We start from the raw sequence: 54894 nt of genomic DNA, 5'->3' as shown, positions 1-54894 counted from the left end.
CGACCATGGCCCTCTCCGTCGCCGACCTCCGCGAAGCACAAAAAGCGGCACGGGAAGCAGCGCAGAAGTCAGCACAGAAGGCAGCCGAGCGAGCGGGCCGCACAGCGCCGGGCGAGTCGCTGAACGAGTCGACGCTGGCGCTCGCGGTTGCCGACCTCAGGATGGCGGAGGCCCGAAGGGCGGCTGCCGCCAACGGCACCGCTCTGGACGACCAGGCCACGATGAACCTGTCGGTCGCCGGTCTGCGGGCCGCGGTCACCGAGCGGGTGCGTTGGCCCCAGTTGCTCAGACTGGCGGCTCCACTGGCCGTGGGGCTGGTGCTGTGGGCGGTGGCGATGGCGCTCACCGACACGTCGAACCTGACGGACTACGGGCTCGTACCCGAACTCCCGATCATCTTCTGGGTGGGGCTCGCGACGCTGACCGTCGGCTTCTGGGTGGTCGTCCGTGATCCCCAACGAAGCAACTGGTGGCCCTTCGCCTACACGGTGGGCCTCCTGGTGATGGAACGCGCCACGCAGGCGGTCGTCTATCCCACCCCGCTCTACGCCTGGGCGTGGAAGCACGACGCGGTCATCGACCACCTGATCGACGCGGGTCGTCTCCAGCGCGGTGCGGAACTGGGCGACATGGCCGTGTACGACCAGTGGCCGGGGTTCTTCACGGCGCAGGCCGCACTGGTGAGGCTCACCGGCGCGGAGACCGCGGCGTCCTTCATGGCGTGGTGGCCGCTGTTCTCCAGTCTGCTGCTGCTCGCCCCGCTGCTGCTGATCTACCGGACGTTCACCCAGGACCGTCGACTGGTCTGGACGGCGGTCTGGCTGTTCTACGTCGCCAACTGGGTCGGCCAGGACTACTACTCGCCCCAGTCGCTCGCCTTCGCCCTGCATCTGGGGGTCATCGCGGTGGCGTTGCGCCGGGCGGAGCGTCGGGCTCCGGGGCGGCGCTCCCGCCAGATGGTGTGGACCGCGCTGCTGGTGCCGTTGATCGCCGGCATCGTGATCGCCCACCAACTGACGCCGGTGATGCTGGCGGTCAGTCTCGGTTCGCTGCTGCTGATGCGGCGCTACCGCGACTGGACACTGCTGATCATCCTCATGTTGGTGTTCCTCTCCTGGAATCTGACCGCGTCGCTGCCGTTCCTCAAGGAAGCGGTCCCCGACATGATCAATTCCTTTGGCAAGGTCGCCGACAACCTGGAGCGGGGCTACGGCTCCAAACCGACGGGTACGGGCGCGCTGGTCGCGTCCTGGGCCGCGCGGCTGCTGTCGGCCGCCGTGCTCCTGCTGGCGGCCGTGGGGTTGGTGCGCGGCGGCAAGCTGCTGAGACACCGGGCCAGGCCGCTGTTGCTGCTGGCCGTGATGCCCCCGATGCTCGCCATCGCCAACGGCTACGGCAGCGAAATGATCTTCCGGGTGCTGATGTTCATGCTGCCGGCGATCTGCTTCTTCGCGGCTGCGGCGCTACTGCCGGTGCCCCGGCCGTTGGCGGCCGAACCCGCCGGGCAGGGCCGTCCGACCACCGTGAAGGGACTGCGCTACGGCGTGGTGCCGGCCGTGGTGCTGGTGGTCCTGACGGCGCTGTTCGTACCCAGTTACTCCGGCAAGGACCGGCTCAGCTACTTCCCGCCGGAGGAAGTCGACCTGGTGCAGCAGCTGTTCGACCAGGCGCCGAAAGGCTCTCTGGTCGTTGCCGCACATCGGAACTATCCCCTCGCGTACGATTCGTACTGGGATGTCGGGCACTACTGGTTCCTGGACGATGCCAAGACGCACGTCGACAAGATCGTCAAGGATCCGGCCGGCACCCTGGCGTCGGACATGGGGGGCGTCGAAGCACCGGGCAAGGCGTATCTCCTGCTCACTCAGGGGCAGATCGCCAACTCGGAGATGAACGGCATGCTCACGGGGGACGATCTGCGGCGCATTGAGCGTTCGGTGGCCGCCTCCCCGCTCTTCAAGGAGTTGGGGCGCAACAGCGCAGGTGTCTTCTTCGAGCTCAAGCGTCCCGCGGCGCCGCCCGCCAAGGCCGATGCCAAGACGGCTGACACCAAGACGGTCGACACCAAGGACAGAGCGCAAGAGAAGGTCGCACAGGAACCCGAGGCCACGGCCGGCAGAGCGGACACGGCGGCCACAGCAGCCGGTTCGCTCGATGTCGCCGGCCTCACGAGGAGGACTTCATGAAGCACCGCCCCCTCGCCATCCGACTGCTGACTCCCGCCGCGGGCCTGGTGGCCATGGCCGCCACCGCCCTGCCCGCCGCGTCTCCGCTGCGAATAGCCCCCGTGGCCCTGTTCCTCGCCGCAGGTCCCGGCTTCGCCGTCCTGCGGATCTGCGGCCCGGCCCTGAACCGCAATCGCGCGGTCGGGCCGGCGGAGAGCTGGGACCGGAACTTCGAGCGGGACTCGGACCGTATCGAGCAGTTCCTGCTCGTCATCCTGTTGAGCCTGAGTGCCAGCGTCATCGTCGCCACGGCGTTGATCGCGGTCGAACTCTTCAGCGGGTTCCTGGTCCTGGCGCTGCTCACCCTCGCAACCATGCTCGCCGCCTGCTGTCCGCAGCTGCCTCCCACCATCGGAAGGCACCGGTCGGCACGCGTGGCATCACCGCCTCGGAAAGGCTGAACTCTGTGACGGAACCCCGACGCCCCGAGCCTGGGGCGCCAGGCATTCTTCGCAGGCCGCACGGACGACGAAAGCTGTGGACCCTGTCCGCGGCTCTCGTCGGCGTGCTGCTCGTGGGGACCCTCACCCTCCAGAACACCATGGCGGACGACTCCAAGTCCTCCGCAGCCGTGGACCCCAAGTGCAAACCGACCGAATTGCTGGAGCCCCGGTGCGGGGCCTGGTTCGGCGCGTACGTCCGGCATGAGAAGCCGGACCTGGAAGAGAAGGTCCTGGCCTACGAGAAGCGCATCGACCGCAAGCTGGACATCGTCTACGCCTACCACGACATGTCCACGGACGGTCTGGAAGGCCAGTTGCTGACCGACCAGGAGAAGCGGGTCGGCAAGGACCGCATGCTGCTGCTGTCCTGGGAGAGCAAGTGGTGGGGCGGCACACCGCAGCAGCAGCCGAAGTGGCCCCAGATCTCATCCGGTGCGCTCGACCGGACGGTGATCGATGTCCAGGCCAAGCGGATCAAGGAGTACGGGAAGCCGGTCTTCCTCTCCTTCGACCTGGAGATGGACACCCGGACTCCGGCGGAGGGCACTCCGGCGCAGTACGTGGCGGCGTACCGGCACATCCACGACCGGTTCCGCGCATTGGGCGTCACCAATGTGGTGTGGACGTGGATCATCACCGGCTACTCGGGGCACAACAAGCTCTTCCCACAGCTCTACCCCGGCGATCGGTACGTCGACTGGGTCGGCTACAACCAGTACAACTACTACCGCTGCCACGATGCGCCGTGGATGACCTTCGAGCAGACGCAGAAGACGGCGCACGCATGGATCCGGAAGAACATCTCCGCCACCAAGCCGCTGATGCTGTCGGAGTTCGGAACGGCGGACGATCCGTCCAAGCCCTCCGCCCAGGCCGACTGGTACAAGGAGGTGCCGCGGGTGGTGAAGGAGCTCGACGGTGTGAAGGCGGCGCTCCAGTGGAACTGGCGTGACCCGGGCCCGCACTGCGATCTCTCGCTCGCGCGGGACGCATCGTGGAAGAGCCTGAAGAAGGCCGTCTCCGATCCGTACTTCAACCAGCCCAGGCCCTGACGCCGAGGGGCAGTAAGAGACGTACGCAGCAGGGGCCGGGCCGCGCGCATCGCGGCCCGGCTCCCGGTTTCTGCCCCCGCGGATCCCAGGGGCCGCGCGGGCTCGCGTCACACCGCCCTGGCCCGCCGGGGGCGCCCGGTGCGGGTCCCGCCCGACGCCCGAACCCGACGGACGGCAACCTAGCCTGCGAAGACCGGACCCTTGATCGCCGCGCGGGCCCTGCGGAACAGCCGCCAGCCGACCGTCTGCAACGAGTCCGGGAAGGGTGCCATCGGCGCTCCTCTCCCCTCCATCCACTCCTCGACGTCCTTCACCGTGTGCGTGCACCTCAGGATGAGGCGCGCGATGCGGTACGCCTCGTCCGTCTGGGAGCTCAGGGCATGGCGTACCGCCACCGCCGAGACGTACCCCTCGTGCAGAGCCGCCTTGCGCACACCGCGGCTGTTGTACCCGTGGGGGTACGCCAGGTGCTGCACCTCGTGCCCCAACACGTCTTCCAGCACGGACTTCGACTCGCGCAGCTCACGGCGGAGCGCCTTGCCCGGCAGGGTGTCCAACTGGGCGTGGGTGACGGTGTGCGCCCCGACCTCCATCCCGTACTGCTCCAGGAGGGGTGTCTGCTCCAGCGTCATCATGGGGGCGGGTGGCAGCAGGCTGCGCCGGCCCGGGGTGATCGCCCCGGTGGTGAGGTAGGCCGTCGCGGGGAGCGAGCGGGAGGCGAGCGCCTCCGCGGTCGGCCCGGGCAGATCGGCGAAGCCGTCGTCGAAGGTGAGGATCACGGGCCGCTCGGGCAGCCGTTCGCCGCCCGCGAGGTGGGCGGCGAGGGCGCTGACCGTCACCGGTGTGCGCCCACTGGCGACGATCGCATCCAGCTGTGCCTCGAAGTCCTTCGGGGTGACCGTGAACTCCGCGATCCACTCCGGTGGATCGTCCATGACGGCGTGGTACAGCAGGACGGGGATATGAGGCGCGGTCGCCTCACCGCCGTCGTTCATCTCTGCTCCTCTCTGTCCCACGGCAGGGATACGCCGCGGACCCGACGCCGGGCCTTCGCGTACCCGATGGGCCCCGCCAGCATGCCGCGGCGCTCCAGCCGTGAGAGGTGGCGCGGCCAGGGGTAGTCCTGGGCGCCGTGCGCACCCGGCACGGCCGCGTCACCGGAATCACGGTGAGCCGTGATCGTACGGGCATGGGCCAGGCCACGGGGCAGTTTCCGCAGCAGAGAGGGGAGCATGGAGGGGCGTCGGACCAGGGTGGCGGTGAGGAAGGCGGTGAGCCCGGCGCCGTATCCGTACGCCTGGTTCTTCAGGTCCTGCCAGGTCTCGCGGTGGTGGTGCCAGACCAGCGCTTCGGGCGAATAGCGCAGCTTGTGGCCTGCGGCGAGGACGCTGACGAAGGCATACAGGTCATCGCCGCCGCGGGCCGGTGTGCCGGTGCCGGTGGCGGGGTCGAAGCCGCCCGCGGAGCGCAGCGCAGCCGCGCGGAAGGCCATGTTGGCGCCGGAGCCGAAACTGCCCGCGGTGAAGGGGAACAGCGGTTCGTCGGCCGGTGGGTCGGCCGGGTCGTACAGGCGCGGTGCGAACCCCTTGGCGAAGCCGCCGTGGCTCTCCAGCAGGATCTGTGCGGGAGTGCCGAGTTGGGCGGGCAGGATCAGGCCCGTCGCGCAGCCGAGTGCCGGGTCGGCGGCGAAGGGGGTGGTCAGTGCGGTGAGCCAGTTGGGGTCGGCGATGACATCGTCGTCGGTGAAGGCGAGGACCTCGCCGCCTGCGACGGCGACTCCGCGGTTGTGGGCGATCGCGAGCCCGGGGACCTCTTCGCGGGCGTAGCGGACCCGGCCCTCGTACTTCTGCTCGACCAGATCCTGCGTGGCGGTGGTCACCGGTGCGTTGTCGACGACGATGACTTCGAAGTCGGGGTGGTTCTGGGCGAGGAGCGAGTCCAGTGCACGGGCGAGCGAGTCGGCGCGCTCCCGGGTGGCGACGATGACGCTGGTGCGCGGCAGCGGGCCGGGGGCGGTGAGGACGGGCTGTTCGGGGGCGGAGCGGGCGAGCAGGGCCCTGGCTTCGGCGGCGACCGCGTCCGCCGCGTTCTTCCCGGGGGCCACCCGGCAGACGACCGTCGCCACGGGCCGGCCGTTCAGCCGCACCAGCGCATAGACGTCACCGCCCCCGATCTCGGCCCCCGAGCCCAGCGCGGGGCGGAAGTCGAGTACGGCGCCCTCGGGTCCGTCCAGGTCGAGCTGAGCGACCTGGATCGGGGGCAGCTTGGGTGGGTTTTCCATGTTCTTCGTTCTTCCTTGCTGAGTAAGACGTGCGGCCGGTGAGGGAACCGGCCGTCAGTTGCCGCGCAGTTTGCCGATGCGCGTCAGCGTCTGCTGGGCGAGCCCGGCGAGCCTCGGCCGGTTGCGGACGAAGCCGTGGGCCCTGCGTGAGGGCTCCCGACTCACCCAGTACAGGGCGGCTCCCGCGCCCGGCCGGGTGGAGGAGCCCTCGTGGACGCGTAGTTGTCCGGTCTTGAGGGAGTCCTTGTACTCGGCCGAGCCGCGCCCCATGTCGAGCATGCCGATGCCTTCCGCCGCTGCGGCTTCCGCCATCCGCAGATGCAGTATCAGCCCTGGTGAGTACTTGGCGAACTCGGGATCGTAGGCCGGGAACCAGCAGGAGAGCACGGTGGAGGAACGCAGCCCGAAATGTGCCGCAATCGGGCGGTCTTCGACGTAGAGGACGGAGAGCACGCCGGAGCAGCCGGGCGCCCGGGTCTCATGGAGGAGTCCCACCAGAGTCTGGATCCAGTCCTTGGCGAACCGGTCGCGGCGTCCCGTCCTGCGGTACTGGGCGGACTTCCACTCCATGAGGGTGCGCAGCATGGCCGGGTCGCGCTCGTCGAAGACGAAGCGCACCTCGCCCATCTGCCGGCCGAGCTTGCGCTCCTTGGCCAGTGTGCTCTTGAGGAACTTGGGCGACTCGCCGCGGAGCCGCTCCTCGTAGGCGTCGTACCCCTCGCCGATTTCGATCACCGGCGAGTCGAATCCCTCGGCGACGGCGGGGGTGAACAGTTCCTGGCCCGCTTCGAGGTTGTCGAACTCCCAGGCGGTGAGGGAGCACGCGCGCAGCAGATCGCGTGCGGTGATGTCGAGGCCGGACTTGAGGACGGCACCCTGGCAGTCGGAGACGCCGAAGCCGATGGCCCTGCCGTGGCCGAGCGCGCCCCGCTCGTACGGGAAGAATCCGGCGTCCTCGCCGTCCTGGCGTAGCACGGCCACCCGGGCGGCGGGCCGTACCCTGCCGACGGTGAGTGTGAACTCGGGCTCCATGAAGGGGCTCGCGGGCAGGCCAGTCTTGGCGCGCAGCATCCGCCAGGACTCGATCTCCTCTTCCCCCAGCTGCTCGGGTTTGACCACTCGGATGCGGACGCCCTCATTCTGAGCACCGCAGTTCTGAAAACCGCTCAACGCGACCCCCCGGTCCCTCCCCACGACCCATCTCCACGGACGGTACCGGCAGGGAGATGGGTGGCGGAGGGGACCCCACCATCTTGTGGCGGATTCGTGAAGAATCGTGGGGCCAGATACACCTGGTGTTCATGTTGCATCTGGGGCCTAGCACGAATCCGTGCGCGGCGCAGCAGCAATCTGAAGTGAGTTGGCCAACTGATATTCGAACCCTGCCCGTTGATCGTAGGATTCCTCACGCTCCCCGATTCTCCGCGGGAGTCCGGTGTGTCCTGGTAGGGCTCAGTCTTCGTGAAGGGCTCGGTCTTCGTGGTCGTGGTCTACAGAGACATCCTGTCGAGCAGGGCTGGATCGTCATGGTGAGCCGGACGCCCGGCGCAATCACCTCCTCTGGCTCCTCCGGCACCGGACCCACCGTGTGGTGGCCGCCCCTCATGGGGTTGGCGGTCGTGATCACGGCCTCGGCGCTCACCGACCTCTACACCAGCGCCGACCTGGGGAAGATACTCGCCTGGGCCTGCGCCGCCACGGCCGTTCTCGCACTGGCGTGGACCCTCTTCCTGATACGGCTGCTCCGGCTGGAGCGCACGGGCCGACGAGCCGACGTACGCATGTCCGAGGCCCGCGCCGACGAGGTGGCCCACCTCGTGGAGGTGCGCATTCCGGCGATCGTGGAGTACCTGCGGACCGGCGAGCGTCCCGATGCGGCGCCCGGCCCGCTCGCCGGCGCCGACGAGGTCGGCCAGGGCTTCACCGACGCGCTGGAGACCATCGTCGAGGCGCTCGGCTCGGAGGATGCGGTACGCAGGGAACGCACCCTGCGGGACTCCGTGCAGGCGGCCTTCGAATCGGTCGCCCGGAACATGCACGCCATGGCCACGGTCCAACAGCAGGTGCTGGACCGGGTCGAGCAGACCATCGAGGACCCCCGACTGCTCGCCGAGGTGATGAAGGCCGACCACGCGGCGGCCCAGATGACCCGCAAGGCCCAGACGCTGCTGGTGATGTGCGGCATCTGGCCCGCACGGCGCGAGATCAACCCGGTCTCGCTCTACGACTGCGTGCGCGGCGCCCAGTCCCGGATCGTGGAGTTCACCCGGATCGAGGTCCACGGCGGTCAGACGCTGTACGTGGTGCCCCCCGCGGTCGAGGGGCTGATGCACACCATCGCCGAGCTGCTGGAGAACGCCACCGTGTTCTCGCCGTCGCGCACCCAGGTGGTGGTCACCATCCGCGAGGTGGGGGCCGGGGCAGTGGTGGAGATCGACGACGCCGGGCTCGGGATGCCGCCCGACGTGCTGACCCAGTCGACGGCCCGGCTGAAGGCCGATCTGGACCTCGCCAACCTCGGGGCCGTGCCCCGGCTGGGGCTCGCGTGCGTGGGCCGCTGGAGCAGGGAGTTGGGCTTCGGCGTGGAGCTGACCGGAACTTCGGCGTACGGGGGCACTCGTGCGGTGGCCTTCGTGCCCTACCGGCTGCTGACCGAACCGCTGTCGCACTTCTCGGACGGCCGGCACCGGGGGAGCGTCCGGTTCGACGAGGCCCGGGCCCGGGAGCAGTCGGGCCGGGCCGGGTGGCCCGCACCCGGATCGCCGCCGTCGTCCGGCCGGCACGCGGATGCCGTGAACGTGGGCGCCGCGTACGCAGGAGACGGATACGGCCCTACGGAATACACCGGAGCGGGCCCGGACAACGGCCAGTACGAGGGTGCGCAGTACGCGGGAGCCTCGCCGAGCGGTACGGAGTACGGCGGAATCGGTCGCCCGAGCGAGCGCGCCACGAGTGAGGGCGAGGACTCGCCCGGTGCCGTGTACCGGGCCCGGGGGCGCAGCACCGCATCCGCCGCCTACCACAGCCAGGTCAGGGCGACAGCCGCCTACCGGGACCGACAGGCCGCCCAGCAGGAGGACGTTTCCCACGGGTACGAGGAGCCGTCGGGCCCGGTGTTCGGGAACCCGCCGGCGGACGGGATGATCGGGGGCTCCGAGGCGTACCGGGGGGCGGTCGCTGCCCAGGCGGCTGCCGCCTATCGCGGTATGGTCCAACCTCCGGTCCCCCATCCGGGCGCGCCCCAGCACACGACGGCGTACCAGGACGGGCAGGGCGGGGCGCAGCACCCCGGCGCCCACCCCACCCAGGGACGGTCCGACACCCAGCCGACCGCACCCCGCACCGACGTCCACCAGACGGCTGCGCGGGTCGAACCCGGGCGGTACGGCGGGGCCCAGCAGGGCGGTACGGCGGACACACCCCTTCGCCCTCCGGGACTGCGCGAGAGCGCCCGACAGAACCAGGGCCAGACGCAGACCTCCACCCCGCAGCCCCTGCCCCGGCGACGGAGCCGGCGCGGGGCTGCCGTGGAAGCGGCTGCCCAACAGGCCCTCCAGCCCCAGCCGTCCGTACCTGCGGCGCCCCCCGTGCCGGCCGACCGGCCCGCGTGGACACCGGAGGCGGCCCGAGCGTCCATATCCAGTGTGGTCTCCGGCTCCCGCCGCGGTCGCGCGGCCGTGGCCGGTGCCGCGCCCTCCGAGCACCTTTCCGAACCCAATCCGCACCATGGAGGCCGGCTGTGACCGGGATCATCACCAGACTTCCCGACCTGGGCTGGATGCTCCACCCGTTGACCGAGATCCCCGGCGTCCGGCATGCCGTGGTGGTCTCCGAGGACGGTCTGCGCCTCGGGCACGTCTCCGCGGACCGACTGTCCGGGCCGGTTCCCGCCCTGTCCGTGGCGGAAGCCGAGTCGCTGGCGGCGGCCTGCGCCGCCATGACGATGACCGGTCGTTCGACCGCTTCGCTGCTGTTCGGCCGGGGTGCGGGGGTGCGTCAGTTGATGTTGGAGTCCGAGCACGGCTTCGTCCTGTTCACCCATGCCGGAGTCGGCGCCCACCTGGGCGTGGCCACCGAGACGGACGCGGACGTCGGTCTGGTCGCCCAGCAGATGCAGCTCCTGGTGGCGAAGATCGGCGCACACATGGGCAGCCAGCCACGGGACCCGGTGATCGACTCCTCATGACCGACCGTCCGGAGCACCGGACCCCTTCGGCGGTACGCCCGTACGTGATCACCCTGGGACGTTCGCAGACCGGCACGGCACCGCTGGACTGGGAGACCCTGGTGATGGCCACGGACGCCGCATTCCCCGCGTCCCTCCAACCGGAGCACCACAGGATTCTGACGTTCTGTCAAGGGCTGTTGTCGGTCGCCGAAGTGGCCGCGCATCTCGGTCAGCCACCCCCGGTCGTACAGGTCCTGCTGTCCGACCTCATCGCGTGGGGGCTCATCGTGATCCGCCCGCCCATCGCGCCGGCCGAACACCACGATGTGACCATGCTGAGAAAGGTCCTCCATGGCCTCGAAAGCCGTCTCTGACGCCCAGGACGGGGCGTCGGGACACGAGCAGGGCCCGGGCACAGCTCCGGGCCCGCGATCCCATGCTCCGGCCGGGCAGCCGGGCGGTCCCGGCACCCCGGGCGCACTGCCCCCGGAACGACCCGCGACCTCGGAGGGCTGGGCCCCGCACCCCACCGGCGATCCGTACCCCACCGGTTCCGCCGAGTACGGGAGTCCGTACCCGGGTCAGCCCGTGGGCACGGCCGGGGAAACGGTTCCTCCCCCTACGGGCTCCACCGGAACGGGCGCACTGATCGAACCGGGCCGCCCCTGGGGCCCGCCCGCAGCACGGAGCGACGCTCAGGTCCGGCCCTCCGAAAGCAACCCCGGCCAGGGAGGCATCTTCGTCAGCCCCACCGTCACGGGCTCCGCGAAGATCCTGATCGTCGGCCCGATCGGCGTGGGCAAGACCACCATGATCGGCACGGTGTCGGAGATCAAACCGCTCTCCACCGAGGCCGTGATGACCCAGGCCGGTGCGCTCGTCGACACCCTGCACTCCCCGGGCAAGACCACCACCACCGTCGCCCTCGACTTCGGCCGCATCACCGTCGACGGCGCCCTGGTGCTCTACCTCTTCGGCACGCCCGGACAGCAGCGGTTCCTCCCCGCCTGGCGCGATCTGGCCCGCGGCGCCCTCGGTGCGCTCGCCCTCGTCGACACCCGTGACCTCGCCGCCTCCTTCGACGCACTGGGCAATCTGGAGGACCTGGGGCTGCCGTTCGCGGTCGCCGTCAACTCGTTCCCCGACAGTCCGCCCTATCGGGACGACGAGTTGCGGACGGCACTCGACCTGCTGCCCGAGACCCCGTTGGTGCGCTGTGACGCCCGCGACCGCCGCTCGTCGGTCGGCGTGCTGATCGCCCTGCTCACCCATCTCATCAACACGGCCCGGCCCGCAGTGCCGGCCGTCACGGAGCCCTGGTGACCCTGCCGCCGCCCTCCGGACCGCCCCGGGGGCGGTCCCGGCTCCTCGGCCGCTGTCCGGCGGTCGCCCTCTACGGTCCCGAGTTGGACGGCGACTCGCTCCCCGCCCTGTACGAACAACTGCGGCGGGTACACGGGCCCGTGGCCCCCGTGATGATCGCGCCGGGGGTCTCGGCCTGGCTGGTCATCGGCCATCGCGAGGTCCTCCGGCTCACCCGCGAGGAACAGGACTTCTCCCACGACCCCCGGCGCTGGACCCTGCTGCGCGAGGGCCGGGTGCCGCCCGACTCGCCCCTGTTGCCCATCGTCGGCTGGCGTCCCGCACTGCTCTACACCGACGGCCAGCAGCACCGCCGGATGCGGACCGCGGTCTCCGACGCGCTCGCGGCGATCGACGGACACGCACTGCGCCGCACCGTGCGGGCGTCGGCCGAAGCGCTGATCGTCTCCTTCGCGGATCGCCGGGAGGCCGATCTCGTACCGCACTACGCCCGTAGACTCTCGCTCCAGGTCCTGACCGGTCTGCTGGGGCTCGACGACCGCAACGGGCAGCTCCTGGCGCAGGCGATCATGGGAGTGATCGTCACCAACGCGGACTCCGTCAACGCCAGCGGACGCATGGACTCCATCCTGCGCGAGCTGATCAAGGAGAAGCGACGCCGGCCCGTGGACGATCTCACCTCGGCGCTGCTCAACCACCCGGCGAACCTCACCGAGGACGAGGTCCTGCACAACCTGGTCGTGATGTTCGTGGCCGGCCACCAGACCACGGTGAACTGGATCACGACCACGCTGCGGGTACTGATCTGCGATCCCGGATTCCGCTCCTCGGTCAGCATCGGTCACCTCAGTGTGGACGACGCCCTGGACCTGGTGCTGTGGCGGTATCCGCCGACGCAGAACGTGCCCGCCCGGTACGCCACCCGGGATCTGGAACTCGGCGGCCGGCACATCCGCGCGGGAGACATGCTCGTCCTCGGGCTCGCCGGCGCGAACCAGGACCCGGAGGTGTTGCCCGAGGGCGGCACGCCCGTCGTCGGGAACCGCTCACACCTGTCGTTCGGCGCCGGCCCGCACATGTGTCCCGCCCAGGACCCCGCGCGACTGATCACCCGTACCGCCGTGGACACCATCCAGCATCGACTGCCCGAACTGGAACTGGCGGTACCGGAATCGGAGCTGGCCTGGGTGCGCTCGCCGTGGAGCAAGGGACTCGCGGCGCTCCCGGTGCGCTTCGCCAAGCCACAACTGCCCCACGCGCCCGAGAGCCCCGCGCGCCCGCAGGAGATCTGATGCCGTGCGCGTGGAGGAGGCTCCACAGCAGGTCACAGCAGGTACGGGGGGCTCGGGACGGTCGGTAGGCTGAACGGGCCATGCCGACCCACCTCCCGTCCCTCGCCGATCCGCCCCCGCAGGGCACCGCGCCCCACACCGCACACCCCGCGTCACCACGCCGGGCGCTGACGCTGTTCGTGGCGGTCAAAGCGCTGTGCCTCGCCGTCCTCTTCCTCTGGGCACACCTCGCGAACCGCGATGCGTACACGCTGCTCTCCGCGCGTTGGGACTCCCTCTGGTACGTCCGGGTCGTCGAGCACGGCTACGACTTCACCCTGACCGCACCGGACGGTCGGATCCTGTCCGACATGGCGTTCTTCCCACTGCTGCCCTGGCTGGAGGAAGGACTCTCCGCGCTCACCCCACTGGGTCCCGCGGACGCAGGGGTACTGATCAGCGCGGTCGCGTCCATCGCTGCCGCCTGGGGGATCTTCCGCGTGGTCGACGCGGTGTACGGGGAGCGGGCCGCCCTGTTCACCGTGGCGATCTGGGGTGCGCTGCCGGTCGCGATCGTCCAGTCGATGGCGTACAGCGAGTCGCTGTTCACGGCCCTGGCCGCCTGGGCGCTGTACGCGGTGCAACGACGGAACTGGCTGCTCGCCGGGGTGCTCGCATCGCTCGCGGGTCTGACGCGGCCGGTGGGTCTCGCGGTCGCGGCGGCGCTCTGGGTGGCCGCGCTGCTGGCCTGGAAGACGTCGACCGATCGCCGCCCCCTGGTGGCCGGGATGGTGCTCGCCCCCCTCGGCGCGGCCGGATACGTCCTATGGGTGGGACAGCGAACCGGGAGCCTCTTCGGCTATCTCGATGTCCAGGGCGCCTGGGGCAACGGCTTCGACGGTGGGGTCGCCTTCGCCCGGTTCATCGGCGAACACCTCTTCAGCCCGGCCTTCGCAGCCGGACTGGGACTGCTGGCGGCCGTCGTCCTGGTGGGCTGGCTGTACGTACGGGGCGTACGACAGGGACAAACGCCCTCCCTGCTCGTGTACTGCGGGATCGTGGTGGTCCTGGCGTTGTGCTCCTCCGGGTTCTTCGGCTCCAAACCGCGGCTGCTGATGCCCGCATTCCCCCTGCTGATCCCCCTCGGGCTGGCCCTTGCGCGCACCAGGGCGGCGGTGGCCTGGTCGGTGGTGGCGGGGGCGGCGGCGGTGGCCGCGGTGTACGGCGCGTTCTGGCTGCACGGCTCGGGCCCGCCGTAGGTGCAGGGGCGGTCGGGCTGCGGACGCTCCCCGCCTGACCGAGACTGGCTTACCGGGACCGGCTCACCGAGGCTGGCTCTCGCGGACAACACGCACGGCCGCCCGGCCCGGAGAGGACCCTCCATGCCTTCTGTCATCGCCGTCACCGGCGCGAGTGGACGCATCGGCGGCCGGGTCGCCGAGCGACTCGCCGCGCAGGGGGAGGACGTACGGCTCCTCGGCCGCAACCCCGCCCGACTGCCGAAGATCGCGGGAGCCCGGGTCGGTCCAGCCGCCGCCTACGGCGACGGCGAGGCGATGCGAACCGCCTGCACCGGTGCGAAGACCCTGTTCCTGGTCTCCGCCCACGAGTCCCGGGGCCGGGTACGGGAACACATGACGGCCGTCGACGCCGCCGTGGCCGCCGGAGTGGAACGACTGGTGTACGTGTCCTTCCTGAACGCCGCACCCGATGCCACGTTCACCTTCGCCCGCGACCACTGGCACACCGAGGAGTACATCCGCGCCTCCAACCTCCGCTACACCTTCCTGCGCGACAGCTTCTACCTCGGCTCGCTCCCCCGGATGGCCGGCGCGGACGGGGTGATCAGGGGGCCCGGAGGCACCGGCCGGGTGTCGGCGGTCGCCCATGACGACATCGCCGACTCGGCCGTCGGCGTACTCCTCGGCGATGGCCATGACAGCGCCACCTACGACCTCACCGGCCCCAGCGCCATCACCCTCGCGGAGGCCGCCGACGAACTGACCCTGATCACCGGCCGCACCATCAGCTATGTGACGGAGTCCGAGGACGAGGCGTACGCCTCCAGGTCCATCTACGGCGCCGAGTCATGGGAGGTCGCCGGCTGGGTCACCTCGTACGAGGCGATCGCCAGCGGTGAGATGGCGACCGTCTCGGACTCGGTGCCCAAACTGTCGGGACACCCCGCACAGTCATTCGCGCAGTTCCTCCGCGAGAACCCGGAGTCCTACGCGCACTTGATCCCATGACGCCAGACGTCGGTCACCAGCGGAACGCCGGGCCGGTAGGCGAGATGGACATGGCTGGGCGCGTCCAACAGCACCAGATCGGCGTGTGCCCCCGGCACGACCCTGCCCTCTGACGTACTGCGCAGAGCGGCGGCACCACCCGCGGTCGCCGCCCACAGCGCCTCGTCCGGGGTCATCCCCATGTCACGCACGGCGAGCGCGATGCAGAACGGCATGGACGACGTGTACGACGACCCGGGGTTGCAGTCGGTGGAGAGCGCGACCGTCACCCCCGCATCGAGCAGCCGCCGCGCGTCGGGCCACTGGGCCCGGGTGGAGAACTCGGCCCCGGGCAACAGGGTGGCGACCGTGGAGCCACTGGCGAGCGCATCCACATCGGCGTCCGTCAGATGGGTGCAGTGGTCGGCACTGGCCGCCCCCAACTCGACCGCGAGTTGCACACCGGGGCCGTGGCCCAATTGGTTGGCGTGCACACGGGCGATGAGGTCCTGCGCGATCCCGGCGGTGAGGACCGCCCGGGCCTGGTCCTCGTCGAAGGCACCCTTCTCGCAGAACACATCGACCCAGCGCGCGTGCGGGGCACAGGCGTCCAGCATCTCCCCGGTCACCAGGTCCACATAGCCGGCGGGGTCATCGGCGAACTCGGGGGGCACGATGTGCGCGCCGAGATAGGTCACGTCGTCGGTGTGCCGTCCGGCGATCCGCAGCGCCCGCACCTCGTCCTCGACGGTGAGTCCATAACCGGACTTGACCTCGATCGTCGTGGTGCCTTGCCGTAGGGCTTCCGCGATATGGCGGGCGAGGTTGGCCTCCAACGCCTCGTCCGACGCGGCCCGGGTGGCGGCGACGGTGGTCCTGATACCACCGGCCGCATACGCCTGACCGGACATCCGGGCGTTGAACTCGGCCGTACGGTCCCCCGCGAACACGAGGTGTGAGTGGGAGTCGACGAACCCGGGGATGCCGGCGCGGCCTCCGGCATCGTGCACCGTGTCCGCGGCGGGCGCATCCACGGCCCGGCCCACCCAGGCGTAGCGCTCCCCCTCGATGACCACCGCCGCATCCTCGATGAGGTGAAGCGGTCCGTCATCGCCGAACGCGGGGTCATTGGTGACGAGGCTGCCGATATGGGTGATGAGGGTGGTGCTCATGACGTCCTCTCGCAGGTCATGCCACACGTTACGACGCACCACCGGCCCGGTCAGCCTCCGGGACGGTGTTGGGCCCGGCGTGGACGATCCCAACGCCCGGCCCGCACTGTCACACCTCCGTCATGGGCTTCGCTGTCACACCTCTGCCATACGCTCCGCCTACGCTTCCGCCATGAGCGCCTCCCTCTCCTACAGCGCGCAGCGCACGACACCCTGACCGAGACCGAGTCGGCCTCCGAGCGCGCATCGTCGCCGCGCGCGGAGTGGCGCCGTACCGACGCTTGGCGGCACACAGCCGCACAGGCGACCAGCCCCAGCCCGCTCTCTCGAAACAGCCCGGGCACCCGAGGACACGGCACCTGCGGCCCACCTGCCCGCAGGTGCCGTCGAGCCCTGGTATCCGGCCTCGACCAGAGATGGCGACGCTTGCGGCAAATACCCTCGTTCAGGTGGATTGGCCCGGGCGGTCGGCGGCGGGGGGTGAACCGCTGCAATGCTGCCGCCATCGAGACAGCCACCTGTTTGGAGTGTTCCGATCATGACTGTTCAGGACCCGGGCACCACCCAGGCCGACAGCGAGCTGTTGGACCTGGCGGATCAGGAGTTGACCCGCGATCCGTTCACCGCGTACGCGCGCGACGGCGAACGTGAGCAGATGGTGCGGGGCCGCGTCCCGGGTGTGGACCCCATGTGGGTAGCCACCCGCCACGACGAGATCCGCACGATCATGAGCGACCCCCACTTCACCATCGACGCCACGACAGTCCCCGGCGATCCGGTCGCCCACCGCACCGAACAGACCTGGCAGGCCCGCGGCATGTACGCGGAACACGAGAAGTACCTGCGTGCCGGCATCTTCGACTCGGACGGTCCCGATCACCGGCGTCTGCGCGGCCTGGTCACTGCCGCGTTCTCACCGCGCCGGGTGGCCGCCCTGCGTCCCAGGATCAGAGCCATCGCCACCCACCTGCTCGATCGTCTGCCGGACCACGCCGAGGACGGCGTCGTCGACCTGATCGAGCACTTCGCCCGGCCGCTGCCCATCACCGTCATCTGCGAGCTCATCGCCGTCCCCGAATCCGATCGCGAGCGTTGGCGGGCGCGGAGCGCCACGCTGACCGCCGGCGTCTGCGGTGACGAACTCGGCGACGCCCTCGCCGGAATGGTCAAAGACGCCCACGCCCTCGTCGAACTGCATGCCACCCAGCCCGGCGACGACCTCATCTCCGAACTGCTCGCACCCCACCACCACGACCGACTCAGCATCGACGAACTCGTCGCCCTCATCGTCAATCTGGTCGTGGCCGGGCACATCACCACGGTCAACCTCATCGCCAACAGCACCGATGCGCTCCTCGCCCACCCCGACCAACTCGCCCTGCTGCGCGAAGACCCGACCCTCATGCCGCACGCCGTCGACGAACTCATGCGCTACTGCGGACCCGTCGTACGAGCGCTGCCCCGCTACGCCACCTGCGACACCACCGTCGGCAGCACCCCGGTCCGCGCCGGCGAGGCCGTTCTTCCGATCGTGTCCGCTGCCAACCGTGACCCTGCCGCCTTCACCGACCCCGAGCGTCTCGACGTCACTCGCCCCCGCCACAGCCGGGAACCCCACCTCGGCTTCGGGCACGGCGTCCACCGATGTCTGGGTGCGCACCTGGCCCAGGAGGAGGCCGTCGTCGCCCTGACCGAGTTGCTCGCCCGCGTACCCGACCTACGGCTCGCCGTCGATCGGGACCAGTTGCAACGCGGCAGCAACCCCGTCAACTGGCACTTGACATCGCTCCCCGTATGCCTGGGCCCTCGGGACTGCGCCGAGTAGGTACAGGCCCGCTTCGCCGGCTCTCCATCCACGTTGCTCAAGCCAAACTGAGCGAGTGAGGACGATACGAAGGACGGCGCCTCCGCGTCGCTGGACCGCGCCTGGCGAAGGACGAACTCCACTGCGGTTCCTTGAGGCGTCGTCACACAACATGTCCCATGGACGAGCGTGCGGAGTGCCCCTCCCTCCTACTCGGACGAGGGGCACTCCGCATCGGGATTCAGCGCGGCAGGCGGCGCTCCTCCAGGGACACGACGGAGTCGGTGGCCATACCGTTGTAGTCGAGCGAGTACTCACTCAGTTCGACGCTGCGAACAAGGACGCCCGGAAGCTGCCCAAAGCGAGCAAGGGCATCCGCAATCGCTTCGGTCAGAGTGGACGCCTCCACATAGCAAGTGAACAGCGAATACACACCCGGGCGTTCCTCCAAGCCGACATCGCCATCGGCGAAGGCGTCGAGGCCATCCAGAATGTCAGACTGTTCGGGTGTAAGCGGGTCTTGCGTATGCAGGATGAAGTGCCAACTACGAACACCCTCGGCGCCTTTGGGAGAGCTCATCGATCCTCTGCGCCACCCGTCCTGTGCGACTGAAGGTGGGGGCTAGTCCCAAGTAAAGGGTGGCAGCACACACGTCGCGTCCATGCCGTTGTGCTCAAAGGAACGGGGACTCAGTTCAATGCTGCTGATGAGCACACCCGGAACCTGCTCCATGCGAGCAAGAGCTTCCTTCATCGCGTCCATGAGGCTGTCGGCCTCGAAGTAGCACTCGAACTTGGTGAAGCCAGGCCCTTGCTCAATTCCAACGAACCCATCGGCGAAGCAGTCGAGATGGGCCATGATGTTGTCCTGTTCCGGCGTAATCGGCTCATGCGCGTGCATGATGAAGTGCCAACTAGGCGCATCCGCGATGCTTTCGTGTGAATTCATCGATCCTCCTTGCTTCATTCCCTGGACTCCGAGGGGTGCAGTACACGGTGAAGGTATCGCTGCATGGGCAGCAGAGGACATAGCCCCAGTGATGACCATTTCTATCGTGCTTCACCTTGAGTCCACATCCCTCGGCCCTCTTCAGAGCCGCCTCAATGTCCTTCTTCTGATGTCGATCCCCAAGTCCCATGACCATACTGATTACTCCCGCCGCTCACGACAGAAGTACCAACTGACAAGCACACCACTCGAAAGAGTGCCGACACGAGACAGCCAGCAGGCGGAGGCAGAGTAGTCTGTGCACGGCCGTAGCCACTCAGACAGGATGCGAACCCGCAGAAGCCGCGGCCGTAGTTCTGTATGGGCATTCTGCTGCGTCGCGTCGGCCTCCAAGATTCAACAGCGATGCCGCAGTGAGAGTAGGCGTTGCAGCCACGCCGCGCGTCAGCGCTTTCGTTCCACCGATGAGGACCACGTCAGTCGGCATACGGATCGGCGTACGGTTCCAAGTTGCCCCGCACTTCCGCGTTCGCCACCGCCATGCGAGGCCCTGCCGCGTAGTAGCGCGCACGCGCCTTGCCGTGGGGTGTGAGCCAGCCCAGGCGGACCAGTTCGCGGATGTCGCGGATCGCCTGCTGGTCGGAGAGTTCGGCGTCCTGCTGGTAGACCGTGCGCCGCACCCTCGATCCCCAGAACGCGGGCAGCAGCGCATAGACGACCCGTTCGTCCAGACCGCTTTCTGCGGCGGCATCGCCCAGATGGATCCATGCCCGCGACAGCAGGTCCGTACGGCGTTGTGCCTGTTGGGCCTGACGGTGGTGGGCTTCCAGACAGAAGCGAATCCACGGGTGAGTATCGCGCTCGGGTGTCCACCGGGGCCCGCCCACCTGTTGGAGTACACGGTAATAGCCATACGTGTTCTGGCCCCGCCCCAGCCACTCCTCGATGGAGGAGAATTCAGGCGGCATCAGCGCGTCGCGGGCGAACACCAGCGTCGACAGTGCTCGTGACATCCGCCCGTTCCCGTCCTTCCACGGGTGGATGTTCACCAGGTTCAGATGGGCCATGGATGCCCTGACATGTACCGGCGCATCCAGTTCGCCATCGTTCAGCCACTCGATCAATTCACCCGCGAGGGAGGGAACCAGTTCGGAGTCCGGGGCCGTGTAGGCGGGCACCAACGGATCGTCGGGGCTGGTGACGAACACCGGCCCATCGCGCCAACGGCCCGGGCGCTTGTTCAGGTGGTGGCCTTGGAGCATGAAGTGGAGGCCATTGAGCAGGCCAGCGTCGTAACGGAAGTCCTCTGCCGCGTCCGCGAGGGCCTGGATGTAGGTCATGGCACGCTGGTAGCCCTCCAGCTCTGCCCGGGTGCGGTCAGCCGTCTCCAACGGCTCCTCGCCCGTCATCAATGCTTCGACATCGTCCACGGTCGCTGCGTAGCCCTCGATCGTGTTCGATCCCGCAATCGCTCGCGCGGTCAGGTTCCGTCGCAGGTGAACCGTCCAAGGTGGCCCGCCGTTGGTGAGGTCTGGAAGCCGATCACTCATCTCCTCGATATCGGCGAGCACACGGAGATCGTCGGCGTCGAGTGCAGGGGTTGCGTACAGCATGTCCCGATCACACGGCGGCCCGAAGGAAGTGTCAAAACCCCCGCCCCGAACAGGCGGCTACGCCCGCAGGGCCCCGATCGCGTCCCCCAGGGCCAGTGCGACATCCGGGACCAGCAGGTGTTGGCCGTCGCGGACGATGGTGCGACCGCCCACCACCACATGTCTGACGTCCGCCGCCGTGCCGGCGAACACCACCGCTTCCGCGGCCATCCGGCGTGGGGGGCCGATCGTGCGGACCGAGTCCAGGGCGATCGTGGTGAAGTCGGCGAGGGCGCCCGCCTCCAGGGTGCCGGCGTCCGGCCAGCCGAGGGCGGTGTGGCCGTCAGCGGTGGCCGCGCGAAGGAGGGCGGGGGTGGTCCAGTGGCCGCGGGTGCGGGTGCGCAGGCGCTCGTCGAGTTCCATGGCGCGTGCCTCTTCCAGCAGGTCGATCACCGCATGGCTGTCGCTGCCGAGGGAGAGCGGTGAGCCCGCGCGTTGGAGGGCGAGGGCCGGACCGATGCCGTCAGCTAGGTCGCGTTCGGTGGTGGGGCACATGCAGATGCCGGTGCCCGCGCCGCCCAGGGTGGTGATGTCGTCATCGGTGAGATGGGTGGCGTGAACGGCGGTGACCGTGGGCTTCCAGAAGCCGGCGTCGGCCAGCAGCCGGGTGGGGGTGCGCCCGTGGACGGCAAGGCACGCCTCGTTCTCGGCGGGCTGTTCGGAGAGGTGGATGTGGACGGGTACGCCGTCGGTGCGGGCGGCGAAGTCCTCATAGCCGTCGCGGTCGGAGAAGGCCCGTACGGAGTGGATCGCCGCTCCGATCCGTACCCGGTCGTTGGCCTGGAGCAGGCTCCAGCGCTGGTGCCAGGCGTCGAAAGAGCCGTCGCCGAAGCGGAGTTGGGGGCCCTTCAAGGGCTGGTGGCCGTTGTGGTCGAGGCCGCCGTGGAGGTACACGGTGTCGAGGAGTGTGATGCGGATGCCCGCCTCGGCCGCCGCGGCGATCAGGGCTTCGCCCATGGCGTTGGGGTTGGCGTAGGGCGTACCGCCGGGGCCGTGGTGGAGGTAGTGGAACTCGCCGACGGACGTCACCCCCGCCAGGGCCATTTCGGCGTAGACGGCCCGGGCCAGGGCGAAGTAGTTGTCGGGGGTGAGGCGGTGGACGGCGTTGTACATCATTTCGCGCCAGGTCCAGAACGAACCGCCGCCGACCTGGACCGTGCCGCGCAGGGCTCGGTGGAAGGCGTGCGAGTGGGTGTTGGCCAGGCCGGGGACGGTCAGGCCGCGCAACACCTCCGCGCCGGGCGGTGGGGTGTCCGCGCCGGTGCGGACGGCCGAGATGCGGCCGTCCGCGACTTCCAGCACCACACCGGGTTCGGTGTGGACGCCCAACCAGGCGTGTTCGGCCCAGTACACGATTCCCGGGGTCAGCGGCACGCGAGACCTTCCAGTACGTCGGCGAGTGCGAGGACCCCGGCCGTGCAGTCGTCCTCGTCCGCGCGTTCGGCCGGGGAGTGGGAGACGCCCGTGGGGTTGCGTACGAACAGCATGGCGGTCGGGACGGCCGCGGAGAGGATTCCGGCGTCGTGTCCCGCTCCCGTACCGAGAACGGGGGTCGCGCCACCCAGGAGGCGGTTGATCTCGTCCCGCAGGGCGTGTTCGAACTCCACGACCGGGGTGAAGGACTCCCGGACGACGGTGAGGTCCACCCCGTGGCGTTCCGCGTACTCCCGTGCGGCCCGTTCGACCTCGGCGAGGACGGTGTCCAGTGCCGACTGGTCGGCGGCCCGGGAGTCCAGCCAGCCCCGGACCAGGGAGGGGATCGCATTGACGCCGTTGGGTTCGACGGCGATCTTGCCGAAGGTGGCGACCGCGCCCGCCAGCTCCGCCGCGCGACGGGCGGCGAGGACGGTTTCCGCATAGGTGAGCATGGGGTCACGGCGGTCGACGAGTCGGGTGGTGCCGGCGTGGTTGGCTTCGCCGCGGAAGTCGAAGCGCCACCGACCGTGCGGCCAGATCGCGCTGGCGATGCCGACCGCGTCGCCGGTGAGGTCGAGGGCCCGGCCCTGTTCGACGTGGAGTTCGACGTAAGCGCCGATGCGGTCGAGTCGTTCCCGGTCGGGGCCGATGGCCTCGGGGTCGTATCCGGCGTCCGCCATGGCCTGCGGCAGGCTGGTGCCGGCCGCGTCCTTCAGCTCGTACGCCTGCTCCCGGCTGAGGAGTCCCGCGGTGAGGCGGGAGCCGACGCACGCCAGACCGAAGCGGGCGCCCTCCTCGTCGCCGAAGTTGGTGATGGCGAGCGGGCGGGTGAACCGTGCTCCCCTGTCGCGGAGTTCATCGAGTGCGGCGAAGGCGCTGACCACGCCGAGGGGGCCGTCGAAGGCACCGCCGTCGGGGACGGAGTCCAGATGGGAGCCGGTGACCACGGCGTCCCCTGCGGCGGGGTCGCCGAGCCAGGCCCACTGGTTGCCGTTGCGGTCGATCTCGTAGTGGAGCCCGCGGGCGTGCGCCTGCTCCTGGAACCAGGTGCGGCAGTCGGCGTCGGCGCCGGTCCAGGCGTAGCGCCGGTAGCCACCGCTGTCCCGGTCGCGGCCGATGGGGGCCAGTTCCTTCCACATGGTGTGGAAGGAACTCGGTGCGGCGGTGGTCACTCGCCCTCCCGCATGGGGATGCGGACGCCCCGGGCGTCGGCGACCGCTTCGGCGGTGTCGTACCCGGCGTCCACATGGCGGATGACGCCCATCCCGGGGTCGTTGGTGAGCACCCGGCGGACCTTCTCACCTGCGAGTGCGGTGCCGTCGGCGACCGTGACCTGACCGGCGTGGATGGAGCGGCCCATGCCGACGCCCCCGCCGTGGTGGATGGAGACCCAGGAGGCGCCGGATGCCACATTGACCATGGCGTTCAGGAGCGGCCAGTCGGCGATGGCGTCGGAGCCGTCGAGCATGGCCTCGGTCTCCCGGTACGGGGAGGCGACCGAGCCGCAGTCGAGGTGGTCACGACCGATGGCCAGCGGTGCTGCCAACTCGCCGCTGGCGACCATGTCGTTGAAGCGTTCACCGGCGCGGTCGCGTTCGCCGTAGCCGAGCCAGCAGATGCGGGCGGGCAGGCCCTGGAAGTGGACGCGTTCACCGGCGAGGGTGATCCAGCGGCGCAGGGACTCGTTCTCGGGGAAGAGTTCGAGCATGGCGCGGTCGGTCTTGGCGATGTCGGCGGGGTCCCCGGAGAGCGCTGCCCAGCGGAAGGGGCCCTTGCCCTCGGTGAACAGCGGCCGGATGTAGGCGGGTACGAAGCCGGGGAAGGCGAACGCCCGCTCATAGCCGGCGAGTTGGGCTTCGCCGCGAATGGAGTTTCCGTAGTCGAAGACCTCGGCGCCCGCGTCCTGGAAGCCGACCATGGCTTCGACGTGACGGGCCATCGACTCCCGGGCCCTGAGGGTGAAGTCGGCGGGCTTCTCGGCCGCGTAGGACGCCATCTCGTCGAAGGGGACGCCCAGCGGGAGGTAGGCCAGGGGGTCGTGGGCGGAGGTCTGGTCGGTGACGATGTCGATGGGCGCGCCCATGGCGAGCAGTTGCGGCAGCAGTTCGGCGGCGTTGCCGAGGACGCCGATGGACAGCGGGCGGCGGGCGTCCCGCGCTTCGGTGGCGAGTTGGAGTGCGTGTTCCAGGGAGTCGGCGCGGGTGTCGAGGTAGCGGTGTTCGATGCGGCGCTCGATGGCGCGCGGGTCGCAGTCGATGCAGATCGCGACCCCGTCGTTCATGGTGACGGCGAGCGGTTGCGCCCCGCCCATCCCGCCGAGGCCGGCGGTGAGGGTGATGGTGCCGGCCAGGGTGCCGCCGAAGCGCTTGGCGGCGACGGCGGCGAAGGTCTCGTAGGTGCCCTGGAGGATGCCCTGGGTGCCGATGTAGATCCAGGAGCCGGCCGTCATCTGTCCGTACATGGTCAGCCCTAGGGCTTCGAGGCGACGGAACTCCTCCCAGTTCGCCCAGTCGCCGACCAGGTTGGAGTTGGCGATCAGCACGCGCGGGGCCCATTCGTGGGTCTGCATCACGCCGACCGGGCGACCGGACTGGACGAGCATGGTCTCGTCCTGCTTGAGGGTTTGCAGGGTGCGAACCATGGCGTCGAAGGAGCGCCAGTCACGGGCCGCCTTGCCGGTGCCGCCGTAGACGACGAGCTGGTCGGGGTGTTCCGCGACTTCGGGGTCGAGGTTGTTCTGGAGCATGCGGAGGGCGGCTTCCTGCTGCCAGCCCAGGGTGCTCAGTTCCGTACCGCGCGGAGCCCTGACCGGGCGGGGACCCGAAGGGGGCGGTCCGGGCTTCGAAGGTGCTGACATGGAACGAGCCTCCTCATGGCCGCGACGACCAATGTTGTGTCCGCTATTCACATCCTGACTAGATGAATACCTCTAGTCAACAGATGCGCCGGGGTCGACCCGAATGATTGGCTATTGCAATGACTGTTGACCGTCGTCACCACGCCGTACGTGCCGCCCTCCAACAGGGACTCCTCACCGAGGAACAACCGGTGGTCGCCCTCCTCGACATCGCAGGCATCCGAGCCTCCGCCACCGCTCTGCGCGCCGCGTTCGCGGCCGTGACAGATGCCCCCGTACTGCACGCGTTCGCCGTCAAGGCCGCACCGCTCGTACCCGTGCTCGCCCTGTTGAACGACGAGGGCATCGGCGCGGAGGTGGCGAGTCCAGGAGAGTTGGCGCTCGCCCGCGCGGCCGGGGTGCCGGCGGACCGCATCGTCCTCGACTCCCCCGCGAAGACACCCGCCGAACTCGCCGAAGCGCTCACCCTCGGCATCGCGGTCAATGCGGACAACCCCCAGGAGCTGGCCCGGCTCGACGCCTGGGCCGGGGGCACCGCCTCAGCCCTTGGCATACGGGTCAATCCACAGGTCGGCGGTGGTTCCATCGAGGCACTGTCCACGGCAACGGCAACCTCCAAGTTCGGCATCGCGCTCCGGGACGAAGGCGCACGCGCCGCGGTCGTACGCGCCTACCTCGACCGCCCCTGGCTGACCAGGCTGCACACCCACTCCGGCTCGCAGGGCATACCGCTGGCCCGGATGATCGACGGCGTACGGGAGGTCCACGGTCTCGCCGAGGAGATCAACGCGGCGGCCGGACGGCAACAGATCACCACCATCGACATCGGCGGCGGGCTGCCCGTCAACTTCGCGTCGGACGAGACGGCACCGACGTTCGCGCAGTACGCACAGCTCCTCAAGGAGCAGGTGCCCGGACTGCTGGACGGGCGCTACGGGCTGGTGACCGAGTTCGGCCGTTCGCTGCTCGCCAAGAACGGCTTCTTCCTCGCCAGGGTGGAGTACACCAAGGTGTCCGGCTCCCGGCCGATCGCGGTCACGCACGCGGGGGTGCAGGTGGCCACCCGTACCGTCTACGACCCGGCGTCCTGGCCGCTGCGGATCGCCGCCTACGACGACAAGGGGTCGCCCAAGACGGGCGAGCCGGTCGTGCAGGACGTGGCGGGGCCAGCGTGCTTCGCCGGCGACCTGCTCGCGGCGGGGCGTCCGCTGCCGCTGCTGGAGCCGGGTGATGTGGTGGCCGCCCTGGACACGGGTGCCTACTACTTCTCCAACCACTACGGCTACAACAGCCTGCCGCGGGTCGGGGTGCACGGCTATGCGGTGGACGGTGAGGAGTCCGACTCCGTGCGCTTCTCGCTGGTACGCGCCCCGCAGACCATGGCGGAGATCGTGGCCGAGTCGGGCGGGGGGCTCGCGGGGTCGCTGCTGTAGCGGCGGTCGTACGACCGCCCCGGCTGCGGCGCTCAGCGCACAGCGGAGTTGGGGTTTGCGTGTGGCGTCGGTCTTCACGGCCCGTTGTGGTCGCGAAGGCCGACGTTGCTACTGCTGTCGCCCAGCCGTGGTCCGACCGGCTTCGACGCCGCGCAGGGAGAGAAGGATCAGCAGCGCGAAGGCCGCGAATGCGGCGCCCGTGCGTGCGTGGTTGAACGCCTCCCAGCGGGCCAGGATCTCGGCGTGGTCGGCGGGTGCCGAGGTGGCCGCCCACTGCTTGATGCGGCCGTTGATGGGGACATTGCCGAGACGGGTGATCAGGAAGGACGCCAGGGCGAGGAGCCCCGCTCCGCCGGCCAATCGCCGTGAGCGGCCATGCGTCATGGCGGCGAGCACAAGGGCGCTGAGCGCCGAGATGCCCATGGCGCCCTGCATGGTGATGCCGTTCATCTGCATCAGCTGGGAGTGGAAGGACAGCCTCATGTCGAGCGGTATGGCGTTGAAGGTGGGTACGAGATTGGCCGCACCGTAGCCGAACGCGCCGGCGAGGGTGCCGGTGGACAGCAGGGCGAGGCCCTGGACGAGCCGGACCCGCATATCGACCGCTCCCGCGATCCGGGTTCGGCGGGGGCGAGGGCGGGCGGATCGTGTGGGCTGCTGATCAGCCGTGGGGAGTGGGTTCACGGTGCCTGCCGTATGCGCGGGGTAGAGCCCCCACAAAGATCTCTTACACACCCGTAAGATATAGCTGCCCAGTTATGCCTGACAAGGCTGTAAGAGTTAGCTGCTTCGAAGGGCTCCGGGCGACTCCTGGGAGGTCGCCCGGCATCCCGTCCGCGACATGCGCCCGGCTGGTCGTGCGACCGCTTAGCATCACCGCCGTCGCTCCGGGGGCGATTGTCACAGCCGACTGCTTTCCTGGAGTCATGGCGAACAGAAGCGTGGTCGTGGAGCGCCGGATCGCGGCCCCCGCAGAGCGGGTCTGGCGCGCGCTGACGGACCTGGAGAGAGCACCCGTCGTCCTCACTGGAGTGGACGCGGTCGAAGTGCTCTCACCAGGGCCCTTCGGTGTGGGGACGCGCTGGCGGGAGACCCGGCGCATCATGGGCAAACAGGCGACGGAAGAGATGTACGTGACGTCCAGCGAGCCACCGCTCCGGTATGTGGTGGAGGCCGACTCCCAAGGCGCCCACTACACATCGGAGTTCGTCCTACGGGAGGTGGGGCCCGAGGAGACACAGGTGCGGATGGTGTTCACGGCGGTGCCGCCCTCGGGGATGAGTGGGTTGCTCGCCAGGGTCTTCGGGGCGATCGGCGCCAAAGCCGTGGCCAAGACGATCGGCCGGGATCTGGCGGACGTGGCGGCGGCGGTCGAGCAGGGATACGGCAGCGTCTGACCAGGCCAGGCCCTGACACCCGGCACCCGACACTCAGCACCCAGCACCCAGCACCCAGCACCCCGCACCCCGCACCCAGCACCACCCTCACACGTGCCCGCTCGGGGTCCGCCCCCTACTCGTACTCGCTCAGCGGTCCCGTCCTCGCTCAACCCTCTCGCCCTCTCGCGCTCCGGTGTATCGCGTGCGGCTGTGCTCCCGTGTTGCTGTGCTGCTGTGCTGCTGTGCTCACCGGACGTCAACCGGCGGGGCCACTCCAACCACCACCGAGCAGTTCCCTGACCCCCAGCCTGACCGCGTCCGCATCGGTGACCACCTCACAGGCCCTGGCCCGACCCAGCCAGAGCGCCCGCTCCTGTTGTTCCTGACGCAGTGCGTCCAGATCCACGGTGACCCCGGCCGGCGGTCCGGTCGTCTCCAGTGCGTGGATGCGCTGATCCATGGCGGCCAGCAGCGCTCGATCGAATGCGGTGACCGCGTCGACGAACACACTGGTCGGCACCTCCACCCGCCCCATCAGGGGGCAGCTGAACTCGATCTCGGCATCAGGGCGGTGCATCCAGTCGACGGTGACGAGATCGCCGTCCTCGGTGATCGTCCGCCACCACCGGATGTGGGGAGGGTTGCGCAGGGGGCCGAGATAGATCGAACGCTCGGCGTGCCACTGCTCCGCGGTCTCCGCCTGCGGCGTGCGGTCACCACGCGGCCAGTCGTCCCGGTCCCGCGTCACAAAGCTGACGAGGTCGTCGGGGATCGGCTCCAACACCGTCGGGACCATCTCCAGCACGTCTTCCCAGAGACGGGCCACGTAGTAGTCGGCATAGGGGAACGCCCGCTCCGCGCCGAACTTCGCCGCCCATCGATGCAGCGTGCGATCCGAGTAGCGCAGCAGTTGGTGGCCTCCCACCTCGATCCAGTACCAGCCGTCCGTCAGTCCGAACCAGTGCAGCGAGGGTTTCTCCCCGCCCCACGGCCGGACATCCGCCAACGGTCGCAGTTCGAATCGGAATCGCATCACGACAGGAGTGTGGCAGCCTGCCGCAAGCCCCCGAACCCACCGCAACCCACCCGCTCCGGGCGTTGCCGGAAGAACCGATACCAGGCCGTGCCCACCCGTACTCCCACGGCGCCTTCCAGAGCCGCCGGAAGAGATCCGTCGCCCGTTCGTCAGGAACAGGAGGGGTACACAACGAACGCAGAAGCTGCACATCCCCCAGGCATCAGAGGGGACTTCGGGGGCAGACCTCCTCCCACACCGCACCAGGAGATCGGGAGAGAGGCCCATGACCACCGCATCCGAAACCGCCAGAGCCACCGAGGTTCCGGGCGGCGACGGTCCGCTGAAGCGGGCCATCGGGCCGAAGCTGCTCATCCTGTTCGTGATCGGCGACATCCTCGGCACCGGAATCTACGCAACGACCGGGAAGGTCGCAGGCAAGGTCGGCGGGGCCCTGTGGCTTCCGTTCCTCATCGGCTTCATCGTCGCCGTGCTCACCGCGGCCTCGTACGTGGAACTGGTCGGCAAGTACCCCAAGGCCGCGGGTGCCGCGTTGTACACGCAGAAGGCGTTCAAGGTCCCGTTCGTCACCTTCATCGTCGCGTTCCTGGTGATGTGCTCCGGCCTGGCGTCGGCCAGTGCCGCGGCGCGGGCGTTCAGTGGTGACTACTTCCTGGAGTTCACCGACGCGGTCCCGGCCACCCTCATCGCGATCCTCTTCATCCTCGTCCTCGCGGCGCTCAATCTGCGCGGTGTCTCGGAGTCGGTGAAGGCCAATGTGGTGCTGACGATCGTCGAGCTCAGCGGACTGGCCATCATCCTCGGCATCGGCGCATGGGCGGTGTTCTCGGGCGACGGCGAGGCATCACGGCTCACCGAGTTCGAAGCGTCCGGCACCGGATACGCACTGATCACCAGCGTGTTGGGAGCAACGGCCCTGGGCTTCTTCGCCTTCGTCGGCTTCGAGGACTCGGTAAACATGGCCGAGGAGACGAAGGATCCGATCCGCACCTTCCCCCGCGCGATCTTCATCGGGGTCGCCGTCACCGGAACCATCTATGTGCTGGTCGCGCTGGTCTCCTCGCTCCTGGTCGACCATCGCACCCTGGCGGGTTCCAGCGGCCCACTGCTGGAAGTGGTCAAGGCCGGTGGCGTGGACTTCCCGCCCAAACTCTTCGCCCTGATCGCCCTGTTCGCGGTCACCAACTCCGCTCTCATCAACATCATGATGGCCTCGCGGCTCTGCTACGGACTGGCCAACGAGGGCATCCTGCCGCGCGCCATGGGCAAGGTGCTCCCCGGCCGCTGTACTCCCGTCGTCGGCATCGTGTTCGTGTCGGTGCTCGCGATCGGTCTGGTGACCACCGGTGAGATCGAGGGACTCAGCGACACCACGGCCTTCCTGCTGCTCTGCGTCTTCGCCGTGGTCAACATCGCGGTCCTGGTGCTGCGTCGGGACCGGGTCGCCCACAAGCACTTCCGCACTCCGACCGCGCTGCCCGTGCTCGGTGCGGTGACCGCGCTGGTCCTGGCCAGCCCGCTGGCCGACCGGGATGCCGAGGTCTACATCCGGGCCGGCGTGCTGCTGGCCATCGGCATCGCCCTGTGGGCGGTCAACAAGGCCGTGCTGAAGGCGCGTGGCGAGGGCGTCGCCGACAACGGCTGACAGGCGAGAGGTGAGAGGTGACAGCAACGGCTGACGGCTGACGGCTGCTGAATCAGTGGTCACTGAAGCACTGGTCATGGCTTTGAGGGGTCCGGAAGGCGCCGGGCCCCTCTTTCCATGCCCGCGAGCCGTCGAGTGGCGAGTCCGAGAGGCCATCCGACGGCTGTGACCTCAACCACGCCCAATGCCAACGGAAGCCGACGGAAGCTAATAAGCCACGCACCGAACCCGAAAGACCCCAAAAACGGGTATGTGGTGCACGAACTTTATAGTAGGACTCCGTTAGGTCTGTCTTGATCTTGGTGTTGTGGGTGGTTTTCTGGGGAGGGGCTGTTGGCAGGTGGTGCAGATGCCGGTCCAGCACCTCAGGACGCCCTGGAGGGTGTCGAGGGCCTGGTAGAGCGTGAGACCGGCGTGGGTGCTTTTGGGGACAGGCGCTGTTCGGTGAGGAAGGCGTGGGCCGCGGTGACGAGGGTGACGTGGTGGTGCCAGCCGGCCCAGGAGCGGCCTTCGAAGTGGTCCAGGCCCAGGCCGTGCTTGAGTTCGCGGTAGTCGTGCTCGATGCGCCAGCGGGCCTTTGCCAGGCGGACCAGCTTGGCGATCGGTGTGTCGGCCGGCAGGTTGGAGAGCCAGTAATCCGTGGGCGCCGGTGCTTGCGCGGGCCATTCGGCCAGGAGCCAGCAGTCGGGCAGGACTCCGTCCCACCAGCCCTGGGTGGAGGAAGCGGCGGCTTTGACCGGGCGTTCGACCGCGTGGCCGGCGGGGCGCACCCTCACCGCGGCGAACCGTGACCGCAGGGGCCGGCGTGAGCCCTGCCGCCAGGTCAGGGTGGTGAACGTGTGCTGCCCCAGGCCGGTGGCGAGGGTGGTGAGCGATGGTGCGGGCTGCCGGTAGCGTGGCTGGGGCGTGCAGCCGACCGGTCCCTTGCGGGGTGGTGCCACGGGCTGGGCGTCGAAGGGGTGGGCCGTGATGTCCGGGCGGACGGCCAGGACATAGGCGAGGGAGCGTTCGGCGAGCGCGGCCCGCAGGTGTGCGTTGGTGCCGTAGGCGGCGTCGGCCACCACGACCGGCGGTGTCATGTCCCAGGCGGCCAGGGTGTCGAGCATGTCCAGGGCCAGGCGCCACTTCTCCCGGTGCCCGGTTGTGGGCGGGATGCGGCACCGGGAGCGCCGGTGAGCGTCCGAGTCCCACTCCGAGGGCAGGAACAGCCGCCACTGCAGCGGACAGGACGCCGTGTCCGCTGCGGCGTGGACTGTCACCGCGACCTGGCAGTTGGCCCGTTTGCCCAGCGCTCCGCAGTACTGCGGGGCCACTCCGGCCGACATACGGCCGTCCTTGGGCACGGACACGTCGTCGATGATCCATACTGCCGGGTCGATCAGCGGGAGCATCCGCTCGCAGATCCGCCGCTGGACCGGTACCGGGTCCCAGGTGGACTGGTTCACGAACTGCTGCAGGTTCTGCTCGTTGCCGTCCGCCAGCCGGGCGGCCATGGCCTGGATGGACTTGCGGCGGCCGTCCAGCATCAGCCCCCGCAGGTAGCAGTCGCCCTTCGCCCGCTGGTCCCGACGCGGAACCGACGCGAACACATCGGCGACGAACACACCTAACTCCGCCCGGACACGCTCTACTTCATAGGCATCCACACCATCCACCATGCTCCCGAACAAGCCCGACAGGAAGACCTAACGGAGTCCTAATAGAACTCATTCAACTTTCGATCAAACTCGGCGAAAAATGAAAGTTCTCTCATCTGGGGCCACCACATAGCGTAGCCTCCCGGTCACCGCCGCCGTACATCTGTGCGCGGAACACCTGGGCGGAAAAGCGGGAAAGGGGGAGCCAAGTGCCCGGAATAGACGAGTGCCTACTGGAAGCCATGCTGGTGCCAGGCGCACGCGGCGCCTCCGTCGTGGACTGGGCCACGGGGTTGGCCCTCGGCAGCGTGGGAGAAGCAGCCGGCGGCGACCACGAGAGCAATGCGGCGGAGACCAGCGAACTGGCCCGACTCAGCACGGAGTTCGCGGCGTTCGCCGCGACCACGCCCGTACCGGAGCCGACAGAGGGCGAGCCTCCGGCGGAGGACGGGGCGACGGTGGCCCCCCTCCCTCGGGCCGCGGCGGACGACGGCCCCCTGGTCGAGGACCTCATCCTCACCACCCGTACCGGGTACCACATGGTGCGATTCGTGGACACGGCCTTCGACAGCACCGTCTGCCTCCACCTCTGGCTCGATCGCGACCTCGGCAATCTCGCCCTGGCCCGTATCCGCATGTGCGACCTGGCCGAACGGCTGGTGCTCGGATGAACAACCGGCTCTCGGTCGTCTCCCCCATGCTCCGACGACTCACCGACGAGCGCGCCACCGGAGTGTTGATACGGGACCACGGGGCGCTCTACCTCGTCGATGGCCAGGTAGTCCATGCCGAAGCCGCCGCCGCCCCAGGACTCGACGTCATCACCGCCGCCAGCGGCCGGCTGCGCCCCGACCACTGGGACGACGCCATAGCCGCCGCGGGCGCCAGGTGCCAGGTCGCCCGCCAACTCATCGACAGCGGGGCCATCACCGCCGGCGAACTGGAGATCTGCCATCTCGGCACACTCTTCGACGCAGCCTTCTTCACCCTCGCCACCCGCAGTGGAGCAACCCGGTTCCGCTACGGGGTCACCCACTGGTTGGGCCCGGTGCGGCCGGTGTCGCCCAGTGCGGTCGAGCGCGAGTCGATGCGTCGCGTACGGCTGCTGAACTCCATCTGGCCCCACCCCGAGGTGGACACCGCACCCGTACGGCGACGCCCGCACCGCGGACGCGCCATCAGCCCCCACCGCCGCGCACTCCTGGAACTGGCCGACGGGGTACGCACACCGCCGACCATCGCCCGGGAGTTGGGGCGGCCCGCCTTCAACACCCTGGTCGAAGTGCGCAGACTCGCCGCCGAAGGCTTGATCGACGCAACGGCCGGCGTACCGGGGGCAGGGGCCCACCCATCGTCGGACGACGGGACACAGCAACCGGAGCAGGCGCAGGCGCACGAACCGCCAACTGCCCCGGACAGCGCCCTGCTCCGCCGCATCCGTGAAGCGCTGGAGGTCCCGGCGAGTTCGCCGGCCGCCCGCCAGGCCCCTCGTCGTACCTCATGAGGCGCGCCACCCGGCTACGTGCCGAAAGGAGACAGCTGATGACGACCGAGGCCGATGTCCTCGCCGAACTGCGGCGCCTTCGGGTCCGGATGCCTCAGCTGACGGCAGCGCTGGCGGCCAGCACGGACGGTGTGGTGCTGGCATCGGACACCGGCCATGCGCCGGAGGAGTCCAAGGAACACGCGGACCGACTGGCGTCGTTGACCATCTCCGTCCTCGGTGCGGCCTCGCACCTCGGCGCGGTCAGTGGCCGGGGCGGCTTCCGCGAACTCTTGATCCGTGGCGAACTCGGTTACACCGGGATCTACGGAGCCGGTCCGTCGGCGGTGCTCGCCCTGCTGGCCGGTCCTCGGATCAATGTCGGCCGGCTCCATCTGGAGGCGCGGCGCTCCGGTGCTCGCATCGGAGATCTGGTCGACGACGCCCTCGGCGCACTCGAACGGCCGGAGGCCACCTGACCGATCCCATCAACCGGTCCCATGGACCGATCGGCACCAAGGGCGTGCGCCGCACGGTTCGAGCCGTCGACGGATCACCGCCCCGCACCACCAGCAGTAGCAGCGAAAACCGGAAGGAAGCACACAGCTCATGGCCAACACCGAAGCCGCCCTCAAGGAAGCGACCACCCTCATCGAAGGCGCCCTGGGCGCCGCCCTCGTCGACTACACCAGCGGAATGGCGCTGGGGACGATAGGCGGCGGCAAGGACCTCGACCTCCAGGTGGCAGCGGCGGGCAACACCGATGTGGTGCGCGCCAAGGTCCGCACGATGGAGCAGTTGGGTCTCAAGGACGGCATCGAGGACATCCTGATCACCCTCGGTACCCAGTACCACTTGATCCGGCTGCTGCGGGGGCGGGGGACCGACGGTCTCTTCCTGTACCTGGCGCTCGACAAGAACCGCGCCAACCTGGCGATGGCGCGCCACCAGCTGAAGAAGATCGAGAGCGAGTTGGAGATCTGATCGGCCCCGCAGACGTCCGGCCGAAGGGGCCCTCATCGCAGGACGCCCCCGGCCGGGTCTGATGGTCCCGCCCGACGCTCTGCGTGAGACACGACCTAGCGGCGTCGCGCCCCACCGGGCGCGGCGTCCCCGGCGGCGATGCCCGTCGTACGGAAGCCCTTGACCCGCTTGCCCACCGGTCCGGCGTCCGCCCAGTCCGTACGCAGCCACAGCAGCTTCTGTGCGTCCTGCTCGCGCCGGCCGAGCCAGAGCGCCTTCATCCACAGCCCCGCACCCGCTCCGGCGAGCAACAGACCGCCGGCGGCCGGTAGGGCGAAGGAGCTGACGACGGCTGCGACCACCGCTGCCACCCAGTACCAGCGATGCGCGCGGCGCCAGTTCCGCAGGGTCACCCGACGGTCCTGGAGGATGTCGGTACGGCCCGCGCGGGTGGCGGAGTCGGCGAAGTGGGCATAGCGACCGCGGCGCAGCAGGGCCGTGACGGCTGCCGCGATCAGAAAGAGGGCGGCCCCGGACAGGACGCCGATGCGCCGTCCCGTCAGTCCGGGCAGCAGCACCCCGATGCCCCCGGCGATCAGTCCCGACCACCACAGGGGCGCTGCCCCCGCCCGTACGACCACGGCGACCCTTGCCAGCGACTGCGCCCCGCGCCCCACTTCCGTACTCCGTCCGTCGATCCTGTTGTTACTCGTTGCCGTTGCTCGGTGTTGTGTGTCGTTGTTGTCGTTGTTGTGTGTCGTTGTTGTTCAGTGCTGCTCGTTGCTGCTCGTTGCTGTTGTTGTTCGTTGCTGCTGTAGCTGTTGTTTGCCCATCGCCAGGCTGCCGTCACGCGCCGGGAACATGGGCGACCGGCTCGGTGTCGTGCGGCGGCTGTGCCGCGGAGATTAGCGACGTTTTCTGAGTGCCGTCTGAGAATCCGCACGGCCGATCACTCGGCGAAGAGCCCTCGGGCCGCCGCCCGGGCGTCGAAGTCCTCCAACCGGGCCTGTGCATCGGGCAGTGCGTCGCACATCGCTTCCAGCAGCACCCTGCCGAGCAGCATCGGGGCGCAGGCGGTGTCGAAGGAGAAGCCCGTGCCGACCGCCGCCGGGATGAGCAGATCGCTGTGTTCGGCGACCGGGGCGAACGCGGAGTCGGCGACCGTCACCACCGTCAGTCCGCGGGAGCGTGCGTACGCCAGCGCCTCCACGACCTCCTTGGGGTGGCGGGGCAGTGCGAAGCAGAGCAGGACGTCCGCGCCCGCGCGCAGTGAGGAGTCGATGCGGTCGGCGAGCAGACTCCCGGCCTGGTCCAGCAGGCGTACGTCCGGGTGGACCTTGCTGGCGAAGTAGGCGAAGCCGTGGGCCTGGGCGGAGGCCGCGCGCAGTCCGAGGACCGGCAGTGGCCGGGATGCGGCGAGGAGCCTGCCGGCGCGTTCGACGGGCGCCGGGTCGGCGAGCAGGTCGGAGAGTTGGCGCAGGTTCTCGATCTCGGCCTGCACGGCCTGCTGGTACTCGTTCGGTGCGTCATCGACCGTGGTGGTGGCCGGTCGCCCGGGTGGGGTGATCTCGCGCAGGTGCCGGCGCAGTGCCGGGTAGCCGTCGAAGCCGAGGGCGACCGCGAAACGGGTGACGGACGGCTGGCTGACTCCGGCGAGCTCGGCGAGTTCCACACTGGAGAGGAACGGCACGTCCGCCGCCCTGCGCACCATGTGGTGGGCGATGCGCCGCTGGGTGGGGGTGAGTCGATGCCCCTCGAACAGCTCTTGCAGCCGGGTGGCGGGGGTGTCGCTCATGCCGTCCTCTTCGTCGCGCCTGTCATCGCCTCTGCACTCCTTGGGTCCGTCGTCGTCTGCTGGTGGTCGGGGAGCCGGACCCTGACGGTCCCATCATCGGTCAGGGCGGCACGCCACGGCCTGGATCCGGTCGCTCCGGATCCTCGGGGCGCGAAACAGTGGGGATAGCCCCACTGACGTGAGCGGTCCGCGCCCGTAGCGTGACGAGGTATGGATGCCCGTGACCCTGAGCTCAAGAAGGAGCTCGACGCCACCTTGCACGCCCGCCGCGAACTCGGCGAAGACTATGACTCCGCCCTCGTCGAATCGTTTCTGGAGAAGGTCGAGCAACGCCTCGACGGCACGGTGGACCGTCGAGTGCGACGTCAGCTCGCCGAGCAGCAGATGTCGGTGGCGCGCGGGGTCCGCCCGCCCCAGCAGCCGGCCGACCCCAACTTCGGGGAGCGGTTCGGCTACGGCATCATCACCATGATCCTGGCGGTGCCGCTGTCCGCGATCGGCGTGGTGAACGCCGGTCTGCCCGGGCTGATCGTGACGTGGACCGGCATCGTGGGAGTGAACTTCGTCCATGCGTCGGGGGGCTTCTCCTGGTCGCGCAAGCGCCGCGCGAAGGACGAGGGGCACTCCGAGTGGGAGGAGTGAGCCCCGGACCCCCGGAGGTCGTGCCTGCTCTGAGTGGCCGCCGGTACGACTGACACGGGGATCGCCGCACCCCCGGCCGCCGGCCGGGGGGCGGGACCGGCGATCCCCGTGGGGACACGGGCCTGGTGAGGGCCGGACCCGCGTCCACGACGCCGTCGAGCCGGGAGCCGCTCCGGATCCACGACGCCGTTCGTGAGCCACCACTGTGCAGGACGGGTGTTAAGCGGATGCTGCCTGGATGTGACACCCGTGTGCCGATCGTGAGACCCCGTACCCGCCTACGGCGCGGGAAGCACCTTTGACGTCGTCCTGTGCTCCAGGGGTACGGGGACGGCCCTCGCGAAGAGCGTTAGTTTCCGCCGCCGGCGAGGAACGCCAGCAGGTCCTGGCGGCTCACCACACCCTTGGGCTTGCCCTCCACCAGGACGATCGCGGCGTCCGCCGCATGCGTGGTGTCGCTGAGCACGCTCATCAGGTCGGCGACCGGCTCACCCGATCCGACCTGCGGCAGGGGGGCACTCATGTGCTTCTCCAGCGAGTCGCTCAGGGTGGCGCGCTCGGTGTAGAGGGCTCCGAGTAGTTCACGTTCCACCACCGAACCGATGACCTCTGCGGCCATCACATCGGGGTGGCCGGCGCCGGGCTTCACGATCGGCATCTGGGACACGCCGTACTCGCGCAGCACCTCGATCGCGTCGCCCACGGTCTCCTCCGGGTGCATGTGCACCAGGCTGGGGATCTTGCCCCCCTCCTTGTGGCGCAGCACGTCACCGACGGATGCGGAGGGACCAGAGCCCTCCAGGAAGCCGTAGTCGGCCATCCATTCATCGTTGAAGATCTTGCTGAGGTAGCCGCGTCCGCTGTCGGGAAGCAGGACGACCACCACGTCGTCCGGTCCGAGGCGCTCGGCGACCCTCAGTGCCGCCACGACCGCCATACCGCAGGAGCCGCCGACCAGGAGGCCCTCTTCCTTCGCGAGGCGGCGGGTCATCTGGAAGGAGTCCTTGTCGGACACGGCGACGATCTCGTCGGTCACCGTCCGGTCGTAGGCGGTGGGCCAGAAGTCCTCACCGACGCCCTCGACCAGGTAGGGGCGACCGGAACCACCGCTGTAGACGGAGCCCTCGGGGTCGGCGCCGATCACGGCCACAGTGCCGTCGCTGACGTCCTTGAGGTAGCGACCGGTGCCGGAGATCGTGCCGCCCGTGCCGACGCCCGCGACGAAATGGGTGATCTTTCCCTCGGTCTGTTCCCACAGCTCGGGACCGGTCGTCTCATAGTGCGAACGGGGGTTGTTGGGGTTCGAGTACTGGTCGGGCTTCCAGGCCCCCGGGGTCTCCTGGACCAGGCGGTCGGAGACGTTGTAGTACGAGTCGGGATGCTCCGGGTCGACGGCGGTGGGGCAGACGACGACCTCCGCACCGTACGCCCGCAGCACATTGATCTTGTCCGTGGAGACCTTGTCCGGGCAGACGAAGATGCACTTGTAGCCCTTCTGCTGGGCCACGATCGCCAGCCCCACACCGGTGTTGCCGCTGGTCGGCTCCACGATGGTGCCCCCGGGCAGCAGCGCCCCGCTCTCCTCCGCCGCCTCGATCATGCGCACGGCGATGCGGTCCTTCACCGAGCCGCCTGGGTTGAAGTACTCGACCTTGGCCAGGACCGTCGCCTGAATGCCCTCGGTCACGCTGTTGAGCTTCACCAATGGGGTATTGCCGACAAGACTGATCATCGAGTGGTGAATGCGCACAATGTTTCTCCGGGATCTCCGTAGTGAATGCGGCCAGAGTAAGCGGACCGGTGCGGGATTGGGCGATGGCGACTACGGGGCAGTTAGCTCATAACCGACGAGTAGCTCGCAGCGTCGGAGGGCGAGGAGAGGAGGTCCGGACGGTGTCGAGGGCAAGAGTGGCACGGCGCATCGCAGCAGGCGCCGCCTACGGCGGCGGAAGCATCGGCCTGCTCGGAGTGGCGACCATGGGCGTCGTGGTCGCAGAGGTGCAGTTGGCGAAACGCACGGTCGGAGGGGGTACGGCTCCCGTTCCACCCCGCGGCGACGGACTCTACGGGCTGGCCTTCGGGCGCACGAACCCGATGCTCCTGGGACTGCTGGGCGACTCCACGGCAGCGGGCCAGGGGGTCCGCAGAGCCAGCCAGACTCCGGGAGCGCTGCTGGCATCGGGGCTCGCAGCGGTCGCGGAACGGCCGGTCGAAGTGTGCAACGTCGCACAGCCCGGGGCACGGTCGGACGATCTGGAACGACAGGTCACCGCCCTGCTGGCGGACACCTCCAGACAGCCGGACATCTGTGTGATCATGATCGGCGCGAATGACGTCACCCACCGGATCCCGGCGACCGAATCAGTGCGCCATCTGGCCTCCGCGGTGCGCAGACTGCGTACGTCCGGAGCCGAAGTGGTGGTGGGCACCTGCCCCGACCTGGGCACCATCGAACCGGTGTACCAGCCGCTGCGCTGGCTGGCCCGCAGGGCATCCAGGCAACTCGCGGCGGCCCAGACGATCGTGACGGTGGAGCAGGGCGGACGGACGGTCTCGCTGGGGGATCTGCTGGGGCCGGAGTTCGCCGCCAATCCACGGGAGATGTTCGGCGCGGACAACTACCACCCCTCCGCCGAGGGATATGCGACGGCGGCGATGGCGATGCTGCCGACCGTCTGTGCGGCGCTCGGGGTCTGGCCCGAGTCGGACCGGCCGGACGCCCGTCGGGACGAGGGGATGCTCCCGGTGGCGAAGGCCGCGGCGGAGGCGGCGAAGGAGGCCGGTACCGAGGTCACGGGGGCCCGCGCCCCCTGGGCACTGCTCAAGCACCGCAGGAGGCGGCGGCTGCCAGAGCCCGCTTCGACCCCGGACGCGGCCGAGCCGTCACCGACGGAGGCGACGCACCGCTAGTCCGTGCCGGGTGGCGGGCCACCCGTCCCGTCTGCGGGCAGGGCGAGCACGTCTCCAGGAAGGCGGGAACGGACAGGGTGGGGGAAGGGGTGGTGCACCGGGCCGCCCGTTCCCCCTCTTCCCCCTCCCGGCTTCCCTCTCCCGACTCCGAAGCGAGCGCTCGCTTAGAATTGAGGTGACGATCACACGCCGGCACGCGTGACCCCCACCACTACCTCCAGGTAACTTCCGACGGAACCCTCCCCCAGCCTCTGGAGCCCTCGATGCCCGAAGCCGTCATCGTTTCCGCCGCCCGCTCCCCCATCGGCAGGGCCTTCAAGGGCTCCCTCAAGGACCTGCGGGCCGACGACCTGACCGCGACGATCATCGCGGCGGCCCTCGCCAAGGTGCCGGAGCTGGACCCGAGGGACATCGACGACCTGATGCTCGGCTGCGGTCTCCCCGGCGGCGAGCAGGGGCACAACCTCGGTCGGATCGTGGCCGTACAGATGGGGATGGACCATCTGCCCGGGTGCACGATCACCCGCTACTGCTCGTCGTCGCTCCAGACCTCCCGCATGGCCTTCCACGCCATCAAGGCCGGCGAAGGGGACGTCTTCATCTCGGCCGGGGTCGAGATGGTCTCCCGATTCGCCAAGGGCTCGTCCGACGGCCTGCCCGACACCCGCAACCCCCTCTTCGAGCAGGCCCAGGCCCGTACCGCCAGGACTGCGGAGGGCGGCGGCGAGAGCTGGCACGACCCGCGCGAGGACGGCCTGCTTCCCGACGCGTACATCGCCATGGGCCAGACCGCCGAGAACCTCGCCCAACTCAAGAACGTCACCCGCCAGGACATGGACGAGTTCGGCGTCCGCTCGCAGAACCTGGCCGAGGCGGCCATCGCCGCGGGGTTCTGGGAGCGGGAGATCACCCCCGTCACCACCCCTGACGGCACGGTCGTCAGCAAGGACGACGGCCCCCGCGCCGGAGTGACCCTGGAGGGCGTCGCCGGACTGAAGCCGGTGTTCCGCCCCGACGGACTGATCACCGCCGGCAACTGCTGCCCGCTCAACGACGGCGCCGCCGCACTGGTGATCATGAGTGACACCAAGGCGAGCGAGCTGGGTCTGACCCCGCTCGCCCGGATCGTCTCCACCGGAGTCTCCGGGCTCTCGCCGGAGATCATGGGGTACGGGCCGGTCGAGGCGTCGCGACAGGCCCTCGCCCGGGCCGGGATGACCGTGGACGACATCGACCTCGTCGAGATCAACGAAGCGTTCGCGGCCCAGGTGATCCCCTCGTACCGGGATCTGGGCATCGACATCGACAAGCTGAACGTCAACGGCGGCGCCATCGCGGTGGGCCACCCCTACGGCATGACCGGTGCCCGGATCACCGGCACGCTGATCAACAGCCTCCAGTTCCACGACAAGCAGTTCGCGCTGGAGACCATGTGCGTCGGCGGCGGCCAGGGCATGGCCATGGTCATCGAGCGGCTCAGCTGACGACGACGGACCCCACCGAGCGGCGGCGCTTCAGCGCAGGGCAATGCGGACCCGCGCCGAAGCCGCCGCCCTCGGCCCGAGCCGCTGATCGACGGCTCGATCGCCACCGCGTGCCACCGTCATGGCACCCAGGGCCAAGTCGTGACCGAAACTGCCCCAGGATGTGACCTACGCCCTGCGGCGCCTATATATCCGCAGGTCAAACCTGTTCGGCAGTAAACACCGGGCCAAAAGACCTGTCCAATTTGTGACGTAATGCACTGACAGTTTGGCCAGGCCCATCGCAAGCTGAGGTAGGAAGTCGGGGGTGTCGACGAAAACGGGAGTACGTCAGTGAGCGCCATGTCTATTGCCCTGCTGCTGACCACGGCCGCCGCAACGGTCGTGGGTGCCGCTGCCCTGCACGCCGCCCACGGGCTTCGCCGGCAGGTCACGGCCCTGCGCACCGAGCTGTCCGACCTCCATCGCATCGGTGCTGAGCACCCGATCGCGGTCGTGCCCCAGGCACGTGCGACACCTGTCGCAGAGATCCGGGCAGCGGTCGCCGAAGCCCTCGCCGAGGAGCGTGAACGGGAACTGGCGGACGCCCGCGCCTTCTGGGCCGCACAGGAGTCCCGCGACGCCGCCGACGCGCCAGCCCTCGCGGGCGACGCTCCCGCGGCCCTGGCGAGCGGTCTGGGAGCACCGGGTGACGAGTTGCCGTACTACGTCCCCCGGCAGAGCGACTTCATCGGCCTGGAGGCCCTCGACCTGGAGGCGATCGAGGCCGTTCAGGACGATCTGGTGGACTTCGCCGACCTCCCCGAGGTGACCGAGTTCGCGGAGGACTCGCCCGAGCTGGCCGCCGCCCGCCGCCGTCACCCTTCCCACCCCGACTTCGTGCCCGTCCAATCGCCGATGGTCACCGACCACGAGCGGACCGTGGAGCGGCTGGAGCAGCTCGCCGCCGCCCGGACCGAGCTGGCGGACGTACGGCCGGGGCCGCTCGGCACGCTCGACGTGTACGTCTTCACCGACGGTACGACGCTGTGCATGACCCCGGGCCACCGTGAGACCGCCGAGCGCCTCGCGACGGCCCTGCGCTCCGGTGACACGCCGATCCTGCTGGGCGGCTCCAGCGTCTCCGGGGCGTACGCCCTGACCTTCGTCTGTGGCGAGGAGAGCGTCTACATACTCGCCGACCGCGTCATAGCCTCGCTCTGACCCGCGGAAACCAGCGGGCGGGGCCCACCGACGGCCACACCTACGTGAAGGCGCGCTCCATGGCCGCCCGGACCAGGACCACGGCCTCGTCCACCTCCGCCGACCGGGGGGACGGGGCCGTTCGCAGCGCCTCGGCCAAATCTGCCGTGGCAACGAGCAGTTGATCCCCCACGGCGAAGAGCCCGACGTCGGGCATGGTTCTCGGCTGCTGCTCGGGGGCTTCGATCCGTTGGGCCCGTAGGGACAACTCCCTGGCCAGCGCGAGTGCCTCGGCCGCCGCCCCGCGTTGGAGGCGGCTCTGCGGGGCGACCCGCAGACGGTCGGCGAAGCGGTCGGCAACCGCGGTCAGCTCTGTCGTATCCAGCACACCGCGACCCTATGCGCCCGTCCCGGACTGTTGCCAATACGCGAACCCTCAGGCACGGTGTCCGAAAGGAGCACACGCGCAACGCGTCCGGAGGCGCCGATGTCCCCAGTCTTCTCCGAAGAGACACACCGCAATCTGCTCTCCCGAATCCCACAATGCACTGGTCGCGAGATCTCCGACTGGCTCCGCACCGTCGAGGAAGGCCCCTCCCTCTTCCGTTTCGAGGAGAAGGTCAGCTGGCTCCGGGGCGAACACGATCTCGCGTACGGCCACGCCAAAGCGATCATCCACGAGTACGACCTGAGGCGTGCCGCCCGCAGACTGCTGTAGCAGTCCCCCCGACTCCCCCCGACGACCCCGATTTCCCCCTCGACGTCTCGACGTCTCGACGTCTCGACATGCGGAAGGGCCCGCAGGCAGCGCCTGCGGGCCCTTCTGTACGACGTGTCAGTCGTTGCCCTGCAGGATCGACAGGAGACGCAGCATCTCCAGGTAGATCCAGACGAGGGTCAGGGTGAGGCCGAAGGCCGCCAGCCAGGACTCCTCGCGCGGCGCACCGTAGGTGAGCCCGTCCTCGACCTGCTTGAAGTCGAGCGCGAGGAAGCAGGCGCCGAGGATGATGCCGATGACACCGAACAGGATGCCCAGGCCACCGCTGCGGAAGCCGAGGCCGTCCCCGCCAGCGATGAGCGCGAACAGCAGGTTCACGGCCATCAGGATCATGAAGCCCATCGCCGCGGCCATGACGAAGCCGTAGAAGCGACGGTTGACCCGGATCCAGCGCATCTTGTACGCGATGAGTACGCCCGCGAAGACGGCCATCGTGCCCAGGACCGCCTGGGGAACGACACCCGCACTGATGTAGGTGCTGACCGCGCTGGAGATGACTCCGAGGAAGACACCCTCGAACGCGGCGTAGCTCAGGATCAGCGCCGGAACCGGCTTGCTCTTGAACGCCTGGACGAGCGCCAGGACCATCGCGATCAGCGCGGCGCCGATGGCGATGCCGTACGACTTGCCGATGCTGTCCTGGTCGACTGGCAGCAGGAACCAGGAGAGGGCGGCGGTGACCACGACGGTGCCGAGCGTCATCGCGGTGCGCGAGACGACGTCGTCGATGGTCATCACGTTGGAACGGGCGGGGGCCTGCTGGTCCCCGCCGAGCTGGGTGTCAGCCGGTGCGTACGGGTTGGTCGCGTACGGGTTGCCGGTGCCCTGCCCGTAGGGGTTGGTCGCTACGGCGGGGCCCCCGGCCTGCGGCTGCGCGTTGAAGCCCGCATAGCCGTTGTCGCGGCTGAACCCCCGTCGCGAGAAGACCGGGTTACTGCTCCTCATCTCACTCCTCCATGGCCACCCTGCGCGGCCTTGCGTCAAGAGTAATGCGGGTGCAAAGAAAGCACCCTAATGCTCCAGGAGGATCTTTCCCGATCGTGACCCACACAACAGGCGATTCACGACATTTCACCCTCCCTCAGGTGCGGGGAAGCCCTTACACCCATCGAGGGTGCCGCGGATCACTCCGGCGCCCGTCGAATCGACCCAACGGGTGACCGGCGCCGAAGGCCGAGAAGCGCTGAGCCCCACCGAAGACAGGAAGCAAAGGAGGGGGAGGCGGCGAAGGAGCAAGAGAGAAGGAAGGGGAAGGGACGGGGGCATCAGAAGAAGGAAGGGAGGAGGGAGGGGAGGGAGAGGGGGGAGATAGAGACGAGCCGCCGACGCGGGCGCTCGACAGCAGTACTGCCGGGCGCCCAGGATCACGGGAGACGCTCACTACCAGACCCTGGCAATGGTTGAGATCAAGCCAAGTCATCCACCGAGACCGTCCGCCACGGGGCGATCGGGGATGCATCCTCCGCCCGGCTCGCCCTCATCCCCAAGAACGGGAGCCCGTGGGGCCGCCCACTGTCGAGTGATGCTGAAATCACTCGAACGTGTGACCCCTGAGAGTCAATGGAGGTCAAGGATTCAACCACTCCGGGTCGAAATTCGACTCCGGAGAGTGCCCGGAGCCGGACTCGAACCGGCACGGCCCGAAGGCCAGCGAGGTTTAAGCTCGCCGTGTCTGCATTCCACCATCCGGGCCAGGTGCGCGGCTCCGCGTAAGCACAGGAGCCTATCCGGGTAGATCGATACGCCCGGTGCCCCCCTGGCCCGATGTTGTCTTATTTTATTGCCGCTTGAGGGTGCGTCAGCCCAGGTGGAGGGAGATCCCGACGGCGCCATCCCAACAGGTGGGCATCCATGTGTTGACACGTGATTGACGGAAATTCGCCGCAACTGCCACTGGTTCGACCTCTTGCCCGATGGCTCGGTCGAGTCGCGCACATCAGTCGCCGGGTCACCCTCGTCACACTGGTCCCGGCGCAGGGACTTCCCGTATATCACTCAGCGGAATGGCGGGCCGCCAACCGGCCCTGGCCGAGCCATGACGGGGAGCGAGAACGGACTCTTCTCTTCCGGTCTGCGGGCTCATTCCCCCTCGGGGACACCGTCATACCCAAGGAGGATGACCACCCCTCGCAGTCCGCCCAAAGAGGGCCTCGGGAACGGGCACGGGGGCTGACGATCGGCGCCCAGACGGCGGCCAGGATGGGACACGTCCCCCAGCAAGCTCACAGCCGACGCAACAGGAGCCCTTCCTCGTGACCACCACGCCCATCGCACACCGCGCCACCGCCGTGGCCGCCCGCGCCACGGATCTGTCCAAGGTGTACGGACAGGGCGAGACCCAGGTGGTCGCGCTCGACCGAGTCAGCGTGGACTTCCGCCAGGCGGAGTTCACCGCCATCATGGGCCCGTCCGGCTCCGGCAAGTCCACCCTGATGCACTGCGTCGCCGGCCTCGACACCTTCAGCTCCGGCTCCGTGCGCATCGGCGACACCGAACTCGGCACCCTGAAGGACAAGCAGCTCACCCAGTTGCGCCGGGACAAGATCGGCTTCATCTTCCAGGCGTTCAACCTGCTGCCGACGCTCACCGCCCTGGAGAACATCACGCTCCCCATGGACATCGCCGGCCGCAAGCCCGACAAGCAGTGGCTGGAAACCGTCATCGACATGGTGGGTCTGCGTGACCGCCTCAGCCACCGTCCCACGGAGCTCTCCGGCGGCCAGCAGCAGCGCGTCGCCGTCGCTCGCGCCCTGGCCTCCCAGCCGGACATCATCTTCGGTGACGAGCCCACCGGAAACCTGGACTCCCGCTCCGGCGCCGAAGTCCTCGGCTTCCTCCGCAACTCGGTGCGCGAACTGGGTCAGACCGTCGTCATGGTCACCCACGACCCGGTGGCCGCCTCCTACTCGGACCGCGTGATCTTCCTGGCCGACGGCCGGGTCGTCAACGAGATGATGCACCCCACCGCGGACGGCGTCCTCGACCAGATGAAGGCATTCGACGCCAAGGGCCGGACCAGCTGACCATCGGCCGACTCGTCGACCTCCGGCTCTCACCACAGGACTGACTGACATGTTCCGTACCGCCTTGCGCAATGTGCTCGCGCACAAAGCCAGATTGCTGATGACCGCGCTCGCCGTGATGCTCGGCGTGGCCTTCGTCTCGGGCACCCTGGTCTTCACCGACACCCTCGGCAACGCCTTCAGCAAGCAATCGGCCAAGAGTTACGACGGCATCGCCGTGGTGGCCAACGGCTCCACCTCCGAGATCGGTGCCGGCGCCGAGAAGGAGGAGGGCATCCCCTCCACCGCCCTGGAGAAGATCGAGAAGCTGGACGGTGTCACCGACGTCACCGGCCGGGTCTCCGGATTCGCCGGGGTCGCCGACCCGTCGGGCAAGCTGATCGGCAGCGGCTGGGCCAACAAGGGCGGCAACTACGCCGCCGGCAAGGACGGCAAGGACGCCGCGTACGACTTCGCCAAGGGGTCAGGACCGGCGCAGGCGGGGCAGATCGCCCTGGACAAGGACACCGCCACGAAGGGCAAGTACGAGGTCGGCGACACCGTCCGCGTCGCCACCAACGGGCCGGTGCAGGAGTACAAGCTCTCGGGAATCTTCACCACCGAGGACGGTGCGGTCAACGCGGGCGGCAGCCTGGTCCTGTTCGACACCGCAGTCGCGCAGAAGCTCTATCTGAAGCCCGGCTTCTACCATGACATCACCGTCAGTGCCGCGCCCGGCACGTCGGACGCGAAGCTCCTCGCCGCGGTCGAGCCCCTGCTCCCGGAAGGCGCCGCAGCCCAGACCGCACAGAAGCTGGCCGACCAGGAGGCCAAGGACATCGAGTCCGAGTTGAGCGCGATCAACAACATGCTGCTCGCCTTCGCGGCTATCGCGCTCTTCGTCGGCACCTTCCTGATCGCCAACACCTTCACGATGCTGGTCGCCCAGCGCACCAAGGAACTGGCCCTGCTGCGCGCCGTCGGCGCCTCACGTCGGCAGGTCAAGCGCTCGGTGATCCTTGAGGCGTTGGTGGTGGGTCTGCTCTCCTCCATCGTCGGATTCGTCCTCGGCCTCGGCCTCGCGGTCGGGCTGCGCTCCGCCATCAGCAGCTTCGGTGCGAAGCTCCCCAACGGCCCACTGATCGTCTCCCCCACGGCCGTGCTCGCCGCACTCGCCGTCGGTGTGCTGATCACCGTCCTCGCCGCCTGGCTGCCCGCCCGTCGAGCGGCGAAGATCGCCCCGGTCGCCGCCATGAGCAGTGTGCACGCGGTGGCCTCGACCAAGTCCCTGGTCGTACGGAACACCATCGGCAGCATCATCACCGCCGCCGGTGCGGGCGCCATCCTCGCCGGTGCTTCGACCGGCGGCAACGACGGCCGGCTGATGATCGGCGCCGGTGCGTTCCTCACCCTCATCGGGGTCATCATCCTGATCCCGCTGCTGTCCCGGCCGATGATCGCCGTGGTCAAGCCGCTGCTCCAGCGGATGTTCGGAGTCGCGGGCAAGCTCGCAGGACAGAACGCGGTCCGCAACCCCCGTCGTACCGGTGCCACGGCTTCCGCCCTGGCGATCGGTCTCACCCTGGTCACCGGCCTGACCGTCATCGGTGTCACCCTGGGCCAGGCCATCGACCGGATGACCACGGACAACGTCCGCGGTGACTACTTGGTGAGCATGGCCAACGGCGGCTCCATGGACCGCTCGGCACTCGAAGCGCTCCAGAAGGCCAAGGGTGTGGAGGCCATCACTCCGCAGCAGGCGATGGACATGGAGATCAAGGGCGAGGACCGGGCCGTCTCCGCCGTCACCCCCGGTGACGTCGAGAAGGTCTTCGCCATGGAGGCCATCTCCGGCTCCCTTTCCACCCTCGCCGATGGACAGGTCGCCATCGCCGAGTCGGTCGCCAAGGACAACGGCTGGAAGGCCGGTGACCCGCTCGCCGTCAAGATCGGTGACGGGGAGCCCCGCAAGTCGCTGAACCTGACGGTCGGCGCGATCTACAAGAACAACGAGTTCCTCTCCCCGTTCGTCGTCTCCACCAAGCTGGCGGACCCGCACTACGAGAAGCCCTACATCGCCGAGATCTGGCTCAAGATGGACGGCGGCGAGACCAAGGCCAATGAGCAGGCCCTGGTGGACGCGCTGGGTGACAACCCCGGTATGAACATCATGGACCGTCAGGACATCCGCAATATGTTCGGCGGAATGATCAACACCATGCTGTACATGATGTACGGGCTGTTGGGCATGGCCCTGATCATCGCGGTCCTCGGAGTGGTCAACACCCTGGCGATGTCGGTCTTCGAACGTCAGCAGGAGATCGGCATGCTGCGGGCGATCGGTCTGGACCGGGCCAAGGTCAAGCGCATGATCCGCCTGGAAGCCATCGTGATCTCACTCTTCGGCGCGGTGATCGGAGTCGTCCTGGGCTCGTTCCTGGCCTGGGCGATCGGCGAGACGTTCAAGAGCAGCATCCCGAACTACGAGCTCGTCATCCCGATGGACCGCATCGGACTGTTCCTGCTGCTGGCCGGTGTGGTCGGGGTACTGGCCGCGCTCTGGCCGGCCCGTAGCGCCGCCCGCCTGAACATGCTGACCGCAATCAAGACGGAGTAGTCGCGGGCCTCGTCCCGGGCCCCGCGCCGCCGAGCAACCGTGCTCGGCGGCGCGGGGCCTTTTTGATGACGCCCCTCTTACCCCGGGGCTCGTTCAGTTCCAGGTACGGCTGCGCAGGGGCACGCCCGACGCCCCGTCCGGGCGTGCCCGGACCGCCAGGATCTGGTTGACGCCGATCCTGTTGCGCTCGAACGACAACGCGCTCGCCGCCATGTAGAGCCGCCAGACCCTCGCCCGCCCCGGCGAGGTGAGCCGCACCGCCGTCGGCCAGTGCGCCTCCAGATTGGCCACCCAACGGCGGAGGGTGAGGCCGTAGTGCTCCCGGATGGACTCCACGTCCCGCACTTCGAAGCCGGCGTCCTCCAGGGTGCCGACGGTACGGCCCAGGGGGGCCAGCTCACCGTCCGGGAAGACATAGCGGTCGATGAAGTCGTCGAGCCGATAGGCGGACTCATCGCCCTCGGGCCGGCGTCCGATCTGGTGGTTCAGCAACCGGCCCCCGGGGGCGAGCAACGCGTGAAGCTGATCGGCGTACTCCCGATAGCGGGTGGCACCCACGTGCTCGGCCATCCCGATCGAGGAGATCGCGTCGTACGGACCGTCCCTGACGTCCCGGTAGTCCTGGACGCGAATCTCGATCCGGTCGGTGAGGCCGGCTTCCGCGATGCGCTTGCGGGCGTAGGCGGCCTGTTCCCCGGAGAGCGTGACCCCGGTGACCCGGACGCCGTACTCACGGGCAGCGTGCAGGGCCAGCGAGCCCCAACCGCAGCCGACGTCGAGCAGCCGATCGCCCTCCGTCAGACCGAGCTTGCGGCAGACCAGGTCGAGCTTGTCGCGTTGGGCATCCTCCAGCGTCTCCACCACGGCGTCGCCAGGGCCGCCCGGGCCGGTCTTCCAGTAGGCGCAGGAGTAGACCATGGACGGCCCGAGGACGAGTTCGTAGAAGGGGTTGCCGACGTCGTAGTGGTGGCTGATGGCCTGGCGGTCGCGGTGCTTGGTGTGGAGCGGGCCGTGGCGCCGGGGGACCTCCTCGGCGGGGGGAGCCGGCGGAGGGAGCGGTCCGCCCCAGCGCAGGAGGGTGCGGGCGGCCGAATGGTGGACGGGGTCCAACAGAAAGCGAAGTCGGGTGCGGGCTGCAGTGCCGAGCCGTTTGGCGCGGGTGGCTCGATGCGCCCGAGCGCCTTGCCGCGCTGGTGGAAGGGGTCTCGCCCCGGTGCTCTCCTTTGCCGCGGGGCTGGGTGTCCGGTCCCAGACGAGCCCGGCCAGTTGGTCGAGGACGGCGTAGAGATCGCCTTCCACTTCGATGTCCCCCGCCACCCAGGCACGTGCCAGACCCAGCTCACCCGGGCGCCACAGCAGCCGGCGCAGGGCCCTGCGGTGCCGTACGACGAGCACGGGCCCGCCCGGTGGTCCCGACTCCGATCCGTCCCAGGCCCGGATGCGTACGGGAAAGCGCGTGCCGAGCAACTCCTCGGCTAGGGCGGTCAACCGCAGTGCGGCGTCGGCCATGGTGTGACCTCCGTGGTGATGTTCTGCCTGCGTGCGTACTGCTGCTCGTTCTGTCGTACCGATGACGCTTACCAATGACGCGTACTGATGACGCTTACTGATGACGCGTGCTGATCGGTGAACAACGCACGCACTGTGGGTGCTTCCCATCACGGGGCACTCCCGCACGGTTCGGGCCGTGTGCCCCTCGGTCGGCGGTGCGGATCGAGGGCATCGAACGGTCACGGGGAGGGACGGGAACGCGGTCCCGAAGGGTGCCGGAGCCTTGTGCCACGGGGGTAGGTACCGGTCATGGCCACCACACGGGAGGGCAGGCGTGGTGCCGACGGGCGCGGACATGGCGAAGGGCCGCCCGCACCACGGATGGCGGACGGCCCTTCGGTCAGGTACTGCGGATGAGCGGCGAGGTCAGGATGCCTTCGCCTTCTCGGGGGCGGGCGCCGCCTGTGCGGCGACCGGGGTGGGCTTGGCGGCCTCGTAGAACTCTTCGCGAGGCGTCTCGATCGCACCGAGCGAGACCACTTCGCGCTTGAGGAACATCGCGAGCGTCCAGTCGGCGAACACCCGGATCTTGCGGTTCCAGGTCGGCATGGCCAGACCGTGGTAGCCACGGTGCATGTACCACGCGAGACGGCCGCGGAGCTTGATCTTCACCTTGCCCACGACGATCATCGCGACGCCCTTGTGGAGGCCGAGGCCCGCCACCGCGCCCTTGTTGGCGTGGCTGTACTCCTTCTGCGGGAAGCCCCGCATGCCGGAGATCACGTTGTCGCCGAGGACCTTCGCCTGGCGCAGCGCGTGCTGGGCGTTCGGCGGGCACCAGGCGTTCTCGACGCCGGCCTTGCGGGCGGCGACGTCGGGCACCTGGGCGTTGTCACCGGCGGCCCAGGCGTAGTCGAGGCCCTGCACCTGGAGGCAGGTGGAGGTGTCGACGTGTCCACGGGGGCCGAGCGGCAGGCCGTAGCGGGCGAGCGCCGGGTTGGGCTTCACACCGGCGGTCCACACGATGGTGTTGGAGTCGACCTCAAGGCCGTTCTTGAGTACCACGTGGCCGTCCACGCAGGAGTCCATCGAGGTCTGGAGGTAGATCTCGATGCCGCGGCCCTCAAGGTGCTCCTTGCCGTACTTGCCGAGCTTGGGCCCGACCTCGGGAAGGATCTTGTCCGCGGCGTCGACCAGCACGAAGCGCATGTCCTCGCGCTTCACGTTGGAGTAGTACTTGGCGGCGTCCCGCGCCAGGTCCTCCACCTCGCCGATGGTCTCGGCGCCGGCGAAGCCGCCGCCGACGAAGACGAAGGTGAGCGCCTTGCGGCGGACCTCTTCATCGGTGGTGGAGTCGGCCTTGTCGAGCTGCTCAAGCACGTGGTTGCGCAGGCCGATGGCCTCTTCGATGCCCTTCATGCCGATGCCCTGCTCGGCGAGGCCGGGGATCGGGAAGGTGCGGGAGATCGCACCGAGCGCGACCACCAGGTAGTCGAAGGGGAGCTCGTACGCCTCACCGACCAGCGGGGAGATCGTGGCTACCTTGCGGTCCTGGTCAATGGTGGTGACACGTCCGGTGAGCACTTCGGCCTTGGGCAGCACGCGTCGCAGCGGTACGACGACGTGCCGCGGCGAAATGCTGCCGGCAGCTGCTTCGGGCAGGAAGGGCTGGTACGTCATGTAAGAGCGCGGGTCGACGACCGTGACGGTCGCCTCGCCGTACCGCATCTTCTTGAGGATGCGGCGCGCCGCATACAGACCTACGTACCCCCCGCCAACTACGAGGATCCTGGGACGCTCCGTGGTGCTCATGCCATCGAGTATCCACCCCCCTGACACAGGGTGCTCGTGAGCCCCTTCACAAGGAGTAGGTCCACCTCTGCTACACTGCGCGCCCTCGTGACCGAGGTCATGCGCCCCCGAGGGAACCACTGCACCTCGGTGATCGTTGGGAACCGCCTGTGAGCTGGTCCTTAGATCCGGGCGGGGAGGAAACCACTGACCTGGTTCAGCTGACGGAAACACCCGCCCGGAGGGCCTCGATCCGGCCGCCGACCCCCCATTCAAGGCCCAACCGGCCCCCAGGGGTGGCTTTTCGGCCGCGAACCGCCCCCATCAGGACCCTTTTCCTTGTGAAGAACTTCACGAACTTCATTTCTAGGCGACGGACCAGGCGATCCCATCAAGGATGTCGTGCTCGCTGACCACCACTTCTTCGGCGCCGATCCGCTCCATGACGGCGAGCAGCACACAGGCGCCGGCGACGATGACGTCCACCCGTCCCGGGTGCATCACCGGGATCGCCGCCCGCTCGTCGTGGGTGGCGTCCACCAGCTTCTGGACGATGCCCTTGACCTGCTCCACGGAGATCCGCGCGTGGTGGATCGCGGTGGAGTCGTAGGCGTCCAGACCCAGCGCGATACCGGCGACCGTCGTCACCGATCCGGCCAGTCCCACGAGGGTGCGCGCACCCTGGAGCGGTACGGTCCGCTCCGCGAGGTCGAGTGCCGCTTCGATGTCGGCCCGCACGGCCGCGATCTCCGCCGGCGCGGGCGGATCGCTGCGGACGTGCCGCTCGGTCAGCCGCACACAGCCGATGTCCACCGACTTCGCGGCCTCCACCCGCTCCCGTCCGATGACGAACTCCGTCGATCCACCGCCGATGTCCACCACCAGCCGCTCCTCGTGGCCGGGCAGTTCTTTGGTCGCCCCGGTGAAGGAGAACTCGGCCTCCTGGTCACCGCTGATGACCTCGGGCTCCACACCGAGGACAGCCAGCACGCCGCGGACGAAATCGTCCCTGTTCTCGGCGTCCCTGGACGCCGAGGTGGCCACGAAGCGCAGCCGCTCCACACCGTGCTCGTCGATCACCGCCGCGTACTCGCGGCAGGCGGCGAAGGTGCGCTCCAGAGCCTCGGGCGCCAGCCTGCCCGTGCGGTCCACTCCCTGGCCGAGCCGAACGATGGTCATGCGGCGATCGAGCTCCACCAGCTGCCCGGTGGCGGGGTCCGCGTCGGCGACGAGCAGACGGATGGAGTTGGTACCGCAGTCGATCGCGGCGACGCGGGTCATGCGCGCTCCTCATAAGAAGGACGAGAGGGAAGAGACGGGGAGGACAAGAAGAGAGGAGTGGCGGCTCAGCCGGCTTCCGCAGAGTCGGGGGCACAGGGTGTGACGCACGGGCCCTTGCGCCACCACTCGGGCAGCAGGGCGATCGTCTCGTCCCCGAGCGGATTCACCCCGGGGCCCGCCGCCAGCGAATGTCCCACCAGGACGTGGAGGCACTTCACCCGGTCCGGCATGCCGCCTGCGCTGGGGAAGCCCTGGAGCACCTCGATGGCGTCGCGGCGCTGGATGTAGTCGTCATGGGCGGCGCGGTAGGACGCCGCCAGTTCGGGATCGCTCTCCAGCCGCTCGGTCATCTCCTTCATCACGCCGTTCGCCTCCAGCGTGCCGATCGCCGATGCGGCCCGCGGGCAGGTCAGGTAGTACAGCGTCGGGAAGGGGGTGCCGTCGGGCAGCCGGGGTGCGGTCTCGACGACGTCGGGTTGGCCGCAGGGGCAGCGGTGCGCGATGGCGCGCAGTCCGCGCGGCGGCCGGCCGAGCTGTTCCTTGAACGCCGCGATGTCCGCGTCGGTGGGCTCGGTCGGGTCGGTGTGGGGAGGAGGGGTTTCCATGCCTGCCTTGGCTCTAACGGTTCTACGGTCTAACGGTTCTACGAGTCCTACGGGCTCAGGGTGGAGATCGCGGCCACGGATCCGTCCGGGCCGCCGGGACGTACCAGGTTCGCAGATGCGCGCGTCAGCCGCGGTCCGCGGAGTCGACGCCGTCCCAGACGTTGGAGTACCAGGGCCGGTCGGCTGTGTCGTCCCGGCCACGTTCCTGCTCGGCGTTCTCGGGGTCGATCATCGTGTATCCCCGCTCCCCCGGCAGCACGTAGTGCAGGTGCTCCCGGGCGAGACGACGGATGTACGCATCGTCCTGGAGGCGTGCCTTCTCGTCCCGCAGTCGCTCGACGTGCTGCTCCGCCTCGGCCATGCGGTCACGCTGATCGGACATGTCACCGCGTTGGGACACGTACTGGCGCATGGGATAGGCCAGGGCCACGATCAGCGAGCACACCACGAGGGCGAGGAAGGCCGCCCGTCCGGTGAGCCGGGACCGGCGGGCCTGCCGCTTGGTCTGGGAGCGGTAGACGCGGGCGGCGGTCTGCTCGCCGAGCAGCCGCAGCCTGGTCGCGGTGGAGAACCGGTCGCGATTCTTCCCGGCCATGTCGTCCCGCCTCCCCTGCTCCGTGACCCGTGTCGTACGGCTGCCGGCCCGGACCCGTCCGTCGTGACGGGACCGTCCGTTCCGTACGACGGGTGCGTACGGAGGTGATTTGCTGCCCGGGGCCGATGGGCCCGCCATGTGCCTACGTCCCCGGACACGGTACGGGACCGTGGCCGGGGACGTAGGGAGACTGGCGGGGGGGCGGCCCCACCCGCCCCGGCCCCCCCCCCCCGGCGCCCCCCCCGGGCCCAGCCCCCGGCGCGTTTAAACACAAGAACGGGCCGGCCAAAAAAACCGGGTTGTT

At 69.1% G+C, this 54894-nt stretch carries 49 protein-coding genes and 1 tRNA gene; 25 read left to right on the top strand and 25 right to left on the bottom strand.

The window, feature by feature from the left end; genetic code table 11:
• Nucleotides 1-5: 5 nt before the first annotated feature.
• Genes ACFXJL_RS13655 through ACFXJL_RS13645 form a run of 3 tightly spaced genes read left to right on the top strand, consistent with a single transcriptional unit; the run spans nt 6 to nt 3720 of the window.
• Nucleotides 6-2186, top strand: a complete 2181-nt coding sequence (locus ACFXJL_RS13655) for a glycosyltransferase (protein WP_384692160.1) — start codon at nt 6-8, stop codon at nt 2184-2186.
• On the top strand, nt 2183-2626 hold the full coding sequence (locus ACFXJL_RS13650) for a hypothetical protein (protein WP_329019907.1): 444 nt from the start codon (nt 2183-2185) through the stop codon (nt 2624-2626). The genes ACFXJL_RS13655 and ACFXJL_RS13650 overlap by 4 nt, the downstream gene beginning before the upstream one ends.
• A gap of 5 nt (nt 2627-2631) precedes the next feature.
• Complete coding sequence (locus tag ACFXJL_RS13645) at nt 2632-3720, top strand: glycosyl hydrolase (protein ID WP_358880026.1); 1089 nt, start codon at nt 2632-2634, stop codon at nt 3718-3720.
• 179 nt (nt 3721-3899) lie between these two features.
• On the opposite strand, the gene ACFXJL_RS13640 is transcribed toward ACFXJL_RS13645, so the two are convergent.
• Genes ACFXJL_RS13640 through ACFXJL_RS13630 form a run of 3 tightly spaced genes read right to left on the bottom strand, consistent with a single transcriptional unit; the run spans nt 3900 to nt 7072 of the window.
• Nucleotides 3900-4715 (bottom strand): polysaccharide deacetylase family protein, encoded by an 816-nt coding sequence (locus tag ACFXJL_RS13640; RefSeq protein WP_358880025.1) that lies wholly within the window; start codon nt 4713-4715, stop codon nt 3900-3902.
• Nucleotides 4712-6001: a glycosyltransferase gene (locus tag ACFXJL_RS13635; RefSeq protein WP_384640329.1), complete on the bottom strand. Its 1290-nt coding sequence runs from the start codon at nt 5999-6001 to the stop codon at nt 4712-4714. Before ACFXJL_RS13635 ends, ACFXJL_RS13640 begins: the two co-directional genes overlap by 4 nt.
• A gap of 54 nt (nt 6002-6055) precedes the next feature.
• Nucleotides 6056-7072, bottom strand: coding sequence for a GNAT family N-acetyltransferase (locus ACFXJL_RS13630; protein ID WP_358880075.1), 1017 nt, complete (start codon nt 7070-7072; stop codon nt 6056-6058).
• A gap of 533 nt (nt 7073-7605) precedes the next feature.
• On the opposite strand from ACFXJL_RS13630, the gene ACFXJL_RS13625 reads away from it, so the two are divergent.
• The 7 genes from ACFXJL_RS13625 (at nt 7606) to ACFXJL_RS13595 (ending at nt 15012) form a co-directional block, all read left to right on the top strand.
• Nucleotides 7606-9744: an ATP-binding protein gene (locus ACFXJL_RS13625; protein ID WP_384692017.1), complete on the top strand. Its 2139-nt coding sequence runs from the start codon at nt 7606-7608 to the stop codon at nt 9742-9744.
• Entirely contained in the window at nt 9741-10187 is a 447-nt protein-coding gene (locus ACFXJL_RS13620) for a roadblock/LC7 domain-containing protein (RefSeq protein WP_358880023.1), read from the top strand. Before ACFXJL_RS13625 ends, ACFXJL_RS13620 begins: the two co-directional genes overlap by 4 nt.
• Nucleotides 10184-10543 carry a DUF742 domain-containing protein gene (locus tag ACFXJL_RS13615; protein ID WP_383537400.1) on the top strand — a complete coding sequence of 120 codons (360 nt, stop codon included), beginning with the start codon at nt 10184-10186 and terminating at the stop codon, nt 10541-10543. Before ACFXJL_RS13620 ends, ACFXJL_RS13615 begins: the two co-directional genes overlap by 4 nt.
• Nucleotides 10544-10904: 361 nt before the next feature.
• Complete coding sequence (locus ACFXJL_RS13610) at nt 10905-11492, top strand: ATP/GTP-binding protein (RefSeq protein ID WP_384692157.1); 588 nt, start codon at nt 10905-10907, stop codon at nt 11490-11492.
• A 2-nt stretch (nt 11493-11494) separates the two neighbouring features.
• A complete protein-coding gene (locus ACFXJL_RS13605; protein ID WP_384692154.1) occupies nt 11495-12784 on the top strand; it encodes a cytochrome P450 in 1290 nt (429 codons plus the stop codon).
• Nucleotides 12785-12864: 80 nt separating this feature from the next.
• Nucleotides 12865-14022 (top strand): glycosyltransferase family 39 protein, encoded by a 1158-nt coding sequence (locus ACFXJL_RS13600; protein WP_384692012.1) that lies wholly within the window; start codon nt 12865-12867, stop codon nt 14020-14022.
• A gap of 123 nt (nt 14023-14145) precedes the next feature.
• Entirely contained in the window at nt 14146-15012 is an 867-nt protein-coding gene (locus tag ACFXJL_RS13595) for an SDR family oxidoreductase (RefSeq protein ID WP_384692009.1), read from the top strand.
• Here ACFXJL_RS13595 and hutI read toward each other — a convergent pair.
• On the bottom strand, nt 14991-16163 hold the full coding sequence (gene hutI / locus ACFXJL_RS13590) for an imidazolonepropionase (RefSeq protein WP_384640318.1): 1173 nt from the start codon (nt 16161-16163) through the stop codon (nt 14991-14993). The genes ACFXJL_RS13595 and hutI overlap by 22 nt on opposite strands.
• 538 nt (nt 16164-16701) lie before the next feature.
• Between hutI and ACFXJL_RS13585 the strand changes: the two genes are divergently transcribed.
• The gene (locus tag ACFXJL_RS13585) at nt 16702-17988 is read left to right on the top strand and encodes a cytochrome P450 (protein WP_384692006.1); all 1287 of its coding nucleotides are present in this window, start codon (nt 16702-16704) and stop codon (nt 17986-17988) included.
• 220 nt (nt 17989-18208) lie between these two features.
• On the opposite strand, the gene ACFXJL_RS13580 is transcribed toward ACFXJL_RS13585, so the two are convergent.
• From ACFXJL_RS13580 to hutU, 7 genes are all read right to left on the bottom strand, one after another.
• On the bottom strand, nt 18209-18547 hold the full coding sequence (locus ACFXJL_RS13580; protein ID WP_384692003.1) for a hypothetical protein: 339 nt from the start codon (nt 18545-18547) through the stop codon (nt 18209-18211).
• A gap of 42 nt (nt 18548-18589) precedes the next feature.
• Nucleotides 18590-18916, bottom strand: coding sequence for a hypothetical protein (locus tag ACFXJL_RS13575; RefSeq protein ID WP_384692000.1), 327 nt, complete (start codon nt 18914-18916; stop codon nt 18590-18592).
• A complete protein-coding gene (locus ACFXJL_RS13570) occupies nt 18882-19106 on the bottom strand; it encodes a hypothetical protein (RefSeq protein WP_384640436.1) in 225 nt (74 codons plus the stop codon). Before ACFXJL_RS13570 ends, ACFXJL_RS13575 begins: the two co-directional genes overlap by 35 nt.
• Before the next feature lie 286 nt (nt 19107-19392).
• Nucleotides 19393-20529, bottom strand: a complete 1137-nt coding sequence (locus ACFXJL_RS13565) for a Fic family protein (protein ID WP_384691997.1) — start codon at nt 20527-20529, stop codon at nt 19393-19395.
• Between the two features lie 57 nt (nt 20530-20586).
• Complete coding sequence (locus ACFXJL_RS13560; RefSeq protein WP_384691994.1) at nt 20587-21942, bottom strand: formimidoylglutamate deiminase; 1356 nt, start codon at nt 21940-21942, stop codon at nt 20587-20589.
• On the bottom strand, nt 21933-23123 hold the full coding sequence (locus ACFXJL_RS13555; protein WP_384692150.1) for an allantoate amidohydrolase: 1191 nt from the start codon (nt 23121-23123) through the stop codon (nt 21933-21935). The genes ACFXJL_RS13560 and ACFXJL_RS13555 overlap by 10 nt, the downstream gene beginning before the upstream one ends.
• Nucleotides 23124-23152: 29 nt before the next feature.
• Nucleotides 23153-24841, bottom strand: coding sequence for a urocanate hydratase (gene hutU, locus ACFXJL_RS13550; RefSeq protein WP_384691991.1), 1689 nt, complete (start codon nt 24839-24841; stop codon nt 23153-23155).
• Nucleotides 24842-24960: 119 nt separating this feature from the next.
• Between hutU and ACFXJL_RS13545 the strand changes: the two genes are divergently transcribed.
• The gene (locus ACFXJL_RS13545) at nt 24961-26274 is read left to right on the top strand and encodes a diaminopimelate decarboxylase (protein ID WP_384691987.1); all 1314 of its coding nucleotides are present in this window, start codon (nt 24961-24963) and stop codon (nt 26272-26274) included.
• A gap of 108 nt (nt 26275-26382) precedes the next feature.
• On the opposite strand, the gene ACFXJL_RS13540 is transcribed toward ACFXJL_RS13545, so the two are convergent.
• Nucleotides 26383-26958: an anthrone oxygenase family protein gene (locus tag ACFXJL_RS13540; RefSeq protein WP_384691984.1), complete on the bottom strand. Its 576-nt coding sequence runs from the start codon at nt 26956-26958 to the stop codon at nt 26383-26385.
• A gap of 242 nt (nt 26959-27200) precedes the next feature.
• Here ACFXJL_RS13540 and ACFXJL_RS13535 point away from each other — a divergent pair, with 242 nt between their 5' ends.
• A complete protein-coding gene (locus tag ACFXJL_RS13535) occupies nt 27201-27671 on the top strand; it encodes an SRPBCC family protein (RefSeq protein WP_384640297.1) in 471 nt (156 codons plus the stop codon).
• Nucleotides 27672-27909: 238 nt separating this feature from the next.
• Here ACFXJL_RS13535 and ACFXJL_RS13530 read toward each other — a convergent pair whose 3' ends face one another.
• The gene (locus ACFXJL_RS13530; protein ID WP_384692147.1) at nt 27910-28686 is read right to left on the bottom strand and encodes a DUF5984 family protein; all 777 of its coding nucleotides are present in this window, start codon (nt 28684-28686) and stop codon (nt 27910-27912) included.
• A gap of 268 nt (nt 28687-28954) precedes the next feature.
• On the opposite strand from ACFXJL_RS13530, the gene ACFXJL_RS13525 reads away from it, so the two are divergent.
• A complete protein-coding gene (locus ACFXJL_RS13525) occupies nt 28955-30334 on the top strand; it encodes an APC family permease (protein WP_358880009.1) in 1380 nt (459 codons plus the stop codon).
• 365 nt (nt 30335-30699) lie between these two features.
• On the opposite strand, the gene ACFXJL_RS13520 is transcribed toward ACFXJL_RS13525, so the two are convergent.
• Nucleotides 30700-31980, bottom strand: a complete 1281-nt coding sequence (locus ACFXJL_RS13520) for an IS701 family transposase (protein WP_384691980.1) — start codon at nt 31978-31980, stop codon at nt 30700-30702.
• 200 nt (nt 31981-32180) lie between these two features.
• Here ACFXJL_RS13520 and ACFXJL_RS13515 point away from each other — a divergent pair, with 200 nt between their 5' ends.
• The 4 genes from ACFXJL_RS13515 to ACFXJL_RS13500 all read left to right on the top strand — a co-directional run bounded on the left by ACFXJL_RS13515 (nt 32181) and on the right by ACFXJL_RS13500 (nt 34438).
• Complete coding sequence (locus ACFXJL_RS13515) at nt 32181-32642, top strand: hypothetical protein (RefSeq protein ID WP_384691977.1); 462 nt, start codon at nt 32181-32183, stop codon at nt 32640-32642.
• Nucleotides 32639-33475 carry a transcriptional regulator gene (locus tag ACFXJL_RS13510; protein ID WP_384640293.1) on the top strand — a complete coding sequence of 279 codons (837 nt, stop codon included), beginning with the start codon at nt 32639-32641 and terminating at the stop codon, nt 33473-33475. The genes ACFXJL_RS13515 and ACFXJL_RS13510 overlap by 4 nt, the downstream gene beginning before the upstream one ends.
• A gap of 38 nt (nt 33476-33513) precedes the next feature.
• Entirely contained in the window at nt 33514-33933 is a 420-nt protein-coding gene (locus ACFXJL_RS13505; RefSeq protein ID WP_384691973.1) for a roadblock/LC7 domain-containing protein, read from the top strand.
• A gap of 130 nt (nt 33934-34063) precedes the next feature.
• Complete coding sequence (locus ACFXJL_RS13500; protein WP_358880005.1) at nt 34064-34438, top strand: hypothetical protein; 375 nt, start codon at nt 34064-34066, stop codon at nt 34436-34438.
• 95 nt (nt 34439-34533) lie between these two features.
• Here ACFXJL_RS13500 and ACFXJL_RS13495 read toward each other — a convergent pair whose 3' ends face one another.
• Both ACFXJL_RS13495 and ACFXJL_RS13490 read right to left on the bottom strand, forming a co-directional pair.
• A complete protein-coding gene (locus tag ACFXJL_RS13495; RefSeq protein ID WP_384691970.1) occupies nt 34534-35094 on the bottom strand; it encodes a hypothetical protein in 561 nt (186 codons plus the stop codon).
• 272 nt (nt 35095-35366) lie between these two features.
• On the bottom strand, nt 35367-36212 hold the full coding sequence (locus ACFXJL_RS13490; protein WP_384691967.1) for a MurR/RpiR family transcriptional regulator: 846 nt from the start codon (nt 36210-36212) through the stop codon (nt 35367-35369).
• Nucleotides 36213-36422: 210 nt separating this feature from the next.
• On the opposite strand from ACFXJL_RS13490, the gene ACFXJL_RS13485 reads away from it, so the two are divergent.
• On the top strand, nt 36423-36854 hold the full coding sequence (locus ACFXJL_RS13485; RefSeq protein WP_358880002.1) for a hypothetical protein: 432 nt from the start codon (nt 36423-36425) through the stop codon (nt 36852-36854).
• A 349-nt stretch (nt 36855-37203) separates the two neighbouring features.
• On the opposite strand, the gene ACFXJL_RS13480 is transcribed toward ACFXJL_RS13485, so the two are convergent.
• Complete coding sequence (locus ACFXJL_RS13480) at nt 37204-38604, bottom strand: cystathionine beta-synthase (RefSeq protein ID WP_358880001.1); 1401 nt, start codon at nt 38602-38604, stop codon at nt 37204-37206.
• A 143-nt stretch (nt 38605-38747) separates the two neighbouring features.
• Between ACFXJL_RS13480 and ACFXJL_RS13475 the strand changes: the two genes are divergently transcribed.
• The 3 genes from ACFXJL_RS13475 (at nt 38748) to ACFXJL_RS13465 (ending at nt 42451) form a co-directional block, all read left to right on the top strand.
• A complete protein-coding gene (locus tag ACFXJL_RS13475) occupies nt 38748-39764 on the top strand; it encodes an SGNH/GDSL hydrolase family protein (protein WP_358880000.1) in 1017 nt (338 codons plus the stop codon).
• A 263-nt stretch (nt 39765-40027) separates the two neighbouring features.
• Entirely contained in the window at nt 40028-41248 is a 1221-nt protein-coding gene (locus ACFXJL_RS13470) for an acetyl-CoA C-acetyltransferase (RefSeq protein ID WP_358879999.1), read from the top strand.
• 342 nt (nt 41249-41590) lie between these two features.
• Nucleotides 41591-42451, top strand: coding sequence for a hypothetical protein (locus tag ACFXJL_RS13465; RefSeq protein ID WP_384640280.1), 861 nt, complete (start codon nt 41591-41593; stop codon nt 42449-42451).
• Between the two features lie 40 nt (nt 42452-42491).
• On the opposite strand, the gene ACFXJL_RS13460 is transcribed toward ACFXJL_RS13465, so the two are convergent.
• The gene (locus ACFXJL_RS13460) at nt 42492-42818 is read right to left on the bottom strand and encodes a hypothetical protein (protein WP_358879998.1); all 327 of its coding nucleotides are present in this window, start codon (nt 42816-42818) and stop codon (nt 42492-42494) included.
• A 99-nt stretch (nt 42819-42917) separates the two neighbouring features.
• Here ACFXJL_RS13460 and ACFXJL_RS13455 point away from each other — a divergent pair, with 99 nt between their 5' ends.
• Nucleotides 42918-43148 (top strand): DUF4287 domain-containing protein, encoded by a 231-nt coding sequence (locus tag ACFXJL_RS13455; RefSeq protein ID WP_358879997.1) that lies wholly within the window; start codon nt 42918-42920, stop codon nt 43146-43148.
• Between the two features lie 117 nt (nt 43149-43265).
• On the opposite strand, the gene ACFXJL_RS13450 is transcribed toward ACFXJL_RS13455, so the two are convergent.
• Complete coding sequence (locus tag ACFXJL_RS13450) at nt 43266-44153, bottom strand: Bax inhibitor-1/YccA family protein (protein ID WP_384691960.1); 888 nt, start codon at nt 44151-44153, stop codon at nt 43266-43268.
• Nucleotides 44154-44818: 665 nt separating this feature from the next.
• Nucleotides 44819-44900 (bottom strand) — tRNA-Leu (locus tag ACFXJL_RS13445).
• Between the two features lie 560 nt (nt 44901-45460).
• Here ACFXJL_RS13445 and ACFXJL_RS13440 point away from each other — a divergent pair.
• Together ACFXJL_RS13440 and ACFXJL_RS13435 are read left to right on the top strand one after the other, a co-directional pair.
• The gene (locus tag ACFXJL_RS13440) at nt 45461-46231 is read left to right on the top strand and encodes an ABC transporter ATP-binding protein (protein WP_384691957.1); all 771 of its coding nucleotides are present in this window, start codon (nt 45461-45463) and stop codon (nt 46229-46231) included.
• Between the two features lie 49 nt (nt 46232-46280).
• Nucleotides 46281-48827 carry an ABC transporter permease gene (locus tag ACFXJL_RS13435; protein WP_384691954.1) on the top strand — a complete coding sequence of 849 codons (2547 nt, stop codon included), beginning with the start codon at nt 46281-46283 and terminating at the stop codon, nt 48825-48827.
• Nucleotides 48828-48920: 93 nt separating this feature from the next.
• Here the strand turns inward: ACFXJL_RS13435 and ACFXJL_RS13430 are convergent, their stop codons facing one another.
• From ACFXJL_RS13430 to ACFXJL_RS13410, 5 genes are all read right to left on the bottom strand, one after another.
• Nucleotides 48921-50336, bottom strand: a complete 1416-nt coding sequence (locus ACFXJL_RS13430) for a class I SAM-dependent methyltransferase (RefSeq protein WP_384691951.1) — start codon at nt 50334-50336, stop codon at nt 48921-48923.
• A 408-nt stretch (nt 50337-50744) separates the two neighbouring features.
• Complete coding sequence (locus tag ACFXJL_RS13425) at nt 50745-52130, bottom strand: NAD(P)/FAD-dependent oxidoreductase (RefSeq protein WP_329020016.1); 1386 nt, start codon at nt 52128-52130, stop codon at nt 50745-50747.
• A 345-nt stretch (nt 52131-52475) separates the two neighbouring features.
• Nucleotides 52476-53390 carry an exopolyphosphatase gene (locus tag ACFXJL_RS13420; protein WP_384691947.1) on the bottom strand — a complete coding sequence of 305 codons (915 nt, stop codon included), beginning with the start codon at nt 53388-53390 and terminating at the stop codon, nt 52476-52478.
• 65 nt (nt 53391-53455) lie between these two features.
• The gene (locus ACFXJL_RS13415; RefSeq protein ID WP_384691943.1) at nt 53456-53995 is read right to left on the bottom strand and encodes a DUF501 domain-containing protein; all 540 of its coding nucleotides are present in this window, start codon (nt 53993-53995) and stop codon (nt 53456-53458) included.
• A 124-nt stretch (nt 53996-54119) separates the two neighbouring features.
• Nucleotides 54120-54590, bottom strand: a complete 471-nt coding sequence (locus ACFXJL_RS13410) for a septum formation initiator family protein (RefSeq protein ID WP_358879990.1) — start codon at nt 54588-54590, stop codon at nt 54120-54122.
• Nucleotides 54591-54894: the final 304 nt, after the last annotated feature.

It is taken from the genome of Streptomyces sp. NPDC059256, assembly GCF_042753785.1.
Lineage (GTDB): Bacteria > Actinomycetota > Actinomycetes > Streptomycetales > Streptomycetaceae > Streptomyces.
This window is presented reverse-complemented; position numbering and strand designations above follow the sequence as displayed.

Excerpts from the sequence above, each read along its gene's own strand:
- ACFXJL_RS13635 (WP_384640329.1), bottom strand. The coding sequence starts at position 6,001 with ATGGAAAACCCACCCAAGCTGCCCCCGATCCAGGTCGCTCAGCTCGAC.
- ACFXJL_RS13580 (WP_384692003.1), bottom strand. The coding sequence starts at position 18,547 with ATGAGCTCTCCCAAAGGCGCCGAGGGTGTTCGTAGTTGGCACTTCATC.
- ACFXJL_RS13420 (WP_384691947.1), bottom strand. The coding sequence starts at position 53,390 with ATGACCCGCGTCGCCGCGATCGACTGCGGTACCAACTCCATCCGTCTG.
- ACFXJL_RS13485 (WP_358880002.1), top strand. The coding sequence starts at position 36,423 with ATGGATGCCCGTGACCCTGAGCTCAAGAAGGAGCTCGACGCCACCTTG.
- ACFXJL_RS13455 (WP_358879997.1), top strand. The coding sequence starts at position 42,918 with ATGTCCCCAGTCTTCTCCGAAGAGACACACCGCAATCTGCTCTCCCGA.
- ACFXJL_RS13595 (WP_384692009.1), top strand. The coding sequence starts at position 14,146 with ATGCCTTCTGTCATCGCCGTCACCGGCGCGAGTGGACGCATCGGCGGC.
- ACFXJL_RS13415 (WP_384691943.1), bottom strand. The coding sequence starts at position 53,995 with ATGGAAACCCCTCCTCCCCACACCGACCCGACCGAGCCCACCGACGCG.
- ACFXJL_RS13600 (WP_384692012.1), top strand. The coding sequence starts at position 12,865 with ATGCCGACCCACCTCCCGTCCCTCGCCGATCCGCCCCCGCAGGGCACC.
- ACFXJL_RS13500 (WP_358880005.1), top strand. The coding sequence starts at position 34,064 with ATGGCCAACACCGAAGCCGCCCTCAAGGAAGCGACCACCCTCATCGAA.
- ACFXJL_RS13630 (WP_358880075.1), bottom strand. The coding sequence starts at position 7,072 with ATGCTGCGCGCCAAGACTGGCCTGCCCGCGAGCCCCTTCATGGAGCCC.
- ACFXJL_RS13585 (WP_384692006.1), top strand. The coding sequence starts at position 16,702 with ATGACTGTTCAGGACCCGGGCACCACCCAGGCCGACAGCGAGCTGTTG.
- ACFXJL_RS13565 (WP_384691997.1), bottom strand. The coding sequence starts at position 20,529 with ATGCTGTACGCAACCCCTGCACTCGACGCCGACGATCTCCGTGTGCTC.
- ACFXJL_RS13525 (WP_358880009.1), top strand. The coding sequence starts at position 28,955 with ATGACCACCGCATCCGAAACCGCCAGAGCCACCGAGGTTCCGGGCGGC.
- ACFXJL_RS13535 (WP_384640297.1), top strand. The coding sequence starts at position 27,201 with ATGGCGAACAGAAGCGTGGTCGTGGAGCGCCGGATCGCGGCCCCCGCA.
- ACFXJL_RS13650 (WP_329019907.1), top strand. The coding sequence starts at position 2,183 with ATGAAGCACCGCCCCCTCGCCATCCGACTGCTGACTCCCGCCGCGGGC.
- ACFXJL_RS13510 (WP_384640293.1), top strand. The coding sequence starts at position 32,639 with ATGAACAACCGGCTCTCGGTCGTCTCCCCCATGCTCCGACGACTCACC.
- ACFXJL_RS13505 (WP_384691973.1), top strand. The coding sequence starts at position 33,514 with ATGACGACCGAGGCCGATGTCCTCGCCGAACTGCGGCGCCTTCGGGTC.
- ACFXJL_RS13465 (WP_384640280.1), top strand. The coding sequence starts at position 41,591 with ATGTCTATTGCCCTGCTGCTGACCACGGCCGCCGCAACGGTCGTGGGT.
- ACFXJL_RS13555 (WP_384692150.1), bottom strand. The coding sequence starts at position 23,123 with ATGTGGAAGGAACTGGCCCCCATCGGCCGCGACCGGGACAGCGGTGGC.
- ACFXJL_RS13570 (WP_384640436.1), bottom strand. The coding sequence starts at position 19,106 with ATGGGACTTGGGGATCGACATCAGAAGAAGGACATTGAGGCGGCTCTG.
- ACFXJL_RS13450 (WP_384691960.1), bottom strand. The coding sequence starts at position 44,153 with ATGAGGAGCAGTAACCCGGTCTTCTCGCGACGGGGGTTCAGCCGCGAC.
- hutU (WP_384691991.1), bottom strand. The coding sequence starts at position 24,841 with ATGTCAGCACCTTCGAAGCCCGGACCGCCCCCTTCGGGTCCCCGCCCG.
- ACFXJL_RS13490 (WP_384691967.1), bottom strand. The coding sequence starts at position 36,212 with ATGAGCGACACCCCCGCCACCCGGCTGCAAGAGCTGTTCGAGGGGCAT.
- ACFXJL_RS13545 (WP_384691987.1), top strand. The coding sequence starts at position 24,961 with ATGACTGTTGACCGTCGTCACCACGCCGTACGTGCCGCCCTCCAACAG.
- hutI (WP_384640318.1), bottom strand. The coding sequence starts at position 16,163 with ATGAGCACCACCCTCATCACCCATATCGGCAGCCTCGTCACCAATGAC.
- ACFXJL_RS13425 (WP_329020016.1), bottom strand. The coding sequence starts at position 52,130 with ATGAGCACCACGGAGCGTCCCAGGATCCTCGTAGTTGGCGGGGGGTAC.
- ACFXJL_RS13575 (WP_384692000.1), bottom strand. The coding sequence starts at position 18,916 with ATGAATTCACACGAAAGCATCGCGGATGCGCCTAGTTGGCACTTCATC.
- ACFXJL_RS13625 (WP_384692017.1), top strand. The coding sequence starts at position 7,606 with ATGGGGTTGGCGGTCGTGATCACGGCCTCGGCGCTCACCGACCTCTAC.
- ACFXJL_RS13410 (WP_358879990.1), bottom strand. The coding sequence starts at position 54,590 with ATGGCCGGGAAGAATCGCGACCGGTTCTCCACCGCGACCAGGCTGCGG.
- ACFXJL_RS13640 (WP_358880025.1), bottom strand. The coding sequence starts at position 4,715 with ATGAACGACGGCGGTGAGGCGACCGCGCCTCATATCCCCGTCCTGCTG.
- ACFXJL_RS13530 (WP_384692147.1), bottom strand. The coding sequence starts at position 28,686 with ATGCGATTCCGATTCGAACTGCGACCGTTGGCGGATGTCCGGCCGTGG.
- ACFXJL_RS13615 (WP_383537400.1), top strand. The coding sequence starts at position 10,184 with ATGACCGACCGTCCGGAGCACCGGACCCCTTCGGCGGTACGCCCGTAC.
- ACFXJL_RS13470 (WP_358879999.1), top strand. The coding sequence starts at position 40,028 with ATGCCCGAAGCCGTCATCGTTTCCGCCGCCCGCTCCCCCATCGGCAGG.
- ACFXJL_RS13435 (WP_384691954.1), top strand. The coding sequence starts at position 46,281 with ATGTTCCGTACCGCCTTGCGCAATGTGCTCGCGCACAAAGCCAGATTG.
- ACFXJL_RS13655 (WP_384692160.1), top strand. The coding sequence starts at position 6 with ATGGCCCTCTCCGTCGCCGACCTCCGCGAAGCACAAAAAGCGGCACGG.
- ACFXJL_RS13430 (WP_384691951.1), bottom strand. The coding sequence starts at position 50,336 with ATGGCCGACGCCGCACTGCGGTTGACCGCCCTAGCCGAGGAGTTGCTC.